Origin of the sequence: Sphingomonas populi (genome assembly GCF_004208535.1) — a bacterium.
GTDB lineage: Bacteria > Pseudomonadota > Alphaproteobacteria > Sphingomonadales > Sphingomonadaceae > Sphingomonas > Sphingomonas populi.
The window spans coordinates 1-54,982 of record NZ_SGIS01000016.1; the positions used below are offsets into that span (position 1 = coordinate 1).

The following is a 54,982-nucleotide window of genomic DNA, read 5'->3' on the forward strand; positions in this document are numbered from 1 at the left end:
ACGACGCCTCGCCCTCAATTTGCTCCAGCACGACACCCGAAAACTCTCCATCCGCAGAAAATTTAAACACGCCGGATGGCACGACGACTATCTCTCTTCTCTCCTCGCTCAAATGCGATAGCCCTGCTTCCAGGGAGGGGAGACGTAAGGAACAACCTTCACCCTCGCGCTTTGAGCGCTCGAACAAGGAGACTCATATGAACTTCACCACCCTTATCGGCGCAGCGATCGGCGCCGCCATCGATGGTTCGGACGGCGAGGACAGCACCGTCGATGGCGCGATCGAGGGTGCCATCGTGGCGACCGTCGTGCGCGCGGCGATCCCGCTCGCGCTGACCTTCGCGACCGGCTGGCTGGTGCTGCGCGGCATCGGCAAGCTCAAGGATGCCGCGTTCGGCACGTCGGAACCGCAAGCGTAAACCGTCTTGGCGGGTTGACGGGGCAGGGCCGGGCGCGCCAGTAGCGCGCGATGAGCGTATACAACCCCGCCGACCCGCACGGCTTCAAGCGCCGTGGCGTGCTGTTCGTCCTGTCCTCGCCGTCGGGCGCGGGCAAATCGACGATCGCGCGCAAGCTGCTCGCCGCCGAGACCGAGCTGCACATGTCGGTCTCGTACACCACGCGGCCGATGCGCCCTGGCGAGGTCGATGGCGTCGATTACCATTTCGTCGATCTCGAACGCTTCCGCGAGATGGTCGCGAATCACGAATTTCTCGAATGGGCGCACGTCTTCGACCACCGCTACGGCACGCCCAAGTCGCAGGTCTGGAGCGAACTGGGCAAGGGCCGCGACATCCTGTTCGACATCGACTGGCAGGGCGCGCAGCAGCTCCACCAGCTCGCCGGCGGCGATATCGTCCGCATCTTCATCCTGCCGCCCTCGATGGAGATCCTGCGCGAACGGCTGGAACGCCGCGCGACCGACTCGATGGCGGTGATCGACGCCCGCATGGCCCGCGCCGCCAACGAGGTGAGCCACTGGGACGGTTACGATTATGTGCTGGTCAACGATGACGTCGAGGAATGCTTCGCCTGCGTGAAGACGATCCTCGCGGCCGAACGGCTCAAGCGGTCGCGCCAGACCGGCATCATCGGGTTCATCCGCAAGCTGTTGCGCTGATTACGCCAGACGGAGAAGGTCGAGCAGCCGAACGCCCGCGTCGAAATCGCGGCGCCGCACCGCGCGCGCGCCTTCGGCGAGCGGGTCGCGGCCCCAGCGATCGGCCTGGAACTCTTCGTCGACGATCGCTGCCGTCCACACGTCTTCCGCGCTCGCCGCGCCTTCGATCAGCGCGAGAGCCGCGATCAGCGAGCCACTGATCGTCACGATCGGCGACAGCGCCGCCAGTTCGAACGCACCACGCGCCGCCACCGCTTCACCCAGCCGCGCCAGCGTCGCGGGCGGCTGCGCGCGATGCATGATGCCGGTGACGACCTCGAAATGCACATCGTAGCGGTGGCGCGCCCAATCGAGCAGCGGCTCCCACGCCGCCGTCTGCCGCCCGGCCAGTTCCTCGGGATCGTCGGCGCGGTAGCAGAGCAGGTCGCTTTCGCCGTACGCCGCGAGACCGGCGGCGAACAGCATCGGATCGCCGGCGATGCGATCGATCGCCGCGTTGCCGAGTCCGGTCAGCGGCATCGCGCCCGGATCGACCGTCTCGCCACACGCGCGCCATTCGTCGGCAACCGCCTCGGCCAGTGCTTGGGTAGGTAACAGCAGTGGTACGCGACCGGGCGTGCGCAGCGGCTTGCCGTCGAGCCGGATGCCGCGTTCGGCATCGACCGTCACGACTTTCCAGAAACGCTTCATTCGGGCGGCGTCCGCCAGCGGCGCGCAAGCGCGCGCGGCACCACCGCCATCATGAAGAGCGCTGACAACACCAGCGCCGTGCCGATGATCTTGGGAACCAGTGCATCAGTGCGCGCGATCAGGATCAGCCCGAGCACTGCGCCGGCCGTCGCCGCCAGCCGCGCGCCGACGATGATCGACCAGTGTTTCGCGTCGTCGTTCATGTTGCCATCAGCCCAACCAGTGCGGGCACTTCGGTCGCAACCGCATGCGCGCCCGCCGCATGCAGTTCATGTGGGGGATGATAGCCCCAGCCGACGCCGAGCGCGCGCGTGCCGGCAGCGCGCGCCATCAGCATGTCATAGCTGGTATCGCCGATCATCACCGTCGTTTCGGGCGACGCGCCGGCATCCGCCATCGCCTGTTCGATCATCGAAGGGTGCGGCTTGGAAGGGTGGCGATCAGCGGTCTGGAGCGTGATGAAGCGCGCGGTCAGCCCGTGCGCGGCGAGAACATGCGCGAGGCCGCGATCCGACTTGCCGGTCGCGACGCCGAACAGCCAGCCGTCCGCCTCAAGCTGGTCGAGTACATCGGCGATCCCGTCGAACAGCGGCTCGTCGGCAAGCGCGCCGGTGCTGCGCATTGCGAAGAACCGTGCCTTGTATTCGGCGGCGAGCGCTTGGTGTTGCGCGGCATCGGCGTCGGGAAGCAGCGCCTGCATCGCTTCGACGAGGCTGAGCCCGACGATCCGCCGGATCGCATCGCGCTCCGGCACGTCGAGCTGGTGCAGCGTGAAGGTATCCTCGACCGCGCGGCAGATATTCGCCTGGCTATCGACCAGCGTGCCGTCGCAGTCGAACAGAGCGAGCCGGTTCATACGCTGCGCATCCAATCCGCGATGCCGCGCCGACCGGACGCCTCCGCACCCTCCGCCGCCGCCAGTCGTGCCGCTTCGGGCTTGTTCTGCCCGAGTTTCCGCGTGCCGCGCCACGCCTGCACCTCAAGCGTGAAACCGACGATCCCCCGCGTCATGCGGTCGAACAGTGCGCCGTCCATCTTATTCCGCGTCCACGGCGCTTTCGGCGCGAGCCGTGCCTCCTGTTCGGCGGAAATCGCGTCAACCTGGGCCACCAAAGCATCCTGCTCCATGCGCCGCATCCGCCCCTCGAGTTCGATCGCGACATAGTTCCAGGTCGGCACCTGATCCGCGCCCAGCCCGTACCAGTCGGGGCTGATATACCCGTCCGGCCCTTGCACGACGAAGACAGCGGTCGCGCCGTCGAGATGACGCACGATGCCATTTCCGCGCGCCAGATGCAGGCCAAGCGTCGCCTCGCCGAGCCATACCACCGGCACATGCGCGACGCGTGGTCCATCCGGCGTCGCCACGAACAGCGTGCCGAAGCCGCGCTCAGTGACGAGCGCGCGCATCGCCTCGCGGTCTTCCCAGCGGAAAGCGGACGCGGGGTGCATCACATCGGCCGCGTGGGGAACTGCATCAGGTTGATCATGCTCATAACCATGTCGCCCTGCTGATCGGTCACGGTCGTCCGCATCGTCACCGTGCCAAGCTGCGGCTTGCTGGCGGAGCGCCGTACCGCGACGATCTCGCGCCGCGCGATCAGCGTGTCGCCCGGCCGCACCGGCTTCAGCCAGCGCAGTTCGTCCACCCCGATGCCGAGCAGCGGCGTGTCGCCGAACGGATTGTTGGCGATGAAATCGCGCATCACCAGCGCGGCGACATGCCAGCCACTGGCGATCAGCCCGCCGAACCGGCCGATGGCGGCCGCTTGCGGGTCGATATGCATCGGTTGCGCGTCGAATTCGCGCGCGAACCGCACCACATCCGCTTCTTCCACCGCGATCGGCGCGCCGGTCCAGGCATCGCCGGGGGTGAGATCGTCAAGGTATAGCGCGCTCATTTGTCCGGGGCACCGCGCCGCCGGCGTTCGCCCTTGCGGTCCTTGCGCATCGTCTTGGCGTGTTGCTTGGCCTGCTGTTTCTTCACCGCCTTGCTAGGGGGCGGGGGCGTGTCGAGCGGCATGTTGTCGCCGAGCATCTCCTCGAACCCGAAATGCTTGAGGCTTTCGGCGAAGTGGCGCGGCAGTTCGGCCTTGACGTCGATCACGCCGCCATCGGGATGGTCGATGCGAAGGTTGCGCGAATGGAGGTGCATCTTGCGGCTGATGCTGCCGGTGAGGAACGCAGCCTGTCCGCCGTATTTGCCGTCGCCGACGATCGGATGGCCGATCGCCGCCATATGCACCCGCAACTGATGCGTGCGCCCGGTGTAGGGGATCAGCTCGACCCACGCGCAAGTGGTGCCGGCGAGTTCGATCACGCGGTAGCGCGTGCGGGCGGGAGCGCCTTCGGCCTCATCGACGTGCATCTTCTCGCCACCCGAGCCGGGTTGCTTGGCGATCGGCAGCTCGATCATGCCGTCCTCGATCGAGGGCACGCCCACGACGAGCGCCCAGTAGATTTTCTTGGCGGTGCGCGATGAGAACGACTTCGAGAAGAACGCCGCCGCGCGGCTGGTCCGCGCGATCAGCAACGCGCCGCTGGTATCCTTGTCGAGCCGGTGGACGAGCTTGGGGCGCCCATCGTAATCGTCCTGATAGGCGTCGAGCAGCCCATCGACATGCTCGGTCGTCTTGGTGCCGCCCTGCGTGGCGAGACCGGGCGGCTTGTTGAGGACGATCGCCTGCGCATCGCGGTGGATGACGAGTTCGCGCGCGAAGGCGATCTCGTCCTCGCTGAGTGCGACGCGTTCGCGCTTCTGCGGTGCGTCGGCGCGGACCGGCTCGGCCGGCGGCACGCGGATCGTCTGGCCCGGCACGATGCGGTCGCCCGGCGTCGCGCGCGCGCCATCGACGCGAAGCTGGCCGGTGCGCGCCCATTTCGCGACGGTGGTGAAGCTCGTGTCGGGCAGATGGCGCTTGAACCAGCGATCGAGCCGGATGCCGTCGTCGTCGGCCTCGACGCGGAAGCTGCGGACATCGCCTTCGGTTCGCGGGGTCTCGCTCATGCCACGGCTCGTACGAAAGACAGGCCGCCGATCACAGTGGCGGCCAGCGTATCAAAGCGAAAGCTCACCCCGAACAGCGCCGTCATCAAGCGGCCAACATGCCGCCGCTCGACGGTGCCGATCGCGCCGCGCGTAAAGACCAGAAAAAAGTGTGTCATGCCGCCCGTTAGCGCGGTTCGGCGCGAAAGAGAACCTGTGCTTAGGCGTGAGCCGCGTCAGCTTCCGTTGTTTGCCACCAGATCGACGTCCGTCCCGCCATCGCGGCGCGTGGTGAGGAACAGCGCGAAAGCTGCGCCATCGCGCCCGCGCGTGCCGCCCAGCACATGCTGGCTGCCGTCGGCTTCATGCTCGGCGGCGAAGCCCGCGCCCGATGCGCGCGTGTAATACCAGTCGATCACGGTCTGAAGCGACGCCGCAGTCGCGAAGCTGACGGCGCGGAGCGCGCAGCCGTTTTCGGAGGCGCCGGCTGCCTCGCTGACGCGGGCATCCGGGTAAAGTGGCAGGTCGCTCGGGAGTCGCGTCGCCCAGCTCGCCGAATAATGCATCTCGCCCGCGCAATTCGCGGTGCGCTTGTCCTTCTGGCGCGACGCCAGCGCGCCGAGCGTCAGCGACTGGCGCGCCGCCTCGCATTGCGGGCACGATCCGTCGGCCTTGGGGGCTGGTGCGGATTTGAGCGTCTCGCTGGTGCCGGCACCAGCGCCGGTGGCGGCGGTGCTCGCGGCGGCGGTGACGGTATCGGCCGGGACCGCGCCCGAATACGGCTGGGCAGGCGGACGCACGGCATTGTCATTGGCTTGCTGCGCGAGCGCGGGATCGACCATGATCTGATCGTGCAGCGCCGCCATCATCGCCGGATCGCGGCCATTGCCGCTACCGGCATCGGCGAGCTGGTTGTCGAGCGAATCGAGATTGCTCTGCTCGGTGTTGCGCGCGCCGCAGCCTGCGGTCGCCAGCGCAAGCGCGAGTAAGGCGATCAGCCGGTTATCAGGCATTCCAGGCGCTCCCATTTCCATTCGGGCGGACAATGCGCGCGCATGACGTATTTTCGGTTAAGGCGGAACGCGGGAACGCGGTTAATTGCCGAAATCGCCGTTAACCAGGTGCGGCGCGCTTGCGTTACGGTGCAGGCAAAGTCATCCTGCCGCTTATGCTCAACCTGCTTTCCATATTCGTCGGCGTGCTCGTCTTTTTCGGGGCGATCATCGGGTTCATCCCGTTTTTCGGCTGGTTCAACTGGCTGCTGATCCCGCTGGCCCTGTTCGGCGTGGTGCTGGGAATGCTGTCCTCGCACCGATCCGGGCGCAATCTCAATATCGTGTTGATCGTGTTCTGCGCGCTTCGGCTGATGATCGGCGGCGGGCTGTTCTGAAACAAAAAGCCCGGTGATCGCTCACCGGGCCTTTCGCGTGTTCGTCAGGTCGCTCCGCTCAGCGGCAGGTCACCTGGCCGCGATCAATCGACGTGCCAAGCGCCGCACCGCCAGCGACGCCGAGCAATGTGCCTAGCGTGCTCGACCGGCCATTCGATAGCGCGTTGCCGAGCAATCCGCCGGCAAGCCCGCCGACGATCAAGCCGGTGGTGCCATCCGAGCGGCGGCAATAATAGCGGCCGTTGCCGCCGCGATAGATGCGGTCATAGCGGCCGAGCCGGCGCGGCTGGTAATAGCTGCCGTCGCGATAATAGCGGTCAGCGTAATAGGCGCGCTGGCCGGGTTCGGGGCGGTTATAATCGTAACCGCGATACTGGCGCCAGTCGCGACCGGGGCCACGCCCATTGCCGCGCCAGTCGGCACGATCATGATCGCGGCCATTCGGACCACGTCCGTCAGGGCCACGGCCAGCGGGACCGCGCCCGTCAGGACCGCGCCCATCAGGGCCACGACCATCGGGGCCGCGCCTGTCGCGATCGTCGTGGCCCGGACGGCCATTGTCCCAATGGCGATCCTGCGCGGTGGCGGGGATGGCGGGGACCAGCGTCATAGCCGCGACGGCGGCGAGTATCAGCCTGCGCATATCGATATCCTTTTCGTGCGATGGACCCAGAACCCCCGGCACCGAGCAGAGGTTGCGTGAACGGAAGACACCCTTCCGATCACGCAACGTCGATGGAGAGGGTCAGCCGTTGAGCGTGTGCGTCAGCGTGATCTCGGCATTGAGAAGCTTGGAAACCGGGCAATTGGCCTTGGCGTCAGCAGCGATGCTCTCGAACTGGCCGGGTTCGATGCCGTCGATCGTGGCGGTCAACGCGAGGTCCGAACGGGTGATCTTGAAGCCGCCGTCAGCCTGCACAACCGTCACCTTGGCGGTCGTCTCGAGCGTTCCCGCGCTATACCCGGCCTGCGCCAGCGCGAAGCTGAGCGCCATGGTGAAGCAACTCGCGTGCGCGGCGGCGATCAGTTCTTCCGGGTTGGTGCCGGGTTCCTCGCCGAAGCGCGTGGTGAAGCTGTACGGCGAATCGGAAAGAACGCCCGACTGGGTCGAGACATGGCCCTGGCCGTCTTTGCCAAAGCCTTCGTAACGTGCGGAACCGGAACGAGTCGTCATGATGCGTCTCCTTGTCGTGAGGCTTGCCCCGCCGGTGATGTCGCAGCCTGGTTACGGCATGACGGCACCAGAAGGATCAGTGCGGAGGCGAAACGTTCGCGCGGCGCACGGGTTTCATGGCTGGCAAAACAAACCGGATTACCCGCCCGCGAGCACCACCCGCGCCCGGTCGCAATCCGCTGCGATCGCGTCTGTGAGCGCGTCGAGCGTGTCGTACTTGGCCTCTGCGCGAAGAAACTCGATGAGCTCGACCGCGATCGTCTGTCCGTAGAGGTCGCCGGCAAAGTCAAAGAAATGCGGTTCGAGCAATTCCTTGGGCGGATCGAAGCTCGGTCGCACGCCGAGGTTCGCCGCGCCGCTGAGCACACGCCCATCGGGAAGGCGGCCGCGCACCGCATAGATGCCGTAGGTCGGCCGCAGATATGTGCCCATGTCGAGATTCGCGGTGGGAAAGCCGATCGTCCGGCCCAGCTTCGCGCCGTGCATCACCTCGCCCTCGATCGTGAACGGGCGGGTGAGCAGCCGCGCCGCGCCGCGTGGATATCCGCTGGTCAGCGCCGCGCGGATGCGGCTTGATGAGACCGGCTCGTCGTCGAGTGTCACTGGCGCGACCGACTCGACCGAGAAGCCGTGGCGCCGGCCGAGTTCGGTCAGCACGCCGATATTGCCGCTGCGGGCCTTGCCGAAGGTGAAGTCTTGGCCCGTCACCGCGCCGCCCAGGCCGATCGCCGCGATCAGCCGCTGCTCGACAAACGCTTGCGCGCTCAGCGCGGCGAGCGCTGCGTCGAAGCGGAAGACGATCATCGCGTCGGCGCCGGCTTCCGCGAACAGCCGCTCGCGCTGGTCGAGCGTGGTGAGCCGGAAGGGCGCGGCATCGGGCTTGAAGTAGCGCACCGGATGCGGATCGAACGTCGCGACCAAAGCGGGCCGCCCCTCGGCACGCGCGCGCGCGATCGCTCGGCCGACCACGGCCTGGTGCCCCAGATGGAACCCGTCGAAATTCCCAAGCGCAACGATACCGCCGCGCAAAGCCGCAGGCAGCACCGAGCTGCCGTCAAGCCGCTCCATGTCGGCGGGCTATAGGGGCGCGGGACAGCGCGCGCCAGTGGGGTTGCGCAGGCATTGCGTCAGCGGCGTGGTGTGAGCGTGAAGAAACTGTAAGCCGGGCGTTCGCCTTCGGCGGCATGATCCTCGCGCGCCAATTCCTGCCATCTGCCGGCATCGAGCGTGAATTGGGCGTCGCCCTCATATTCGCGCCAAATCGTCGTGACTTCGGCGCAGTCGGCGCGATCCTCGAACAGCCGAAAAACCTCAGCTCCACCGATCACCGAAACGTCGCCGCCGGCGAGCGCGAGCGCAGCCTCGACCGTGTGCGCGACCTCCGCTCCCGCCGCCGACCAGTCCGCGTCGCGCGTCAGCAGGATATGGCGGCGGCCCGGCAGGGGCGCCGGGAAGCTCTCGAACGTCTTGCGGCCCATGATCATCGGTTTGCCCAGCGTCAGCGCCTTGAACCGCTTCAGGTCGGCGGGGAGATGCCAGGGCAGTTTGCCGTCGCTGCCGATGACGCCATTCTCCGCGTGGGCGAAAACGAGCGTAATCACACCGCCACCGCCGCCTTGATATGCGGCTGCGCAATGTAATCGTGAAGTACGAAATCCTCATACTCATAGCCATCGATCGAATCGGCCCGCCGCCGGATCTCCAGCCGTGGCAACGGCCCCGGCGTGCGGGAAAGCTGCTCACGCGCCTGATCGAGATGGTTGGAATAGAGGTGGCAGTCGCCGCCGGTCCAGATGAACTCGCCCGGCTCCAGCCCGCATTGCTGCGCGATCAGGTGCGTCAGCAACGCGTAACTGGCGATGTTGAACGGCACGCCAAGGAAGATATCGGCCGAGCGCTGGTAGAGCTGGAGCGATAGCCGTCCGTTCGCGACATAGGTCTGGAAGAGGCAGTGGCACGGCGCCAGCGCCATCGCGTGCAGGTCACCCGGATTCCAGGCGGTGACGATCTGGCGACGCGAGGCCGGGTTGGTCTTGATCTGCTCGATCAGCTCGGCGATCTGGTCGATGTGGTGCCCGTCCGCAGTCGCCCAGTCGCGCCATTGCTTGCCGTAAACCGGGCCGAGATCACCGTTTTCGTCGGCCCATTCGTCCCAGATGCTCACCTTGCGGTCGCGCAGCCACTGGACGTTGGTGTCGCCGCGCAGGAACCACAACAGCTCAACGATGATCGAGCGCAGGTGTAGCTTCTTCGTGGTCAGCACAGGGAAGCCCTGCGCGAGATCGAAGCGCATCTGGTGCCCGAACACCGAGAGCGTGCCGGTGCCGGTGCGGTCCATCTGCTCCGCGCCGGTATCGAGGACTCGCCTCATCAGATCGAGATATTGCTGCATGCGCGCGGGTCTAGCGCGCGCCGCCTCGCGCGTCACCGCCGATATGAATGGCCCGAAATGGAGGGGTGTCCTTCCAGGCATCGCTGAACGCGTCATCATTGCGGGGTGGAGCTATCACCGATCCCCATCCCGCCGCCCGGCGCGCCCTTCCGCAAACTGGATGCCGAGCATGTCGCGATCGCGCTGTTCGCGCCGATCCGCGATCTCGCGATCGAGGTCGCCATGTTCGCGTATGTCGATCCCGAATGGCGGCTGCTCGGGGTCCGTACCCGGCCCTCGAACGAGCCGCACACGGTCGAGGTGCCGATCCGCATCATCGTCGCGGATGCATTGACCTTCGACGCGGCAGGTGTGGTGATGGCGCACAACCACCCCAGCGGCGACCCGACGCCCAGCGAGGGCGACCGCGCTCTTACGCGACGGCTGGCGCGGGCGCTGGACGGGGTGGGTGTGCGGCTGATCGACCATCTCGTACTCGCAGGGCGCGAGACAGCGAGTTTCCGGCGCATCGGGTTGCTATGATCGCGGGTAGGGTGTTCGCCGATATGTGGTCGACTGGGGGCCTTATCGGTTCACGCAGGCCTTGATCGTCGACGGTTCCGGTCGTCGACCCACCGCTTTGAACGTAGCAAGATAGCCGCCGGCCGATGGCATGTCCTGCCGAGCGACCTGCGTGTAGCCGACAGCGGCGAACTCGCATTTCAGCAACGCGGGCGGTGTGCCGTGGCGCTGGGTCGGGCGATCGGCATCGACCACCACGACAAGGCCGTCGGGCTTGAGCGACGGGCGCATCCGCCACAGGAATTCGTAGGGTTGGCCGATTTCATGATACATGTGGATCATCAGGACGCGGTCGAAGCTGTTCGCCGGCAGCTTCGGATCGGCGGGCGTACCGAGCCGCACGCTGACATTGTCGAGCCGGTCGCGCGCGACGCGTTCCGCCAGCGCATCGTGGATGCTGGCGACGATATCCTCGGCCAGCACGCGACCCTCCTTGCCGACGTGCGCGGCGAGGCGGATCGTGTAATAGCCCTCGCCCGCGCCGAGATCGGCGACGGTCATGCCGCGCTTGATGCCGGCTTTCGCCATGACCTGCTGTGCTTCGTCGCGGCTGTCACGATCCTGCTCGGTGGACCAGCGCGGCGAAACGATCCGCGCGACCGGGCGGTCGGCGGCGGGGAAGGGGCCTTCGGCCTGTTGCGTTGCCGTGGGGGCGCAAGCGGCGAGCGCCAGCAGCGCCAACGACGAACCCCTGAGGTGCCCCCATGCCATGATCAGTCGACGTCCTCCACCTCGACCGTCTCGCCGGTCACGCGCTGCGACAGCGCGGCGGCCATGAAGGCGTCGAGATCGCCGTCCAGCACGTCGGACGGGCTGGTCGAGGTAACGCCGGTGCGCAAATCCTTCACCAACTGATAGGGCTGCAACACGTAGGAGCGGATCTGGTGGCCCCAGCCGATATCGGTCTTGCTGGCGTTCTCCGCGCTGGCCGCCGCCTCGCGGATCTGCAATTCGCGTTCGTAGAGCTTGGCGCGGAGTTGGTTGTACGCCTCTGCCTTGTTCTTGTGCTGCGATCGCTGGTTCTGGCACTGCACGACGATGCCGGTCGGAATGTGCGTGATCCGCACCGCCGAATCGGTCGTGTTGATGTGCTGGCCGCCGGCGCCTGACGCGCGGTACGTATCGATGCGCAGATCGCTTTCGTTATATTGCACGTCGATATTGTCGTCGATCACCGGATAGACCCACACACTCGCGAACGAGGTGTGGCGACGCGCGGCACTGTCATAGGGGCTGATGCGGACGAGGCGGTGAACGCCGCTCTCGGTCTTGGCATAGCCATAGGCATTCTCGCCCTTGAGCAGCAACGTCGCCGATTTGATGCCGGCCTGCTCGCCCGAATGGTGATCGACCAGTTCGACCTTGAGGCCGTGACGCTCCGCCCAGCGCGAATACATGCGCTGGAGCATGCCTGCCCAATCCTGGCTCTCGGTGCCGCCCGCGCCGGCATTGACCTCGACATAGGTGTCGTTGCCATCAGCCTCGCCGGCGAGGAGCGCCTTGACCTTATCCTCGGCGGCGCGTTTCGAGAGAGTGGCGAGCGCGGCGACGCCCTCGTTCTCCATCTCGGTGTCGCCTTCGGCCTCGGCCATCTCGATCAGTTCGGCGGTGTCGCTCAGCTCGCTTTCGATCGCCCGCGTCGCGCCGATCGCCTCGTCGAGCCGCCGCCGCTCGCGCATCACATCCTGCGCCGCCTTGGCGTCGTTCCACAACGTCGGGTCTTCGACGCGCGCGTTGAGTTCGTCGAGCCGCCGAAGCGCACGGTCCCAGTCGAGAAAACGGCGGAGCAGCGCGAGCGAGTCCTTGATCGAATCGATATGTGCCTGCGCTTCGGCGCGCATGGTGGTAACTCCAGGTTCTGATCGTCGCCCCGGCGCCAAGGGATTATGGGGCCGGGGCCGCTATGTAATGTGGCAAGCGCTTCGTATCAAACGCAGCGGCCCCGGCCTTCGCCCGGGCGACGGGTTGCCCTAGTAAATCCCGCCCTCTCTTTGCAAGAAGTCGCTGTCCTTGCGCTGCTCGCCCGCCTGCGCCGCTTGCGCCGCCTGTGCCCGCGCGGCGGCGGCAGCAGCGGCGGCCGCTGCGGCTTCCTCGGGCGTCTGGCGATGGAAGACGCGGCGCGGCTCGCTCTCGGGCTTGAACGCTTCCCAGATCACCGGCGCCTTGGGATCGGCGGTCGGCCAGGCGCCATAGACCGGCTTGCCCGAGGCGCGATCGATGCGAACCATGCGAATACCGGCCGGCGCGCGGAACGGCACCTTGGGCAGACCCTCATATGCCTTGACCGCGAATTCCTTGAAGATCGGCGCCGCGATCGTACCGCCCTGCGCGTAGCCGCCCAGGCCATGCGGTGTGTCATAGCCGATATACAGGCCGCCGATCATCTGCGGCGTGCCGCCGATGAACCACACATCGGTAGGGCCGGAGTTGGTGCCGGTCTTGCCGAACATCGGCCGGTCGAGGTCGCGCAACACGGTCGCGGTGCCGCGCTGGATCACGCCCTCGGCGATGTGGACCATCTGATAGGCGCTCATCGCGTTGACCACCTGCTTGCCCCGGTTGACCGGGCGCGGCATCGGCTTGCCGTTCCAATCGGGCGCGTTGCAGCCTTCGCACGCATGCCAATTCTCGGGCCAGATCACCTTGCCGTGCCGATCCTGCACGAAGTCGATCAGCGTGCCCTGATGCGCCTGCCCGTGGTTCTCGAGGATGGTGTAGGCGTTGACCATCCGTGCCACCGTCGTCTCGCCCGCGCCGAGCGCGAAGGACAGATAGGGCGGATATTTGCCGACGCCGATCCGGTCCATCAGCCCGACCACCTTGGGCATGCCGGTCTGCGCGGCGGCGCGCACCGTCATCAGGTTGCGTGATTGCTCGATGCCCCACCGCATCGTGTGAGGGCCTGAGCCAGCACTGCCGCCAAAGTTCCGAAAGCATTTCTGCCCGAGCCGCGCGCCCTGGAAGACGCAGAACGGGCCGTCGACGATGATCGAGGCTGGCGTCATGCCGTTCTCGAGTGCGGCGGAATACACGATCGGCTTGATCGTCGATCCCGGCTGGCGCAGCGCCTGGGTGGCGCGGTTGAACGCCTGCAGACGGAAGTCGAACCCGCCCTGCATCGCCATCACCCGCCCGGTCGAGGGTTCTTCGACGACGAACGCGCCAGAGATTTTCGGGACGGCGCGCAACGCGAACTGGTCACCCTCGGGTGCGACGGCGATGATGTCGCCCGGCTTGATCGCGGCGAAGGCGGTCCCGCCTTGCTCGCGCACCGGCATCTGCGCGGCCGATCGCGGCATCGTGCCGGTCTCTCCGTTCGCGAAGCCGAGCGTCGCCGAACTGCTGTCGACTGCGGTGACGATCGCGGCGCGCCAGTCCTGATAATCGAGGCCGATATGGGTGTTGAGCAGCGTCGACAGCCAGGCGTCGCCGGTGATGTCGGCATGACCGAGCGGCCCGCTCCAACCGCGCCCGCGATCGTAACGCAGCAGGCCGTTGCGAAGCGCGGTCTGCGCATATTCCTGAATGCGCTGGTCGAGCGAGGTGCGGACCCACAGCCCGCCAGCATAGACGCTGTACGGCCCGGCATTGCCGTCCTCGCCGAATTTGTCGATCAATTGCCGGCGCACTTCCTCGACGAAATAGCCGGTGCCGGCGATTTCGGTCTTGGGCGTCTGGCGCGGCACCGTGCCGAGCGGCTCGGCATCGGCCTGCGCATAGTGGCTCTGATCGATGAAGCCGTTCCTGAGCATCTCGGCGAGCACATAATGGCGTCGCGCCAGCGCGCGTTCGGCATGACGATCGGGATCGTAGTTTGACGGGCCTTTGGGCAGGATCGCGAGATAGGCGAATTGCGCGAGATCGAGCTCGCTCAGTTCCTTGCCGAAATAGGCGTAGCTCGCTGCCTCGACGCCGAAGGCGTTACGGCCGAGCGCGATCTGGTTGAGGTACAGTTCGAGGATCTGCGGCTTGGTCAGCGAATCCTCGATTCGATAGGCGAGGATCGCCTCTTTCAGCTTGCGGCTGTAGCTGTGCTCGTTGCCGATCAGCAGGTTCTTGGCGACCTGCTGCGTGATCGTCGAGGCACCGCGCGCGCGCTTGTTGCGGGCGAGATTGTCCCACAGGGCGGAGGCGATGCCGGCGTAATCGACACCGTGATGCTCGAAGAAGGTCTTGTCCTCGGCGGCGAGGAAGGCGCGCACCAGCAGCGGCGGATATTCGTTGTAGCTCAATTCCACGCGGCGTTCTCGCGCGTAGGAATGGATCGGCAGGCCGTCGATCGCGCGCACGTTGGTCGGCAGCGGCGGCTCGTAGACGCGAAGCTTGTCGACCGAGGGCAAGTCGCGCGCGAACAAAGCGAAGAACGCGGCATAGGCGATTCCCGCCAGCACACCGAGCACGAGCAGCAGTTTCACCCACCAGCGGCCCCAAAGGCGGCCCGCAAGCCCTCGCAGTCCGTCCGCCTCGCGACGCAGGCGGAAGTTCACGCTGGAATCATCGTCGGCCATATCCGGGGCAGGCTCTAGCAAGTTTCACGCGCGTTGCCAGCCTCGCCGGTGAAATCTGCGTGTTACTGCGTGGAAGCGAGCCGACGCGCGAAATGCACATCCACCGCGCGCCGCACGCTTTCCGCGATCGCCTGGCGACCTTCGGGGGAGTCGATGAAATCGGCATCGCGCGGATTCGAGATATAGCCGGTCTCGAACAGGATCGAGGGCATGTCGGGCGCCTTCAGCACCATGAGCGAGGCCATGCGATGGAAGTTGGGCTTCATCGGCACCAGCGGCTGCGCCTCGCGGCCGAGCAGGCGGGCGAAATTGGCCGAGGAGTTCATCGTCTCGCGCTGGGTCAGATCGATCAGGATCGAGGAGATGTCGGGCGAGGTCGAGGCGAGATTCACGCCAGCGATGACGTCCGCCTTGTTCTCGCGCGCCGCCAGCCGCGCCGATTCCTTGTCGGAGGCGACTTCGGATAAGGTGTACACCGAAGCGCCGCTCGCATCGCCCGAGCCGACGCTGTCGCAGTGGATCGAAATGAACAGGTTGGCGTGGAGCTTGCGCGCGATGCCGAACCGCTCCTGCAGGATGATGAAGCGGTCGTCCTCGCGAGTCAGCGCGACGCGCACCCGGCCGGATTGGAGCAGCTCGTCGCGGATCGCCTTGGCGATGCGTAGCGTCACGTCCTTCTCGCGCCGGCCATCGGTGGGGGCGATCGCGCCGGGGTCCTGGCCGCCGTGACCGGCATCGATCACCACCAGCGGACGGCTGGCGTCATCGCCATAGACGCGCGGCAGGTGGAGCTTGCGGCTCGACGGCGGGATCGGCACGGCAACCTGATATTTGCGGACGGCCCGCGTCGCAGTGCCGAAGGTGAAGGACGGCAGGAAGCGAACGCTCCGCGCATTGGCGGCGCGCGCGAAGGTTGCGTCATCGACGGTACGTAGCGCGATCGTCAGATCGCGTCCGTCGTCGCCGAAGCTGCCCTCGCGAACCACGGCAGGGCGCGCGAGATCGAACACGATGCGCAGCCCGTCCGTGCCGCGCGGGCTTTGGCGTACTGCCGTGACGATGCCGTCGACACCGACCGAGCGGCCCGGCGTCGCGCCGGTGACATCGACCGCGATCCGTTGCGGGCGAGCGAGCAGGAAGGCCGACGCATCCGCGACGCTGCGATCGAAGTGCAGGACAATCCGGTCGCGACGCACGTCGACCCGCCGTATCGTCGCGGCCAAACTCGGGGTGCCGGCGAACCAGCAGGCCAGCAGGGCGAGGAAAAACGACACGCGAGCATAATGCCGCGCCGGCACGCGGCCGGTCCAGCGAAAAGACATCGTGGGAGAATCCCGTTAATTACGCAGTTACTGCGATCGTTCTGTCACGGACGCATCACCCCGTGGTGAAACGGCAAGGTTAACGCGACGTTCACCATTGCATTGCTGCCGTGCAGCGAAAAAAATGTGCCGGTTGCTGCGCACCGTTTGGAATGCTACGCATGCGCAAGCACCGGAAAGCGCTTGTTTTGGCGCTGCCCCGGTCGATCCGGTCGCTGCATGGTTTTGCGGTGACTTTTCAGGTTGACGTTCGCATGATGCATTTCTCCACAAGCTCGCGCCGACCGGCTTTTGCCGGCGGCTTCGCGAGCGCGCGGGGTGCCGTGGGCCAAGCGCTCGGGCGTGCGATGCGAGCAGAGGCGATTTTCGAAACCCATTGCGGCCACCGGCCGGGCGCGTTTTCCGCCCGGCACGCGCCGCGTCATGATCGCGCGCGGAACGGCCTGTACGGCCGTGGCCCGCGCGCCCGGAGAACATTAAATGACCACGCGTATGCTGATCGACGCACGCCACCGGGAAGAAACCCGGGTGGCTGTCGTCAAAGGGAACCGAATCGAAGAGTTTGATTTCGAATCTGCCGAGCGCAAACAGCTCAAGGGTAATATCTATCTCGCCAAAGTAACCCGTGTCGAACCGTCGCTTCAGGCGGCGTTCGTCGATTACGGCGGCAATCGCCACGGCTTCCTCGCCTTCAGCGAAATCCACCCCGATTATTATCAGATCCCGCGTGAGGATCGCGAGGCGTTGTTGCGCGAAGAGGCCGAGCATGCCGCGCAGGAAGCCGCCTTGCGCGCTCAGCAGGATGCCGAAGACGACGATTACGACGACGACGGTGAAGGCGACGATCACGAGATCGACGAGGATTCGGTCGAGCGGTTCGAAGATGACGGCGGTGTCGACGCCGAAGCAACCGCAGAAGAAAGCGGTCGTCGCCGCAGCCGCGGCAAGAGCCAGTCCGACGACGCGGTCGAGGATCTGCGCGAACGCCGCATGAACCTGCGCCGCCGCTATAAAATCCAGGACGTTATCCGCCGCCGTCAGGTGCTGCTGGTGCAGGTCGTCAAGGAAGAACGCGGCAACAAGGGCGCGGCGCTCACCACCTATCTGAGCCTCGCCGGACGTTATTGCGTGCTGATGCCGAACACGTCGCACGGCGGCGGCATCTCGCGGAAAATCTCGAACGCGGGCGATCGCAAGCGGCTCAAGACGATCATGGCCGAGCTGACGTTGCCGCCCTCGATGGGCTGTATCGTCCGCACCGCCGGTCTCCAGCGCACCAAGGTCGAGATCAAGCGCGACTTCGATTACCTCGCCCGGCTGTGGGACGGGATTCGCGAAACGACGTTGCAGTCGTCGGCTCCGGCGCTGGTGTACGCCGACAGCGATCTGATGAAGCGCGCGATTCGCGACATCTACAACCGCGAGATCGAGGAAGTGATCGTCGAGGGCGACGAGGGCTATCGCCAGGCGAGGGAGTTCATGAAGCTCCTGATGCCGAGCCATGCCCGCAAGGTGCAGCATTATTCCGATCCGGTGCCGCTGTTCCAGCGCGCTGGCGTCGAGGATCAGCTTTCGGCGATGTACCACCCGGTCGTTCAGCTCAAGTCGGGCGGGTATCTCGTCATCAACCCGACCGAGGCTTTGGTGTCGATCGACATCAACTCGGGGCGCTCGACGCGCGAACACAATATCGAGCAGACCGCGACCGCGACCAATCTCGAAGCCGCGACCGAGATTGCGCGCCAGTTGCGCTTGCGCGACATGGCCGGCCTCGTCGTCATCGACTTCATCGACATGGACCATTCGTCCAACGTCCGTAAGGTCGAGAAGGCGATGAAGGAGGCGCTCAAGAACGATCGTGCGCGCATCCAGGTCGGTCGTATCTCGTCGTTCGGGCTGATGGAAATGAGCCGTCAGCGGCTGCGCACCGGCGTTCTCGAAGCTTCGACGCGGCCGTGCCCGCATTGCGAAGGCACCGGCTTCGTTCGTACCGCCTCGTCGGCCGGTCTGTCGGCGCTGCGTCTGCTCGAGGACGAGGCCGCGCGTGGTCGCGGTTCGCAGTTGACGCTGCGCGCGAGCCAGGAAGCGGCCTATTACATGCTCAACCGCAAGCGCGCGGAACTTGCCGAGATCGAGGATCGCTACGGCGTCATGATCGAGGTCTTGCCCGATGGCGAGCAGGAAGGCGCGCGCATGACGGTCGAGGCATCCGGCCCGCCGCCCGAGCACCCGCCGCGTTTCGACGCGCCGATCATCGAGGTCGACGAGGAGGACTATCCCGAGGAGATCGAGGAGGAGGTTGAGGCCGAGGACGAGATCGAAACCGATGAGGGCGAAGATGCTGAAGATCGTCCCCGCCCCGGCGAGACGCGCGCCGAAGGCGAAGCGCGCGGTCGTCGTCGTCGCCGGCGCGGCCGTCGCGGTCGCAATCGTCCCGAGGGCGAGCAGGCCGAAGGCGATCGGGATGAGGCCACCGACGTGGCGGCATCCGAATCCGAGCCCGACGCGGTCGAAGCCGAGGCGGCTCCGGTCGAAGTCGCAGCCGCGGACGCGGGCGAAGGCGAGGGCGGCGAGGGCCGTCGTCGTCGTGGCCGTCGCGGTCGCCGTGGTGGCCGTCGTGGTGAGGGCGAGGCCGCCGCATCGGCGACCACGTCCGAGGACGAGGTCCCAGCCGGCACGCTGCTGGAAGGCGTAGAGGAAGGCTCGATCGAGGCCGAAGCGCTCGCCGACTATGCGGCGGACGTAGCGCCGGCCGCTGCGGTCGAGGCACCTGCCGAGTCTGAAGCCGCCGAGGAGGCGCCCAAGAAGAAGGGCCGTCGCCGCAAGGTCGTTGCCGAGACCCTGGTCGAGGTAGCGCCCGAGCCGGTGGTGGAAGCGCCAGTTGCCGAAGCCGAGAAGCCGAAGCGCAAGCGCCGCACCAAGGCCGAGATGGCTGCCGACGCCGCCGTCGTTGAAGCTCCGGCGGTGGAAGAAGACGCAAAGCCCAAGAAGCGCCGCGCACCGCGCCGCAAGGCCGAGGACGCGGTCGTCGAAGCGGCTCCCGCCGCAGCGGAGCCGGAGCTCGAAGCCGCTGCGACCCCGCAGGGTGATACGCCCGGCGAGATCGATCCCGATCCGGGCGAGGCTGGGTCGCCCCGGCGCGGCTGGTGGCAGCGCACTTTCGGCGCCTGACCGATGCCGGCGGGGCTTGTCTGACGACAGGCCCCGCCGGAACCGCTTCACCGTGGGTTCACGCCATGCCGAGCAGGGAGCGCCGAGCCGACATATGCTTCGAGTGAAACGCCTCTTCGCCGGCTTTGCCGCTGCGCTGCTCTTGTGGGCACAGCCTGCTGCCGCCCAATCGATCCTGCGCGATGCCGAAACCGAAGCGCTGTTCAACGATATGGCGCGGCCGCTGATCGTTGCCGCCGGTCTGTCGCCCAACACCGTCAAGGTGATCCTCATCAACGATGACTCGATCAACGCCTTCGTGATCGGCGGGCAGACCGTCTATGTCCATTCCGGCCTGATCGCCGCCGCCGACAACGCCAATCAGGTGCAGGGCGTGATCGCGCACGAGCTCGGCCATATCGCCGACGGGCATGTGGTGCTCGCGGATGCCGGTTATCGTCCGGCGCTCGGTATTTCGATCCTCAGTCTCGTGCTCGGTGTCGCCGCGATGGCGGCGGGCGCGGGCGACGCGGGCGCCGGTATCCTCGCCGCCGGGCAGACCGCTGCCGGTTACAAGGCCGCCGCGTTCAGCCGCGTGCAGGAATCGACCGCAGACGCGACCGGCGCCAAGTTTCTCCGCCAGGCCGGGATCAGCGGCAAGGGCATGCTGACCTTTTTCAAGAAGCTGCAGAGCCAGGAATATGCGGTCGGCCTGCAGAACATCGATCCGTTCGCGCAAAGCCATCCGCTTAGCGGCGACCGTATCGCGACGCTCTCCGCCGATGTCAGTGCCTCGCCCGCGTATAACACGCCGCTCGATCCCGATCTGGAAGAGCGTTTCAAGCGGGTGAAGGCCAAGCTGCTCGGCTTCGTCTCCGATCCCAAGACGACGCTCAACGTCTATCCCGCCAGCGACCAGTCCGAATACGGCCATTACGCACGCGCCTATGCGTGGCACAAAGCCGGGTATCCGAATAAGGCCGATGCCGAGACCAAGGCGCTGCTCGCACTCAAGCCGCATGACCCGTATTTCCTCGAAGTGCGCGGGCAAATCCTGCTCGAAGCCGGCAAACCGCGCGATGCGCTGGAGCCTTTGCGCGAGGCGACCGAACTGACCCGCACCGCGCCGCTGATTGCCACCACGCTCGGACATGCGTTGATCGCGACCGAGGACAAGGCCAATTATCCCGAGGCGGTGAAGGTGCTGCGCTCGGCGGTGGCGCGCGACGACGACAACCCGTTCGCCTGGTATCAGCTCGGCACCGCTTACGAACTGTCGGGCGACGCGCCACGCGCGCTGCTCGCCAGTGCTGAACAGGCGAGCCTGACCGGCGACATGCCGCGTGCCGCGTACAGCGCCAGGGCCGCGCTCGCCGGGCTGCCGCCCAATACGATCGACTGGATTCGCGCGCAGGATATCGCGATGACCGCGATGAACGACATCGAAGACAATCCCGGAAAGTACAAGAAACGCCGATGAGCCGATTGACGATACCGCTGACTGCGCTGCTCGGCGCCGTGCTTGGCGCGGGTGCGATGCTATGGGGCAGTGGCCATTTTGCGCCGACAGGCGATCAGGCACGGATCGAGCAGGTCGTTCACGATTATCTGCTCGCCCATCCCGAAGTGTTGCCCGATGCGATGGATGCGCTGCGCGACAAGCAGCATGCGAAGACGATCGCCGACAATCGCGCGGCGATCCTCGATCCGTTCGGCAGCGCCTGGGCAGGGAGCGCGCATCCAGACCTGACCATCGTCGAATATTACGACTATAATTGCGGCTATTGCCGCGCCAGCCTGCCCGCCATCGCGCAACTGCTGGCGAGCGACCCGAAGTTGCGGATCGTGTTTCGCGAGTTCCCGGTCCTCGCGGATTCGAGTGCGAGCGCGGCGCGGATGAGCCTCGCCGCGGCCGATCAGGGCAAGTTCAAGCCGTTCCACGATTCGCTCTATGCGGGCGGCCCCGTCACCGATCAGTCGATCGCCGCCGCAGCGAAGATTGCTGGTGTCGATCCTGCCAAAGCCGCAGCGTTTGCGCCCAAGGCCGATGCCGAGATCGCCGCCAACATGGGCATTGCGCGCCAATTGGGGCTGACCGGCACGCCAAGCTGGGTGATCGGCAACCACGTCGTATCCTCCGCGCTGCCGCTGGAGGATTTACAGAAGCTGGTCGCGCAGGCGCGGACGAAGGGGTGAGGGATATCGGTTCGCCGCCGCGTTCTTAGCAGAACGCCGGCACTGCATCGTACTCCATCTCGCGGTTTTCCGCGCGCATACGTTGCTCGATCATCTGCTGCCAGAACGCGGCTTCCTGCTGTGCGCGTTCGGCGCATTCGCGCGAGCGACGCGCGAGGTCGATCATGTCTTCCAAATTCATCGTTGCTCCCTTTTGCCAAGCTGTTGAAGCTTCGTGTCGCCGTCGAACGCTGCGATGCACAACAGGATGCAGGGAAAAAAACATTAACCTTTTAACGTGTGGCTTTGCCGCGATGAATTGCAGTGAGCGGGTGCCGTTGTAGTGCCGCACCGGCATCCCTATCTGCGCGGCCACAAGGGGAAGCACATGCAACCAATCCTGTCCGTCCGGGGCGTCTCGAAGACTTACGCCTCGGGTCACCGCGCGCTCGAACCCGTCGATCTGGATATCGCCAAGGGAGAAATCTTCGCGCTGCTCGGCCCCAACGGCGCGGGCAAGACCACGCTCATCAGCATCATCTGCGGCATCGTCACGCCATCGACGGGTACGATCACGGTGATGGGGCATGACACGATCCACGATTTCCGCGCCGCGCGCAGCGTGATCGGTCTGGTGCCGCAGGAGCTGTCGGTCGATATGTTCGAGACGGTGCTCGCCACCGTGCGGTACAGCCGCCGCCTGTTCGGCAAGGCGGGGCATGACAGCTATATCGAGCAGGTGCTGCGCGACCTGTCGTTGTGGGACAAACGGCACGCCAAAATCCGCGAACTGTCCGGCGGGATGAAGCGTCGCGTGCTGATCGCCAAGGCGCTCAGCCACGAACCCGACGTCCTGTTCCTCGACGAGCCGACTGCGGGTGTCGACGTGGCGCTACGCCGCGACATGTGGAAGCTCGTCCACCGGCTGCGCGAGCGGGGCACGACCATCATCCTGACCACGCATTATATCGAGGAGGCGGAGGAAATGGCCGACCGTGTCGGCGTGATCGACAAGGGCCGGATCATTTTGATCGAGCGGAAAGCCGAGCTGATGAAGAAGCTCGGCAAACGCCAGATGCTGATCTCGTTGCAGGAGCCGATGACGGCCATCCCCGCCGACCTGGCCGAATGGCACCTGACGCTGGAGAATGAGGGGCATATCGTGCGCTACATCTTCGATGCGCAGGCCGAGCATACCGGCATCCCCTCGCTGCTACGCAAGCTTGCCGAGCTTGGCGTCGGCTTCAAGGATCTGGAGACGAGCAAGTCTTCACTCGAGGACATTTTCGTCGATCTGGTCGAGCACAAGGAGCAGGCGGCATGAACGGAAACACCAATCGCACCTCCGTTCGCCCCGAGCGAAGTCGAGGGGCAAGCGCTGCGCAAGGTGTCTCGACTGCGCTCGACACGAACGGTTGGGGAGCAAGAACGTGAGCGCAGGCATCAACACCCACGGCGTCTGGGCGATCTACCGTTTCGAGATGGCGCGCTCGCTGCGCACGATCTGGCAGAGCGTTGCCACGCCGGTCATCACTACGTCGTTGTATTTCGTCGTGTTCGGCGGCGCGATCGGGTCGCGGATCAGCACCGTCGGCGGGGTCGGCTATGGCAGCTTCATCGTGCCGGGCCTCATCATGCTGTCGCTGCTGACGCAGAGCATCTCGAACGCATCGATCGGCATCTACTTTCCCAAGTTCACCGGCACTGTGTTCGAACTTCTGTCGGCGCCGGTCACCGCGATGGAGATGGTGGCGGGGTTCGTCGGTGCGGCGGCGACCAAGTCGATCGTGCTCGGGTTGTTGATCCTCGCCACGTCGGCATTGTTCGTCCCGCTCCATGTGGAGCATCCCCTGGCGATGATCGCCTTCCTTGTGCTGACCAGCGTGACGTTTAGCCTGTTCGGCTTCATCATCGGCATCTGGGCGAACGGTTTCGAACAGCTTTCGGTGGTGCCGGCGCTGCTCGTCACGCCACTGACCTTCCTCGGCGGCGCATTCTATTCGATCGACATGCTGCCGCAGCCGTGGCGGACGATCAGCCTGTTCAACCCGGTGGTGTATCTCATCAGCGGTTTCCGCTGGAGCTTCTTCGACAAGGGTGATGTGTCGATCGGGCTGAGCCTTGGCGTGACCGCCGGGTTCATGGTGGCGTGCCTCTTGGCGATCACGGCGATCTTTCGGAGCGGGTGGCGCTTAAAGAATTGAACCGTCGCCCCGGCGAAGGCCGGGGCCGTTCGGTTTGATGCGGCCGGCTGCCCAACACGCAGCGGCCCCGGCCTTCGCCGGGGCGACGATGTTTATCTCATCACCGGCAGCGTCACCTTCGATCCCGCGCAAACCCGCTGTGTCGCCTTGACGAAATCCGCCGGCTTGGCGCGCGCGATGTTGGGGACGAAGGTCTGCGGGTTGCGGTCGATTACCGGGAACCAGCTCGACTGCACCTGCACCATGATGCGGTGGCCCTTTTGGAAGACATGGTCATGGTCGCGCAGCGGCACATCCCACGCGATCACGCGGTTGGGCACCAGCGCGCGCGGCGCGGTGTCGCTGGCGAGGAACTTGCCGCGTCGCACCTCCATTGCGATCGGCCATTCGTAGCCGTTGAGCTGGCGCGTATAGGCTCCTAGCGGGGCCGCCGTATCGAATTGCTCGTACGTCTGCGGCAGCACGTCGATCAGCTTCACCACGAAATCGCTGTCTGTGCCGCTGGTGCTCGCCATGAGGGTCGCGGCAAGTTTCCCGGTGACGGTGAGGTCGGCGTCGAGCGGTGCGCTGACATAGCTCAGCACGTCCGGGCGGTGATCGACGAAGCGCTGGTCTTCGCTCTCCCACCAGCGCCATTCGGGGCGTGGATAGGTCGGTGAGATCGGGCGCGGGCGGAACGGCACCGGGTTTGCGGGGTCGGACACGTAATCGCGGCACGCCTCGCCCTTCGCCGGTGCGGTGAACGAGAGCGATCCGTCCGCGTGGAGATACAGATCGGTCGGCGTGCTGCCGGCTGGAGGCCAGTGGCGATAGGTCTTCCACAGGTTCGAGCCCGATTGCAGCATTTTCGCCTCGAAGGTCGGGCGCTCGCCGGTGCCGTGTAGCCAGTAGCGGAAAAACGGGGTCTGGATCTGGTCGCGGAATTCGACGCCGGTGTCGCGGCCAAGCGGGATGTGGCCGAGCATGTCCATCTTGCCTTGCCAGGTGCCATGCGCCCATGGCCCGGCCACCATCTGCGAGAGATGATCGGGATCATTGGCCTGCTGCTTCTGGTAGATCTGCCAGCTTCCCCACGGGTCTTCCTGATCCCAGAAGCCCGCCACGTTGAGCGTCGGCACCGTCGTCTTGCCGAGCGCGTTCGTCCAGTTCTGGCTGGTGTAGAAGCTGTCGTGGTTGGGATGGTCGAGCAGCGCGTTCAGCATCGGCACGCTGCCCTTGAAGTAGCGCGTGTCGAGGTTCTCGACCGCGCCCAGCGCCAGAAACCATTCGTAGGTGTCGACATTGCCATAGTCGAACGGCTTGTTCTGAGTCTTGTCGACCTGAAGGCTGGAGACCCAGTCGGCGGTATAGCTCAGCCGCAGCGCGCCGTTCCGGTGAAGATCGTCGTTCTGCCAGTAATCGATCCACGCAGCCTGCGGGCTGACCGCCTTCAGCGCGGGGTGGGGGTGGACCAGCGATACGGCAGCGGCGAAACCGGGGTAGGAGACGCCCCACATGCCGACGCGGCCGTTATTGCTGGGCACGGTCTTCACCAGCCAGTCGATCGCGTCATAGGCGTCGGTCGCCTCATCGACCGCCTTGGGGTCACCGGGATGGACCGCGGTCGACAGCGTGAACACGCCATCCGAACCGAAACGACCGCGCATCGACTGAAAGACGAAGATGTAGCCGTCCTTGACGAGCGACTGCCAGGCGAGTGGCACCGTCTTGGGCGGGGCGTCAAGCACGCCATAGGGGGTGCGTTGGAACAGGATCGGCAGCGGCCCGGTGCTGCCGCGCGGGCGGAGGATGACCGTTTCCATCCTCGCGCCGTCGCGCATCGGCACCATCACCTTTTCGTAAGTGAAGGGCGACTGCTGCGCCGTGTCGGCGACATTCGGGGTTTGCGGGCGCGCGGCGACGAGCGCGGGCAGGGCGGTGGCGGCGAGCAGCAGCAGGAGACTTGGGGCGCGCATCTGGATTTCCTCCCGTTTGGTGGAAACCTAGCCGTGATCGTGGCGCCCCGCCACTGGGATCAGAGCGGGATGCGCGCCATCAGGAAGTCGGGCATCGGGCCGTTCCAGCCATCGTCGGGGCCGTCATCCGGTTCGCGGCGATCGCGGCGCGGGGCGTTGTCGTTGCGGGGCGGACGCGTGTCGCGCGGTGTTCGTTCCTCGCGAGCGGGGCGTTGCTCGCGCGGCGCGCGTGCTTCGCGAGCCGGTTCGGCCGCACGGGGTTCGGCTGCCGCGACGGGTTCCGCTTTCGGAGCAGCAGCAACGGCTTTCGGTTCGGCCTTCTTGCCGCGCGAGCGCTTGCGGGGGCCTTCGCCCTCGGCATGCGCTTCGTCGATCGCGCCTTCGAAGCGCTCGATCTTCATGCCGGTGAGCTTCTCGATATTCTCGATATTCTCGGCATCGTCGGCGGTGGCGAAGGTGAAAGCGACGCCGGTCGCGCCGGCGCGGCCGGTGCGGCCGATGCGGTGGACGTAATCGTCTGGGTGCCACGGCGCGTCATAGTTGAAGACGTGGCTGACGCCCTTGATGTCGAGTCCGCGTGCGGCGACGTCGGAGGCGACGAGGACATTGACCTCGCCCTTCTTGAAGCGTTCGAGTTCGGCGATGCGCTGCGCCTGTTCCATGTCGCCGTGGATTTCCGAGGATCGGAAGCCGGCGCGCTGCAAAACCTTGTTAAGGTCGCGCACAGTGGTCTTGCGGTTCGAGAAGATGATGGCGGTCGTCACATCTACCGCGTTCAGCAGTTCCTCGAGCTTTTCGCGCTTCTTGGAGGCTGTTACCGGCACCAGCCACTGTTTGATGTTGGTGTTCGCCGTGGCCGGGCGCGCCACCTCGATCATCTTGGGATTGCTCAGGAATTTATCGGCGAGCTTCTTGATGACCGGGGGCATCGTCGCCGAGAACAGCAGGGTCTGGCGTTGCGGTGGCAGCTTGGTACAGATTTCCTCGATATCGGGGATGAAGCCCATGTCGAGCATCCGGTCGGCCTCGTCGATCACCAGCAGCGAACAGCCGGTGAGCAGGATCTTGCCGCGCCCGAACAGGTCCATCAGCCGGCCCGGCGTGGCGATCAGCACGTCGACGCCCTTTTCGAGCGCGGCCATCTGGTCGCCCATCGACACGCCGCCGATCAGGAGCGCCATCGAGAGTTTGTGATTTTTGCCGTATTTCTCGAAATTCTCGGCAACCTGCGCGGCGAGTTCGCGCGTCGGTTCGAGGATCAGCGAGCGCGGCATGCGCGCGCGGCTGCGGCCGTGCGCGAGGATGTCGATCATCGGGAGCACGAACGACGCGGTCTTGCCGGTGCCGGTCTGCGCGATGCCGATGATGTCGCGCATCATCAGCACGCTCGGGATCGCACTCGCCTGGATCGGAGTCGGCTCGGTATAGCCGGACTCGGTCACGGCTGCGAGAAGTTCGTCGGAAAGGCCGAGATCGGCAAAGGTCATGAAGGTTCCGGATATTAACGCGCCGCGGGGCGATAGCGCCTACAGGCCCGTCTAGCGCTTGCGGATTGGCGCGCAAATGTCAAGGAAAGAGGTGTTTGGCAGTGACGTATTTTGAGCTGTCGGCTTAGGGGAGGCAACCGGATCGACATCCAGAGAATTGTTTTTCAGAAAATTGTGATGCCCTTGTTTGGTATTTTCAATGAATCCTTAAATCGAAATCGCTTGATTTCCAGCGAATCAGTCCGGTCGCGAATGTAATAGCGTGCCGATTTCGATGCTTATTCGCTAAAAAAGTTCTGCGAGTTTTAGTCCTGCTACGACTATGGACCAAAGGATCATCGCGGAAAAAATTAAAATGGTTTTTCTGGGGGCGCTAAATATTTTCATTAAGTTTTCACCATCGTTGCATTTAATAGAAATACTTATAATTATTTGAAGTGTAATTTAATTTTTTGTAGAATATTCTCATATATCGATATTTTATTTTATTATATTTTAGATAATTCATATGTTTAAAGCATGACGTTTGAGTTTTGTTTGCATTAACGTAACAAAACCAATTTTCCAACATTGGAAAAGCAATGCCTACAAATCAATGTCAGAGCCCTTCACAGCGGACGCAATTTTGTTCAAGCGCCATCATCGTACCGGGGGATCGCGCATGTGGAGGAATTTTTTGGGCCTGAGCGCTACGTGGGTCGGGGCATGGCTCCGCTGGCCAAGGTTAAAACTCGCGGCGAGCGTGTTGGTTTGTTATGCACTTGTACTGATCGTGCCGCATTTTCTCCCCACTACAGGTCCGGTTTCACGCACCTTTAACTCGATGCTCGATCATCTGATGCACGGGCGGTTCGATGTCGATCCGGCGATTGTCGGGAAAGAAGGGTTCGCTCGCGACGGCCGTGTCTATGCCTATTGGGGGCCAGTACCGGCTATCTTGCGGCTGCCGATAATCATACTGCCGCAATGGCGACTGATCAATTTCACTATTCCGTATTGCGCGGTCGCGCTTTTTTGGATGGGAGCGGTCAAGATCTGGACGGTGCGCTTCGTTTTGCGCAATCGACCGACGGTGCCACGTCCGCTCGCACGAGCAATGTACTTAGTCATCGCGCTGTCGGGAGCACAAATGTGCTTCCTCAGGTTCAGCATCTATCAGGAAGTGTGCCTTTGGGCGGGCCTGTTCAGCGCTGTGTTCGTAGCAGCGGCCATTGTGGCACAACATCAGGGTTTAGGTGAGCGCGAGCGGCTGGTCATGGCGTCGGCGGCGGGGGCGGCGTTGCTCACGCGCGTGTCTATCGGCATCGGCCTCATCGCAGCATTCGGCTTGCTGCTTTTCGTTGAAGCCGTCAGCAACCGCGCACATTTGCGTGAACAAATTCGCAAGTCGATGCGACCCCTTATTGTGCTTGCGGTTGCCGGCATCGCGACCGCGTGGGTCAACTATGCCCGCTGGGGCGATCCACTGACTTTCGCCGATTATAAATACTATCTTTTCAACCTCAAATATCCTGATCGCTTGGCGCGCACCGCAGCATATGGGCTTTTCAATTTCGTGCGAATCCCATTTGGAATCATTTACTATTTCTTGCCGGTCTGGGTGCTGCACGGCAGCGACGGACAGCTTTTATTCGAAGCGACGCGTTTCCGTCTAATCGACGCAGCCGAGTTACCGCCGAGCAGCTTTTTGCTGACCGATCCCCTTCTCCTCGCGCTCGGTGGTGTTGCGCTGGTCCGCTGGTTGGGGCAGCGGAGGCTAGGCGCCGCGCAAGGTGGCGCGATCGCTGCGGGCCTTGCCATCCCCCCGCTGCTCATGCTGACCGCGATCAGCATGTGCTTTCGGTATCGCATGGATTTCTACCCGCTCATCGAGTTTCTCGCGTTTTCGGGGTTGGCAATGATCCGACAGAGAGATGCGATGGCACGACCTTGGCTCGTATCGGCGCTAGCGGCAGTTTCCGTCCTCAGCTCCGTTGCGGTTAGTGTTGCCTATGTGGCCGGAAAACTCGGACCTGGGCAACTGTTGATTGGGCGCGGAGTGGGTCAATATTATCTGAGCCGCCTCGGCCTGCTTTAGCCCGCCGATTCGCGAGTCACCGATTGAACGATTACGCCGGTTGTCACCTTTCGACGACCCGCCGGAAGGTCTCGATCGGGCACACGCCGCCCGATCGCGAGCGAATCGCGTCCCGCCCGGCGCATAGCAGGCCGTCGTCGGGCAGCCGCAGATACAGGTCGGGATAGAAGTCGAGCGCCGGGCAATGGTCGTCGAAGCGGGCGCGGATTCGCTCGCCGGTTTCCAGCAGCAGATCGATGCTGTCGGGTCCGGTGATGACCGCGCGGTCGAGCGTGGTCAGCGGCACGCATTTCGGCCCGCGCTTTTCCTGCAGCCGCACCGGCCGCTCCGCGCGTTCGCGCGCACGCGGATCGATCATGCGTGGAATGCGAATGACGATTCGCGAATGAAAAGTGAGCTGCGCCATCTCGATCCGCTCGATCGGCGCGTCACGCGGCTGGTCCGCCGCCGCGACGGGGGCGAGCGCGAGCAACGCGAGCAGGGAAGTGACCGGATTCGGCATGGACCTCTTCAGGTTAGCGTAAACGCTTGAACGGATGATGAACTCGCACCGCCGCTCATGTCTCCGCGATTGCCGAGCGGAACGCGCACATGATAGGCACCTTTGCCATGAATACAGCACAGTCCGCGCTCGTCGAGGCGGTTCGCGTCGCGCTCGGCGACAAGGCGGTCGTCACCGACCGGCACGATATCGCGCCGTGGGAAAGCGACTGGCGCGGGCGCTACCACGGCCATGCCCCCGCAATCCTCGCGCCCGACACTGCCGAGGGTGTCGCGACGATACTGGCGCTGGCGTATGCGCAAGGCGTGCCGCTGGTGCCGCAGGGCGGCAACACCTCGATGGTCGGTGGCGCCACCCCGCCTGCGGATGGATCTGCGCTGATCCTGTCGCTGCGGCGGATGAATCGCATCCGCGCGATCTCGGCGGCGGACAACCTCGCCGTCGCCGAAGCCGGCGTGATCCTCGCCGATCTGCACGCGGCGGTGGGGGAGCAGGGCCGGCGCTTCCCGCTCACCCTCGGGGCGCGCGGCAGCGCGACGATCGGCGGGCTGACCTCCACCAACGCGGGCGGCACGCAGGTGCTGCGCTTCGGCACGATGCGCGGACTGGTCGCCGGCATCGAGGCGGTGCTGCCTGACGGCAGCGTGCATGCCGGGCTGGCGGCGCTGAAAAAAGACAATCGCGGCTATGATCTCAACCAGTTGCTGATCGGCGCCGAGGGGACGCTCGGCATCATCACGGCGGTCACGCTGCGGCTGGTGCCCGCCGCGACAGATCGCGCGGTGGCGTGGGTTGCGGTCGCCGACCCCGCCGACGCGCTCGCGCTGCTGCGCCGGCTGGAGGCGGCGACTCAGGCTATCGAAGGGTTCGAGATCATCCCCGGTGATTCGCTGCAGCTCGTGCTCGATCACATTCCCGGCACGCGCGCGCCGCTCGCCGGCACGCATCGCTGGCACGTGCTGATCGAAGCGACCGCGAGCGACGCGCAGGAGGAAGCGCCCGCCGCCTTGCTCGAACGGCTGCTCGCCCCGGCCATCGCCGAAGGTCAGGTCGCCGACGCGGTGATCGCCGCGAGCGAGGCGCAGGCGGAAGCGTTCTGGCGAATCCGCGATTCGCTGTCCGAGGCCGAACGCGCCAGCGGCCCGGCCGCGCAGCACGACATATCGGTGCCGGTGGCGGACATGCCGCGCTTCATGATCGAAGCGGCGGCGGCGTGCGAGGCGCGCTTTCCCGGCGTCCGCGCCTCCGCGTTCGGGCATCTCGGCGATGGCAACGTCCATTTCCACGTCCGCGCGCCCGCCGGTGCCGATCCCGCGCTTTGGTATGCCGGGGACGGACCCGCGATCACCCGCTTCGTCAACGATCTCGTCGTCGCGGCGGGCGGATCGATCTCCGCCGAACATGGTATCGGCCAGATGAAGCTCCACGAACTCGAACGGTTGTCGGCGCCGGCGCGGCTCGCGGCGCTCCGCGCGATCAAGGGTGCGCTTGATCCACGGTGGATTATGAACCCCGGCAAGCTCGTCGCGCTTGCGCCGATCCCGCGCGCGCCATAGAGGCCACCGCCAATCGGCGCGCTCGCTTTAGGCCCGCTTTCACGTCCTTTTGGAGATGATCTATGGCCAGCGCGCCGCAACAAGCTTCGCTTCCCTTGTTCTACAACGCACTCGAGCCGCTTTCGAGCGGGGCGCATGCCGCGTTCAAGCTGCGCCAGATCGACAGCGCGCCGTTCCTCGTTAACCAGCACGCGATCCCGGTCACGGTCGATGAGTTCATACACGTTCAGCGTAGCATGCCGATCGTCTTCACCGCCGGCGACGAGCCGGTTCCGATCGCGCTGATGGGCCTGAACGAGGGCGTCAACGTCTTCATCGACGACGAGGGTAAGCTGAGCGATCCGTCGACCTACGTGCCGGCCTATGTCCGCCGTTATCCGTTCATGCTCGCCCGGCTGACCCCGGATGCGCAGGAATTGTCGCTGTGCTTCGATTCGACCGCCGACGTGATCGGCGCGTTCGACGAGGGTGAGCCGCTGTTCGAGGACGGCAAGCCGACCGCGATCGTCCAGAACATCCTCCAGTTCAACGAGATGTTCGAAGAAGCCGGCGCCCGCACCGGCAATTTCATGCGCGAACTGCGTGAACTCGGCCTGCTGATGGAAGGCGAGATTTCGATCCAGCCCGAGGGCGCGCCGCAGCCGTTCGTCTATCGTGGCTTCCAGATGGTGAACGAGGAAAAGCTCAACGAGCTGCGCGGCGACCAGCTCCGCAAAATCCAGAAGAACGGCATGCTGCCGCTGCTCTACGCGCACCTCTTCTCGCTGCAGCTCATGCCGCAGGTGTTCGACCGCCAGAACCGCATGGGCAAGGTGCCGCTGCCGCAGTTCGCGAGCTGAGTGGGGCGGGGCGCACTCCGCCCCGCTTTACGACCGGGTTTTCACGAATGGGCTTCCGCATGTGCGGGAGCCCATTTTTGTTTGGCGGCGGATCGCGCGTCACGCGGCGCTGCATCATAGTCGCGCAAGCGTGAGCGGGGCGTGAATATGTCACAAAACCGTAAGATTTCCGCCGCTTCCGGTCATTCGTCGCAATGTGATTTTTTAGCCTTGAAGCCCCCATACCCCCTGCCTATATTGCGGTTGCGTGGCTTCGTGTCCCCCCTTTCGCGAGGCCATGCGATACGCTTTCAGCGTATCTCCTCCCTGAACCTTGGCCACCGCGTGCTCCGCACGCGGTGGTTTTTTTATGTCTTGGTGCGAACTGTTCGGTAGGGTCGTATGCGGGCAGGGCGTTATTCCGCCGCGATGGCATTCGGTCTCGGCAGCGCTTCCTCGGCGACCACCGCGATGATCCGCCGCAGCAACGCGGCGGTTGCGATCAGCCCGCCGCCGGGGCGGTCGAGCGCGGTATCGAGGTACAGCGCGCGATCGAACTCCAGTTGCACGGCGAAGATGTGGTGCGCCGGGCTGGCATGCGTGTCGATGATATGCCCGCCCGCATAGGGCACGTTGAGCGCGACCGGCACGTTGGCGGCATGAGCCTCGGCCTCGATCCGCGCGACCATCCGCGAGGGCGCGGCGCGGCCGAAGCGGTCGCCGATCACCAGCCGCGCTTGCCCCGCGCCAAGCGACGGCATCGAATGCACGTCGAGCAGCACCGCCACGCCGAAGCGCGCCCGCGCGGCCTCCAATAGCCCGCCCAGCGCGGCGTGATACGGCCGGTAATCCCCGACGATCCGCGCGGTCACTTCCTCGCCATCGAGCTTGCGCCGCCAGATTTCGCCAGTGCTGGCGGTGCGGCGCGGGATCAGCCCGAGTCCGCCGCGCAGTTTCGCGGTCGCGACAGGCATGGACTTGGCGGACACGCCCGTGTCGATCGCGGGATCGCGCTCCTGCTCGCTGCGGTTGAGGTCGATCCAGGCGCGCGCGCGGCGCTGCACGATCATCGTCTCGTTGCCGCGTGCCGCCAGCGCGAGCGCATCGGCGTGGCGATCCTCCAAGCCTACAAGCGCCTCCGGGGGGACGCGAAGCGCCGCACGCATCGCCAGCGGATAGTCACGCCCGGCATGCGGCACCGACAGCACGATCGGGCTGGCCGGAGCGCCCGTGCCGTACAGATCGAAGGACGGAAGTGCCTGAGCCATCCAGCCGAGCCTACGCGCCGCCGCAGGCCACCGCAATCGCGGGATCGCGGCTGGAAAATGTTAAGGGCTTTGCGCATAGACGCCGATCGAAGGGCTTGGGCGAAACGCGATGATACGGATCTTGTTGGCGGAGGATGATCGCGTGATGCGCGAGTACCTCACGCGCGCGCTGGAGCGCTCGGGCTATGCGGTGAGCGCGGTCGATCGCGGCACGGCGGCGGTCCCGCTGCTGGAGACCGAACATTTCGACCTGCTGCTGACCGATATCGTCATGCCCGAGATGGACGGCATCGAACTCGCGCAGCGCGCCGGCGCGATCGCGCCCGATCTGCGCGTGATGTTCATCACCGGTTTCGCGGCTGTCACGCTCAAGGCCGGCAACGCGGTGCCGCAGGCGCGCGTGCTCTCCAAACCCTTCCACCTGCGCGACCTCGTGCTGGAGGTGGACCGCATGTTCGAGATGGAGCGCGTGAGCGGCGCCTGATTTTTCTGACAAACCGTGCTTGCGTGAGGGGCGAACCCTCGCTATTGGGCGCGGCTCGCAAGGCTTACGGGCCAAGCGCGTGGGCGTGTAGCTCAGTGGTAGAGCACTGTGTTGACATCGCAGGGGTCGCAAGTTCAATCCTTGCCACGCCCACCATGAAAGGGCCGCTGATCCGCCGGATCAGCGGCCCTTTTTGCTGTGGCCCGCTTGCCGCCGCCGCGCGCGCCGTTAAATATCCGTGCGGGCAGGGGAGACGCGGACGTGGCGACGATAGCAGCAGACGCGGGGACGCCCGAGCCGACGCGGCGCGACATTCAGCGTGTCATCGCCGCATCATCGTTCGGCACCATGTTCGAATGGTATGATTTCTTCATCTACGGCACGCTCGCCAAATATATCGGCCAGGCCTATTTCCCGACCGACAACGTCACGGTGCAGACGCTGCTGACCTGGGCGGGTTTCGCGGTCGGTTTCGGGTTTCGGCCACTGGGCGCCATCCTGTTCGGGTTTCTGGGCGATCGGCTCGGGCGCAAATACACGTTCCTCGTCACGATCGCGCTGATGGGGCTGGCGACCGCCGGGGTCGGGCTGGTGCCGTCGAGCGCGTCGATCGGGCTGCTCGCGCCGGCGATCGTGATCGGCTTGCGGATCTTGCAGGGGCTGGCGCTGGGCGGCGAATATGGCGGCGCGGCGATCTACGTCGCGGAGCATTCGCCGCCGGGCAAGAGCGGCTTCTACACCAGTTTCATCCAGGCGAGCGTGGTCGGCGGCTTTCTGCTCAGCCTGATCGTGGTGCTGTCGGCCAAGGCGCTGATGCCGGCGGCGGTGTGGGCGGACTGGGGCTGGCGCTTTCCGTTCGTGTTCTCGCTGGTGTTGCTATCGATTTCGCTGTGGATGCGGCTCAAGCTCTCTGAGAGCCCGGTGTTCCGCGCGATGAAGGAAAGCGGTGAGACGGCTCGCAATCCGTTCGTCGAGAGCTTCACCTTTCCCGGCAACCTCAAGCGGATTTTCGTGGCGCTGTTCGGCATCTCGGCCGGGCTGACCGTGATCTGGTACACTGCGATGTTCAGCGTTCTGGTGTTCCTCGGCACGATGCGAGTCGATGATACCGCCGCGCAGATCATCATCGGCGTGGGTGCTGCGAGCGGGCTGGGGTTCTTCGTGCTGTTCGGCTGGCTGTCCGACCGGATCGGGCGCAAGACGCCGATCGTGGTTGGCTATGCCGCGACGCTGGTGCTGCTGTTCCCGATCTACTGGATGATGGGCAGCGCGGCCAACCCGGCGCTGGCCGAGGCGTCGCGCCGCGCGCCGGTGGTCGTGTCGGGGCCGCACTGCGCCTATGATCCGTTCGCCGCGAAACAGGCCGACGCGTGCGGCAAGCTGCTCGACTATTTCTCGAAGAAGGGCGTGCCGTACCGCAAGGCGCATACCCCGGTGACGTTGGTGCTGATCGGTGGCGAGGCGGTGCGCGATACCAGCCGGGCAGGGCTGGACGCGGCGCTGACCCAGGCCGGCTACCAGCTTGACAAGGTGGTGCCGTCGATCGGCAACATCGCGGTGATGCTGGTAGCGATCCTGATGCTGGGCGCGCTGTCGGGCATGACCTTCGGGCCGGTCGCCGCGCTGCTGTCGGAGATGTTCCCGCCGCGCATCCGCTATAGCTCGATGTCGATCCCCTATCATATCGGCACCGGCTATTTCGGTGGGTTCCTGCCGTTCATCAGCCAGTACATCATCGCACGCACCGGCAACCCCTATTCGGGGCTGTGGTATACGATGGCGGTGGTGGCGATGGCGTTGCTGGTGACGATCTGGGGACTGGGCGAGACGCGCGCCGGCACTGCGGAGGTCGAGTAGACGCGCGCGGATTGCCGTGCGGGGTGCGCCGCCCTAGATCGGCTGCGATGGATGATCCGCAAACCCCGGTCCCCGCCGCAACATTGGTGATCTTTCGCGACCGGGACGGTGCCGCGCCGGAGTTGCTGATGGTCGAGCGTGCCAAGGCGATGGCGTTCGCGGGCGGCGCGACGGTGTTTCCCGGCGGGCGAGTCGATCCCGGCGATCACGCGCTGGCGGCGGGGTTCGACGGTGACGCTGAAGACATCGCCGCGCGCATCGCCGCGATCCGTGAGACGATCGAGGAAGCGGGCGTCCCGGTCGGCATAACGCCGATGCCCGATGCGGCGGCGCTCGCGGGGTTGCGGGCGGCGTTGCGCGATGGCGTGGCGCTCGGTGCGGCGTTGCACGCGGGCGGCTTGACCGTCGATCCGGCGGCGCTGGTGCCATTCGCGCGTTGGGTGCCGACACACCGGGCGCGACGCGTGTTCGATACGCGCTTCTATCTCGCCGCGCTCCCGGCAGGTGCGCCGGAGCCGGTGGTCGATGCGACCGAGAACACCCGCGTCTTCTGGGCGAGCGCGCAAGGCGTGATCGACGAGGCTACGGCGGGGCGGCAGCATGTGATCTTCCCGACCCGCCGCAATCTCGAACGGCTCGCGCAATATCGGGATTTCGCGCACGCTCGCGCCGATGCCTGGGCATATCCGATCCGCACCGTTTCATCCTGGATCGAGGATCGCGCCGGGGTCCCGCACCTCTGCATCCCCGCCGATCTCGGCTATCCTGTGACGTCCGAGCCGTTGGCGAGCGCGAAGCGCGGGTGATGGCGGCGTTTCGGAGCGCCGCGCTGGCGATGCTGATCGCGGCGCTGCTGCTCGTGCTGATCCTCGCCGCGATCGCCGGCTTGCGCAGCAACCCGGAGGATCTGCCGTGGACGCCGCTGCACCTGAGCCAGCCGGTCGGGCTGTTCACTGGCCGCAAGCTTGCCGGGCTGCACGACAAAGGGCCGAAATGCGAGAAACTGCTCGCCGAGGCTGGGGTGCGGTTCGAGACCGCGCCGCCGATCAAGGACGGCATCTGCGGCTATAGCGATGGGCTGCGCCTCGCGGCGGGCGGTGCGCGGCGCATCGCGCTCGCGCCGGCCGATCCGGTGATGGCGTGCCCGGTCGCGGCCGGGCTGGCGATGTGGGAGTGGAACATCGTCCAGCCCGCCGCGCAGCGCTATCTGGGCGCGCCGGTGGTCGCGATCGAGCAACTCGGCACCTACAATTGCCGCCCGATGCGTGGCAGCAGTACGACGCTGAGCGAACATGGCAGCGCCGACGCGATCGACGTGTCGGCGTTCCGGCTGGCGGACGGCACGCGCATCACGCTGAGCGACGACTGGAAGGGCGACGGCCCGCGCGCGACTTTCCTCCACACGGTCCGTAACGGTGCCTGCAGGCTGTTCTCGACCGTGCTGTCGCCCGAATATAACGCAGCGCACCGTAACCATCTGCATCTTGATCAGGCGGCACGCGGCGCGATGGGCTGGCGCGCGTGCCGGTGAGGTCTGTCCCCCTCCCGCTTGCGGGAGGGGTTAGGGGAGGGGCTGTCAACCATCCGCACGTTGTTGGACAGGCCCTCCCCCGACCCCTCCCGCACCCGGGAGGGGAGGAGGTTCAGTTCCGCACTGCGTTGGCTTCGACCTTTTCGACCCATTTCGGATAGAAGGCCGGCTGCCGGTTCGACCAGCCCGAGGCGGTCGCGGCGGCTTCGCTGATCGACTGGAGCAGCTTGCGCCGCAGATCGGGGTGCAATTGCGGCAGCGCGGCCGCCGAGCAGAAGGCGGCGGGCAGCCACGGCCGCACCTCGGCGCCGATCAGCCGCTCGTACAGGAAGCGATAGGCCGAGAAGGTGGTAAGCCGCCCCTGGCCGAGATCGAACGCCGTCACCGTCATCAGCGGGGCGAGGAACGGCTCGATCGCATCGAGGCCGCTGTCGTCGGGGATCATCAGCCGGATGTCGGGGAGGCGGCTGTAGAGCCGGGCCTGCGCCCGGATGCTCGCCGCCTCGACGACGTCGCGTGACCAGCGGGTCATCGCATCGTCGCGGTCCAGCCCGATATCGAGCGAGCGGCGCACATAGCGCTGCGTCGCCGAGGAGAACCCCGCGAATTCCTTCATCTCCGCCAGCGTGACCGCACCATTAGCCGGCTTTCTGCGCGCACCCATAAATCCACCCCGCTCGACCGTTGAACCGGGAGAGGATGCGCCGAGATGGTTGAGGCCATGCTGAACGCGCCGTCTCCCGATATTCACATCGCATCATATAATCTGTTGCGATGCAACAAAGGTTGCGACGAACGGAGAGCGATCCGTAATCTTACGGTAACGGCGGTGACATTTTTCGCGTGCGCGGTGCCGCGTCGAAGCGGAAAGTCCTGTGTCGGGCCGAGGTCTCCCGCGAACGCGGAGTAACGATCTATTGTCGTACCGTGCGTGAGTCTTCCGCCCCTGCCGCGATCGGCAGGGGCGGGAGGGCATCAGGCGGACTTTTCCCGTTGCAGCTTGCGTTCCGCTTCCTCGTCATAACCGGAGGATGCCGGCGGTGCGTCGCTGCTCTTGGGCTGGGTGGTCGAGGGCGGGTCGCTTGCATCCATCGACTCGTCGAGGCCGCGATCGAGCTTGGCTTCGGCATTGGCCGGGTCACGCTCAAGGCGTGCGGCGATGGATTCGTCCTGCCCCGCATCCTGACGCGGATCGTGGACATGCGCGCCGGTGTCGGCGTCCTGATCGACTGGCGTATCGTCCTCGGTCATTACCGTTCTCCTATCGGTTACGCGGGGAGAACGATCGAAACGCGGGCCGCGTTCCAGCGGCTTATTCGTCGAGCTGCACGACCATGATCTGCTGCTGGTTGAGCGTCGCGGCGCCGAAGGTGGTCATGAAGGCGATGTCGGTGGCGTCGCGGCCGACGGCGATCCGCACCAGATCGCGCGCGCTGCCCATGCCGGTCGCATCGACCAGCCGCCACGCGCCGTCGAGCCACAGTTCGGCGACCGCGTGGAAATCGGGCGGCTCCACGCCCGGCGCATAGGCCGAGACACAGCGCGCCGGAATGCCGCCGGCGCGGGCGAGCGCGACGAGCAGATGGGCATAGTCACGGCACACGCCCTGACGGTTGGCGAAGGTCATCAGCGCGGTGGTCGCGCCGGTGCTGCTGCCTGAGGTGTAGGTGAGATGATCGCCGACCCATTCGGTGAGTGCCGCCGCAAGCGCCCCGCCGCGCAGGCCGGCGAAGGTCTGTTCGAGAAAGCCCTGGAACTGGTCCGACTCGCAATAGCGGCTCGGCATCAGATACGGCACCGCTTCGGGCGGGAGCAGCCGGGGTGCGGTCTCGCCGAGCGACGCCAGCGCGACATCCTCGCGATCGAGGGTTACGACGGCCTGGTAGGTGGCGTGAAAGCGGTTTTCCGCGAGCGCCCAGCAGCGGACACCGACATCGTCCGCGCCCGGCATCGCGCGGAGCGGCTCGTTGCTGGAAACCAGCAGATTGTCATATTCGAGCTGCTGGTCCGCCATCGCCGCCGCCTGCACCAGCAGCAGCATGTCGGTTGCGCCATCGATATCATAGTCCAGTTCGATGTCGATCTTGAGGCGCATCGTGATCCCTTTTGAGCAAGCGAAAGGCCCGGCGGATCGCTCCGCCGGGCCTTCCCGATATCAGACGCCGATATCAGGCGAATGTGGCGCCGCTTAGTTGCGGCTGCCGAACAGCCGCAGGATGAACAGGAACATGTTGATGAAGTCGAGGTACAAGCGCAGCGCCGACATGATGATCGCATGCTGCTCGGCACCCGTACCCGCGACCTGCGCATACATGCTCTTGGTGCGCTGCGTATCGTAGGCGGTGAGGCCCGCGAAGATCAGCACGCCGACGAAGCTGATCACCAGATCGAGCGGACCCGAGCGGAAGAACAGGTTGAGCAGGCTGGCGACGATCAGTCCGACCAAGCCCATGATGAGGAAGGTGCCCATCGCGGACAGGTCGCGCTTGGTGGTGTAGCCGTAGAGGCTGAGGCCACCGAACGCAGCCGACGCCGCGAAGAACGCCTGCGCGATCGCGATCGGCGAATAGACCAGGAAGATCGTCGAGAGCGACAGGCCCATCGCGACCGCGAAGCCCCAGAACATCGCCTGCATCGCGCCAGCCGACATGCGGCCGCCGCCGAAGCTCATGCCGAACACGAAGCCGAGCGGCGCGAAGCTGATGACCCACTTGAGCAGGCCGGGGCCGCCGAACACCTGCGCGGCCATGCCGCTGGCGACGAAGCCGAGCGCGACGATGCCGCTGAGCAGCACGCCCGAGAGCATGTAGTTGTAAACCGACAACATATAGCGGCGCAGACCCGCGTCGAACGCGCCTGCGCGCGCCGCCGAGTCCGCCCCGAAGGGGGCTGCGCCGGGACGGGGATCAGACCAGTTGGCCATTGTAGTACATCTCCTTGGACCGGCCATGTGCCGGTTCTCCGCGAATATCGGCGTTTGCGAGGGGCTTTTCAAGCAATTCCGCCTGATCCAGATGTTGTTGTCTTCTGTTAATGATGTGTTGCCATGCACCGACTTTTTGTTGCTCTCCGCCCGCCGCGTGCGATCCGCCTGCAACTCGCCGACGCGATGCACGGTATCGCCGACGCGCGGTGGCAGGATGACGACCAGTTGCACCTGACGATCCGCTATATTGGCGAGGTGGATCGGCGGATGGCCGAGGATATCGCGGTCGAACTCGGCCATGTCCATGCCGGTGCGGTTACGACTTCGGTGGCAGGGGTCGGCGCGTTCGACCGGCGCGGACGGATCGACGCTTTATGGGCTGGGCTGACCCCGCATGACGCGCTGGCCGCGCTCCACCGTAAGGTCGATCATGCGCTGGTGCGGCTGGGTTTGCCGCCCGAGGGCCGCGCCTATCTGCCGCACATCACGCTGGCGCGGCTGCCGCGAAGCGCCGATCCGGTGGAGATCGAACGCTGGCGCGCGGCACAGGCGGGTTTGGCGAGCGCGCCGTTCGTGATGGAGCACCTCATCCTGTTCGAAAGCACGCTCGGTAGCGCGGGCGCGCGCTACGATACCGTCGCGCGCTGGCCGCTGGGCTGAGCTTTAGTTTTATCCGCGTCGGCCGAACTCCACACCGTTCGTCCCGAGCGAAGTCGAGGGACATGCCTCAAGCGCTGCGCAGCGTGTCTCGACTTCGCTCGACACGAACGGGTGAGGGGGAGGGTAGGCCGGGTTCAAATCCCGTCGATCATGTCCGCCAGCACTTCCAGACACGATCCCGCCAGCCGTTTGCACCGCTCGGGCGACCAGCCGAACTCTGCGTCGGCGTTGGCGTCATGGTCCTTGAAGGGCATTTCCAGCGTCATCGCCACCGCGCCGAAGCGATTGGCGAGCTGGTTGGTCGACATGGTGAGGTTGGCCTTGCCGGGCGCCGATTTGCCATAGCCCTGCTCCATCTGGAAATCGGGCGTGTGCGCGGTGAGGCGGCGCTGGAAATCGTAGAAGTTTTCGCCCTGCGTGTCGGTCCAGTTGGGGATGCCCTCGAACCCGGCGATGAAATTGGCGGGAATCGATTCGTCGCCGTGGACGTCCATCGCGAAGGCGACGCCGGTCACGTCCATCGCGTCGCGCACGCACAGCACTTCGGGGCTCTTTTCCGGCGTCGGTGCGTGCCATTCGCGGTTGAGGTTCACCCCGGCCGCGTTGGTGCGCAAATGGCCGCGGAAGCTGCCGTCGGGGTTCATGTTAGGGACGATGTGGAACGTCGCCTTCTCGCGCAGCGCCGCCGTTACGGGGTCCGCAGTGTCGGTGAGGCGTTCGAGCGCACCCTCGGCCCAATATTCCGCCATCGTCTCGCCGGGATGCTGGCGGGCGTAGAGCCACACCGGCTTCGGCCCCTCGCCGAGCGTGAGGCAATCGATCGCGCGCCCGTCGAGCGACTGGCCGAGTTCGCGGTGGGTGACGCCGGATTCGCGCGCCATCCGCGCGATCAGGGCATCGTGCCGGTCCATCGTATATGGCGCGAAATAGGCGAACCACAGGAGATCGCTGGTCCCGTCCGAGCCGAACTCCAGCGTGCCATCGGCATAGCGGGTCGGCGCGAGCCGCCACGTCTCGCGGTCGGTGCTCGTCCGCACCTTGTAGCCCGGCCAGCCCGGCGGATAGGCCGATCCGCCGGCGTTGACGATCCGGTAGGTGAGCGCGCGGCCTTTCGCGCCCGCCACGCGGAAATGGAACCACTGGTAGAAATCGCTATGCTTGTCGGTGACGATTTCCAGCGTGAAGACATCGCCGTCGATACCGACGACACGAATATTGCCGCTGTCGAAAGCGGCGTTGATGCTGATGTTCATCGCACCGTGATAGTGCGCCCCGATTCACCGGGGAAGCCCCGGAACAGCGCATTCGCCAGTTTGTGCGCGGTGACGTCGGCTTGCGCTGCCGCCGCCGTTTCGGGTGCTGCGGTGCGCGCGCGGCCTTCCCAGACCACGGTCGCATCGCTGCGGCGTTTGATCTGCACCGACAGCTCGGTGAGGATCACATAATGCTGCTTGGGCTTGCCGATCGGGAACGATATGCCGCCGCCGAGGCCAATACCACCGCCGCCGCCACGCCGTCCGCCGCCGGTGAAGCCGCCACCGCCGAGACCAATTGACACGCCAGAGCGCTGGGCCGGGCCGTCTTCCTCCGTGGTGCGCGTGAAGCCGACCACGGCGAGGAACTGGCCGGCGTCTGCGGGGGGCGGTGCGGTATAGCCGTAATTGAGCAATTCGGTCTGCACGGCGGCGGCATAGGTCTTGAATTCGAGGCTGGCTGGCGATCCGCCTGCCATCGGCTCCACCGCGAGCGTGCCCGTCACCACCGGCGCGCCGAGGTGGAAGCGCGTCACCTGCACCGGGCCGCCGCTCGTCGTCGCGCATCCCGCCAGCGCCAGCGCGGGGAGGGCCACCGCCATTGTGATGAAGGCTTTCATGGTCTTGTTGTCCTTACCTTACGAGCGCGCTCGTTACCCTTGTGGAACGCTCGCGTGGGCTGATCGTATCCCGCTTGAGCGCCACGGATTTGTCAGCAATGTGTCGGCGGCACGAGATTTTTACCGGCCGCGCCGCCTTGACTTGGAAGGGGTGCGACTATAGGCGAGCGCCTCTTTTCACGAACCCCTGAACCAAGAAGCGAATCGATCATGAAGATCCGCAATTCCCTGAAGTCGCTCAAGGACCGGCATCGCGATAACCGCGTGATCCGCCGTCGCGGCCGCACGTATATCATCAACAAGACCAACCGCCGCTTCAAGGCCCGCCAGGGCTGATTTGTTGGAAGACGGCACCGGCCCGCTCCCCCACCCGGCCGCCCATCCAGAATATTCTGTGGGTGGCCGGGTGGGGGAGCGGGCCGGTGCCGCCTGAATCTAACAAAAGCGTCGTCATCTTCGACGTCGGCAATGTCCTGTTCGATTGGAACCCAAGGTTCCTGTACGAGCGCCTGATCGACGACGATCGGGCGCTCGATGCGTTCCTGCGCGATGTCGCGACCAAGGAATGGCATTTCCAGCATGACGCTGGCCGCCCCTTCGCCGAGACATCGGTGGAGCTTGCCGCCGCGTATCCGCAGCATAAAGATCTGATCGCTGCCTGGGGGCCGCGCTTCATCGAGCAGCTCGGCGACATGCTGCCGGGGATGCGCGACTTGGTCGAGCAGCTCGATGCGCGCGGCGTGCCGCTCTACGCGATCACCAATTTCTCGGGCGAGTTCTGGCCACCGTTTCGCGACCGCGAGGCGGACATTTTCGATCGCTTCCGCGACATCGTCGTCTCGGGCGATGAGTTGCTGACCAAGCCCGATCCCGCCATCTACCACCTCGCGCTCGATCGGTTCGGCGTGGCGGCGAACGAAGCCGTGTTCATCGACGACCGCGCCGACAACGTCGCGGCGGCCAATGCGGTGGGCATCCACGGCCTGCTGTTCGAGGACGCGGCGACGCTGCGCACCGATCTGACGCGGTTCGGGTTGCTGTAGGCGCAACCCGCGTTTCGTGCGTTGGTGCCGGCATGGCGCACAAGAAGCTCACCCTCCCAACCAAGACCTGCGCCGCTTGCGCGCGGCCGTTCGCATGGCGCAAGAAATGGCAACGCGACTGGGACACTGTGAAGTTCTGCTCAGATCGCTGCCGCGCGAAAGGCGCGAGTGGATAGCGCGTCTATCCGGGCGACGCGGCGGAGCCGGCGAGCAACCCCCCGTCGATATGGATTTCCGTGCCCGTCACATAGGTCGCTTCGTCGGATGCGAGCATGGCCGCGACCGCTGCGACCTCCTCGGGCGTCCCGAACCGCTTCAGCGGTGTGTCGGCAACCAGCGCCTGCATTCGCGCCTCGCGATCGGGGCCGCTTCCCAGCATCGGCTCCCACATCGGCGTCAGGATCGCGGCGGGGTGGATCGCGTTGCAGCGGATCGTCCAGCCCTGCTGCGCGCAGTAGAGCGCAACCGTCTTGCTATGATTGCGGATCGCCGCCTTGGAGGATGCATAGGCGGCCGCCATCGGAATGCCGACCAGCCCTGAACGCGACGAGATATTGATGATCGATCCCGCGCCCTTCGCCTTCATCGCGCCGATCGCATAGCGACAGCCGAGAAACGTCCCGTCGAGATTGACCTGATGGACCGCCCGCCAGTCGGCGAGGCTGGCATGTTCGGGATCGTGCGCGGTCGCGCCCGCCTCGAACCCGGTCACGCCGGCATTGTTGACGACGACATCGGCAATTGGAACGATGCGGGCGAGGCGAAGCCAGTCGGCTTCCTCGCGCACGTCGAGGGGTTCGAACGCGCAGCCGATTTCGGCGGCGGTGGCCGCGCCGGCGGCTTCATCCATATCGGTGACGATGACGATGGCGCCTTCGTCCTGAAAGCGCGCGGCGATCGCGCGACCGATGCCACGCGCAGCGCCGGTCACGACGCAGGTTTTGTTTTTCAATCGTTGCATGATGGTCTCGAAACAGAGTCCAGCCGGCGGATCGCTCCGCTGCGATGGTCCGCGTTAGCGGTGGCGCTGGATCATTTCGAAAACTCCCTGAGAACGCGGCCTGTTTATGCGTGTCGATCTACGCAGGCAAGCGGCGTGAGGGCGTCACCGTCCGCCGTATTGCGCTGGTTGCGGCATCCGTGTACACTTGCGTACACGAGGAGCATTTTCATGGAAATGTCGGTACGGGAAGCTCGGGCGAATTTCGCATCGGCGCTCGACGCTGCGGCGAAGGGCGAGCAGGTCATCATCACCAAGAACGGCGAGCCGGTCGCCGAACTCGGGCCGCCGCGCAAGAAGAAGGGCGGGTTCGATTTCGAACGCAACGAGCGCGTCCGCAAGGAGCTCGGGCTCGACAAATACGACGGCCCGCCGCTCGACGATGCGTGGCTCGAAGAGTTCAACGATCCGGCCTGGACACGCGAGCTGTTCGGACCGGACTATTTCGATGATGAGCCTGAAGCGAAGTGAGGTTGCTGCTCGACACGCATTTCCTGATCTGGCTGGCGATCGACCCCGACGAGATCAGGCCGCGCGAACGAGCGTTGATCGGGGCGGCTGAGGTGATCGTCTCTGCCGCCTCGCTCTGGGAAATGCGCCTGAAATGGCAGAAGCGCGACCGGCATGGCCGACGGAAAGGGCAGCTTGACCCTGCGCTCGCGCTCGCCTTCATCGCGGCCAACGATATGCAATTGGCCGGTTTGTCGGCCGAAGATTGTGCGACGATGCTCGCCCCGGCGATGCCGGTGCCCGACCCGTTCGACGAGATGCTGCTGATCCATGCGCAACGGCTTGGCGTACGACTGCTGACGCGCGACCGGCAGTTGATTGGGCACCCGCTGGCGATCACCCCCGCTTAGCCAGCGTTCTCGGCTTCCACCGCCATCGCCACCGCGTCGATCTCGCGCAGCATCGCGACGAAGCCTTCCACCCGCGCAGCATCGAAGCCGCCGAATATGCGCTGCTCCAACTCCAGCGCTTTGGGCGCGACCTGCTCGTACAGCGCTCGGCCTGATGCGGTTAGCCGCAGCAGGTGCGAGCGGCGGTCGCCGGCGTTGGGAACGCGTTCGATCAGGCCGCGTTCGACCAGCGCGATTGCGGCGCGGCTGACCGTCACCTTGTCCATGCGGGTGTTCGCGCCGATCGCCTGTTGGGTGATGCCATCGCTTTCCGCGATCACTGCGACCAGCCGCCATTCGGGGATCGTCAGCCCGAACAGCGCCTGATACGCTCGCGCGATCCGGTCGCTCACCAGGTTCGAGGTGAAGGACAGCCGGAACGGCAGGAAATCGTCGAGCTTCAATGCGGCGTCAGGCATCGCGCGAGCCTAGGCGGGCGCGGGGTCGGGTTCAACTGCTCGGCAGGCTCGCCTTGGGGAAGCCCGCCCATGCCGCATCGTAATCGGGCTGGGCATGTTCGAGCGCGAAACGCGTCGGGCGATACGGCCAGCAGCTTTCGACCATGAACGCCATCGTATCGACGATCTTGCGCGGCTGCAGATCGGCCTCACTGGCGGCGCGCCAACTCGCCACGTCCGGGCCATGACCGGCCATCAGATTGTGCAGCGATAGTCCGCCCGGGGCGAAGCCATCGGCCTTGGCGTCATAGGCGCCCGTGATGAGGCCCATCGCCTCCGACATCACGTTGCGGTGGAACCACGGCGGGCGGAACGTGTCCTCCGCCACCATCCAGCGTGGCGGGAAGATCACGATGTCGGCATTGGCGCGGCCCGGCACGTCCGACGGCGAGGTTAGCAAAGTGAAGATCGAGGGGTCGGGATGATCGAAGCTGACGCTGCCGATCGTGTTGAACCGCGCGAGATCGTAGCGCCACGGCGCAACGTTGCCGTGCCACGCGACCACGTCGAGCGGGCTGTGGCCGAGCGTGGTTATCCACAGACTTCCCAACGCCTTTTGCACAAGCTGGAAGGGGGAATCGATATCCTCGAACCACGCGACCGGGGTCTCGAAATCGCGCGGATTGGCGAGGCCGTTGGCGCCGATCGGGCCGAGATCCGGCAAGCGGAACAGCGCGCCGTGGTTCTCGGCGATATAGCCGCTCGCCGCACCGTCCGGCAGGAGCGCGCGGAAGCGCACGCCGCGCGGGACGAGCGCGATCTCGCTGGGCGCGACATCGATCCGGCCGAGTTCGGTGAGGAGCGTGAGGCGGCCGGCTTGCGGGAGGAACAGCAGTTCGCCATCGGCATTCACGAATGCGCGTGCGGACATGTCGCGGTTGGCGGCGTAGAGATGGACCGCCACGCCCTCCAGATCGGCAGGGTTGCGGTTGGCGAGCATCGTGGTGATGCCGTCGATCAGGTCGGTCGGTTCGGTGGGCGCATCGATCGGTGACCAGCGCAGCCGGTTGGGCGGCAGCGGCTGGCCGTCCGTACCCGGAGCGAAGCGCGGTGCGCCTTCGTAGCGCGTGTATGGTGGATGCTCGGCGGAGGGGCGCAGGCGATAGAGCCAGCTCCGCCGGTTCTCGTGGCGCGGCGCGGTGAAGGCGGTGCCGGAGAGCTGTTCGGCGTAGAGGCCGAAGGCGGGTCGCTGCGGAGAGTTGCGGCCGATCGGCAGCGCGCCGGGCACGGCTTCGGTGGCGAAGTGGTTGCCGAAGCCGGTCTGATACTCGGTCACGTTGCGGCTCCTTGAGGCATCCCCGTTCGTCCCGAGCGAAGTCGAGGGACAAGCCCACGCGCTGCGCCATGTGTCTCGACTTCGCTCGACACGAACGGTTTTGGAAGCGGAGGGAGAGGGATCTACCCCTCCACCGTAACCACGCCGCGGCGAATCTGGTCCAGTTCGATCGATTCGTACAGCGCCTGGAAGTTGCCGTTGCCGAACCCTTCATTGCCCTTGCGCTGGATGATCTCGAAGAAGATCGGCCCGAACATGTTCTCGGTGAAGATCTGGAGCAGCAGCCCCTCTGTCTCGATATCGCCGTCGATCAGGATGCGGTTCTTCTTGAGCCGTTCGAGATCTTCGCCGTGGCCGGGGACGCGCTTGTCGACCAGTTCGTAATAGGTCTCGATCGTGTCCTGAAGCCGCACGCCGCGCGCGCGCAGCGCCTCGACGGTGGCAAAGATGTCGTCGGTGGTCAGCGCGAGATGCTGGATGCCTTCGCCATTATATTCGCGGATGAACTCCTCGATCTGGCTCTTGTCGTCCTGGCTCTCGTTGAGCGGGATGCGGATGGCATGGTCGGGCGCGATCATCGCCTGGCTGAACAGACCCGTCGCCTGGCCCTTGATGTCGAAGAACTTCTGCTCCTCGAAGCCGAACAAGGTGCGGTAGAATTCGCTCCACACCCGCATCTGGCCGCGCCGGACGTTGTGGGTGAGGTGATCGAGCAGATCGAGCCCGACCGAATTGCGCGCCTCGGCCTCGCGCCAGCCGGGGAATTCGGCCCAGTCGGCGTACAGGTCGATGCCGTCCTCGATGAAATAGAGGTACGAACCGCCGATGCCCTGGATGACGGTATCGTCCTCGTCGGTGGGCTTGGCGCCGTTGGCGAGCGCCCATTCCATCGCCTTGGCCGGATTGGCGACGCGGAACGCCATCGCGCTCGCGGAGGGGCCATGCTCGCCACGGAAGGCGGCAACGCGGCCGGCCTCGTCGCGGTTGATCATCAGGTTGATGCGGCCCTGCTTGTAGCGGGTGACGTTCTTGCTCGGGTGGCGATGCGTCGGCGTGAAGCCGAGCTGTTCGAACAACCGGCCCATGCCTTCGGGATCGGGCGAGGTGAACTCGACGAATTCAAATCCATTGAGGCCCAGGGGGTTCTGGCGCGGGTTGGATGCGGCATCTTGTATCATGTGATACTAGATACGCGTCCCGGCGGATGGTGTCAAACGTAACTACATAGCTATCATCGTCGCCCCGGCGGAGGCCGGGGCCGTTGCGTGTGTGGCAATCGCTTCGCCAAGCAGCACAGCGGCCCCGGCCTGCGCCGGGGCGACGATCACGCCGGGCGGCGTTGCCGCGTAACGTTGCGCGCACCGCCGACGATCCGCGACAGGATCAGTTCGTCCAGCCCGGCATAGCCAAGCCCGAGATGATCGGGCCGCACCGTCGCGGTTGCGATCAGGCCGAGCGTGCCGGTGCGCAAGCCGATCCGCCCGACCCGTGCCCAGCGGCGCGCGGTTTCCCAGCGTAGCAGTCGGCGGCTGGCGGCATCGGGGCGGTGCGTCGCGATGAAGTGGGTTTGCAAGCGCACCAGCGCATCGCCGAGCCGCTGGAGCGTCTCGCGGTCGGGAACGGGGATCTGGCCCATCACATAATGGACGATCAGCGAGGCGATCTCTTCGGCGTCGTCGCCAAGATGGTCGCGGTGAGCATCGGCGAGGATCGCCACCGAACAGGCGCGCAGTTCCTCGACCCGGCGCTGCGAGAGGCCGCCGCCATGACGGCGATAGGTGACCAACTCCGCGTCGAGCCGCGCGACCGTGCCGAACCGGGCGATGCGGTGGTAGAGATCGTAATCCTCGGCGCAGATCAGGTCCGGGCGCATGAAGATGTCGAGTTTGTGTGCGGCGTCGGCGCGCATCATCACCGACGACCAGACGAGCGGGTTCTCGATCCTGAGCAGCCATTCGATCACGCTCGGCGTGGTCGCGGCGGCGAGCGTCGCGGGCAGGATCGCGCCGTTTTCGAGGATGTTGGCGGCGGTGCCGAGCAGCACGGTATCCGGGTTCGCGTCGAGATAGGCGACCTGCTTGGCGAACCGTTGCGGGTGGCAGAGATCGTCATGATCGAGCGCGGCGATATAGCGCCCGCGTGCATGCGCGAATGCGGTGTTGCGGGCCAGTACGACGCCCTGATTGGCGGGCGATTCGATCACCCGGATGCGCGGATCGCCGATCGCGTTCAGCACCGCGACGCTGTCGTCGGTCGAGCGATCATCGACCACGATCAGTTCGAAATCGCCGAACGTCTGCGCCTGCAAGCTCGCGATCGTCTCGCGCACCAGCGCCGCGCCGTTGTAGATCGCCATCAGTACGCTGATCGTCGGGGCGGGGGCGGGTTTCATCGGAAGCGACGTAGCGGACTTGGGCTAAGAACCCGTTACGGGGTCGGCTGCCCGTCGTTTTGCGCGGCGAGTCCGAGCCGCGCCTCGATCCGGTCGAGCCGCTCGGCGATCGCCATGTCGATCTTCTCGTGCAGCCGCAGAATCTCCAGCTCGGTGCGCAGATTGACCTCGTAATCGAGGCTCGCCGCGAGCCGGTCCTTCTGCGACTGGCGATTCTGGCTCATCATGATGACCGGCGCCTGGATCGCGGCGACAGTCGACAGCATCAGGTTGAGGAAGATGAACGGATAGGGATCGAACGCCAGACCCCAGTGGGTCAGCACGTCGCTGTTGAGCAGCATCCAGCCGAACAGGATGATCGCGAAGACGATGATGAACGACCACGAGCCGCCGACCGCCGCGACCTTGTCGGCAAGGCGCTGGCCATAGGTCGAGCGTTCGTCGGCGACGTCGGCGGCGTCGCGTGCGATTGGCAGCTTCGATTCGATCTTGTCGAGGACGTTGCGCTCTTCGGGGTCGAGCGCCTGGCGGTGCCGGCCGGGGAACATGCGGGCGAGCGGATTGTGTTGCGATGCCATGTCGCCGCTCACTCTAAAATCATGGGCAGCGTCGGCGGCACGTACGTTTCGAGATCCAGCGCCCATTCGGTGCCGCCATCGGCACGATCGGCGGTTTTGACGAAGCCGAGCTTGGCGAAATGCTCGCGCACCATCGCGTTCTTCGCGCTCGGGATATACTCGCCGATCAGCCGCGTTGCGCCGGCGGCGCGTGCGGCGGCGGCAACATGCGCCAGCACGGCTTCCTCGACACGGCGACCCAGCACCCGGCAGCTCATCAGCCAGGTCTCGCAGCGCCATTCCTCCGCGCCGCGCGCGAAGATCAGCACCGAGATCATGCCGTTGTCGCCGAACCGGTCGGCAAGCCGCACCTGCATCGTGAATCGCTCGGGATCGGCGGCGATCGCGGCGATGTCGGCTTCGGTATAGCGGCGCGTGGTCAGGTTGAACTGGTTGGATTTGTTGGCGAGCTGCGCGATGCGGGCGCGGCCGGCGTCGTCGAACGGCGCGATTGTGCAGACCATGTCGAGCGAGGCGTGATAGTCGGCGAGGTTGCTGACGTTGGTCAGCGCCGCCGCGCGTTCGGCGTTGGCGCTGTACATCGCCGCGCGGCCGCGATCCTCGTCGCCGAACGAGACCGTTTCGAAATAGCCGGCTTGCCCAAGGATACGAACGAAGTCGGCCGGATTGCTGCCGACTTCCGGCACCGCCACCTCGGGCAGTTCCTGGCGGACCTGCGCGCGTTCGGCGGGGTTATCGTCGAGGAAGACGAGCGCGTCGGTGCCGATGTTGAGCGTCGCGGCGATCTGCCGCAGATTGGAGGCTTTGTCGGTCCAGTTGGCGAGGAACACGGCGATATGCTCCTCGCGCAGAAGCATCTCGCTATGACCAGTAAAGGGCAGGCGCGCGGCGGAATCCTCATTCTTCGAACAGACCGCCAGCACCACGCCGCGCGCGCGCAGATCGAGCGCGAACGCCTGTACCGCGAGATGCGCCTCGCCGGTGCCCGAGCCTTGGCCGAGCTGGATGCCGTCGATCCCGTCGTCGCCGATGATGCCGCCCCACAGGGTATTGTCGAGATCGAGCACGAGGCATTTGCGCGACAGCCCGCGAAACGCCGCAAGCAGGCCGCCAAGCTTGTCGGCGTAGAGCGGCAGCGCCTCGACCGCGAACGGGAGTTTGGCGTCGTGCCACAGCCGCGCGTCATGCCACTGCGCCAGCCCGACCGTGGCGGCGAGGAAGGCGACGTCGAGCACCAGATCGCCGCTGCCGGCGACACTGCGCAGCAGCCGCGTGTTGAACTCGGCGATCAGCCAGCGCACCGTGCCGGCGAGTTGACCGTCGTAGCTGCCGAACAGGCTTTCGACCGGGGTGCTGAGCGTCTGCACGATCACCGGCGCGCCGGCATTCGCGCGAGCGCCCGCGCGGAGCGCCGCGACATAGTCGAGTGCGCGCGTGACGGTCGCTTCGGCTTCGGCGGGGTCGAGGCGGGGGCGGGCGAGGCCTAGCGCCTGCGCGTCGAGTGCGAGCAGGATCGCGTCGGGCCGCGCCTGCGCCAGGGATGAGGCGGGATCGAGCAACGCCTGGGCGGCCTGCCCGTAATCGGCAAGCTCGACGCTCAGTAAGACCTCGTGACGCAAAGCGGCGGCGGGGAGCGCATAGGCGATTGCCTTGGCGGTATGCGATGCGACGATGCCGAGCTTGAGCGGCCGCAGCCCCGCGCCCGCGAGATCGCCGATACGCGCGGAAACGACTCGGCTGGCCTGTTCGAGTTGAGTCGCATCGAGCGCGGTTTGAACCAGCGCCCGTAAGGCGCCTGCATCGAGGCTGTCCGCCGCGCGGATCGCCTTGAGCCGGGCGCGAAAATCGGCCGGCGCGGGCAGCAGCCAGGGCAGGGCGAACGGGTCGCTCACGGCCGCGTCCTCAGCCGCGCATCAGGCAATATGCGCGGCGATGCTGTCGACGAGATCGCCGACTTTCGAAAAGCCCTCGATCTCGGCGCTGGAGAAGCGGAAGCCGAAGCGCTTCTCGACCGCGACGATGAAGCGGATATGGCTGAGGCTGTCCCATTCCTCGATCACCTCGGCCGAGAGGCCATCGGAATATTCGAGCTCATCGAGGTCGAAGACGTCGCACATGATCTCGGTGACGATGCCGGTGATCTCTTGGCGGTCCATGCTGTCTTCCCTTGCGAACGTCGCGTCGATCTGGCGCAAATCGCCCGACAACGCAATCGCACAAAAGGATCAGCCGACGCTGAGGAACCAGCGCTGCATGCTCTCCAGCCCGATCGCGGTGAGCTTGCCGCCATAGGCCGCGCCGGTATCGATGCCGATCCGGTTGGGCTGGACGTCCACGTCGCTCATGGGGGTATGGCCGTGGATGATGAACTTGCCGAACGCGCCACGGTGATCGAGGAACGGCTGGCGAATCCAGCGCAGGTCGGTGGTTTGCTGCGCGTCGAGCGGTACGCCCGGGCGTACCCCGGCATGGACGCACAGATAATCGCCGATCTCGATCCGGTCGTCGAGGCGCGCGAGGAAATCGATATGGTCGGCGGGTATGCGCGCGCGCATCACCTCGATCAGTTCGGCGTCGCTGTCGGCATCGTAGATTTCTTCGACGATGCCGTAGCTGGCGAGCGTGGTATCGCCGCCGATCCGCAGGAACATGCCGAGCGCCTCGACATCGCCGTCGAGCGCGAGAAGGAACACCTCCTCATGATTGCCGGTGATGCAGGACACGCGGTCATCCGAGGCGATGAGATCGCGCACCCGCTCGACCACCTCGCGAGAGCTGGGGCCACGGTCGATCAGGTCGCCGAGGAAGATCAGCCGCAGCGCGGCGGGGGCACGGCGAGCGTGATCGGCGAAGACATCGGCGAGCAACGCGTCGAGCAGGTCGGCGCGGCCATGCACATCGCCGATCGCATAGGCCCGCACGCCCGGCGGGATCATCGGCGGCGGTGGCGGCGGCACGCGTTTTTTGAAGGGGAAGCTGAACATCGTTACCCGATCCTACGCGCTTCAGCCGCAGCGCGCCATCGCGGGGTCAGAAGGCGTTCCGGTGGAGCAGCACGCGGAAGGTCATCGCGATGATGAGCAGGTCGCGCCAGATCGACCAGGTATCGAGATATTCGAGATCGGCCTGAAGCCGGTTGCGCAAATCCGATTCGTAGACGGTCGCGCCACGATAACCGCGCACCTGCGCGAGCCCGGTCAGCCCCGGCTTGGCGGCATGGCGATGCCAATAGCGGGTATCGACTTCCCAAAACAATTTGTCGGCAGCGCGCGAGCCAAGCGCGTGCGGGCGCGGCCCGACGATGCTCATGTCGCCCTTGAGCACGTTGATGAGCTGCGGCAGCTCGTCCATGCTGGTGCGGCGGATGAACTTGCCTACCCGCGTGACGCGGTCATCGTCGCGCGAGGCGGAACGCGCGCCCGCGAGGTCGGATTCAAGCACGCGCATGCTGCGGAACTTGAGCATCTTGAACATCTGGTTGCCGCGGCCGATGCGGGTCTGCTTGAAGAACACCGGGCCGGCGCTGTCGAGCTTCACCAGCACCGCGATCACCGCGAGGATCGGCAGCAGCGCGAGCAGCGCACCGAGTGCGAGGGTAAAATCGAACGCGCGCTTCATGAACCGATCGAACAGGCCGAGCGGGCCGTTGGCAATGACGATGGTCGGTTCGCTGCCGTGATTGCCCATGCCGAGCGGCGCCAGATCGCGCAGTTCGGGTGCGACGATCTCGCTCTGGATGTTCGCGCCTTTCAGCGCATGCGCCCAGGCGGTGCGGCGTTCCGGGCTGCACGCGACGACGACGCGGTCGGCGCTTTCGAGCGACTTGGCGAGCCGGTCGTACATCACCGGATCGTGCTGCTCGGGATCGAAGAACGATTCGGGAGAGATCACCACCGAGAACTTGCCCGGCGGCACGCGCTGGTCGCCTTCGCAGATCAGGATCACGCTGAACGGATTGCCGCCGATAATCGCGGCCATGTGCTTCACGAACAGGTAGCGCGCCGCGATCAACGATCCGAGCGAGAAGATCGACCCGAGCGTCACCAGCATACGCGGAAACCCGTCGGAGACGCGCACGAAGAAGGCGACGAAGATCACCGCGCTGATCGCGATGACGAGCGCCTGGGCGCCTTTGGCGACCGCGCGGAACGGGTCCTGCAAATTGGGAGAGGAATAAGCGTGTGCGTTGAGCGCGATGACGACATACATCGGCAGCAGCACCGCGAGCAGCACGATCCAGTTCTTGTCGCTGCCGAAGCGCGCGTGCAGCAGCACTGCGGCCAGAAACGATGCTATGATGCACAGCAGATCGACCAGCATGAGGCCGATAAAGGCGCGGCTACGCAGCGCGGAGGCGCGTGGACGCCACGAGGGTGTGCTGACCGAGGTCATCGAATCACGAGACCCCGGCTCTTGCGCCCAGCCGGACCGTCCGAGTTCCAGGTTCATGATGGTTTCCCGCGCAGTGATTCAATCGTTGCGTGCCCATTAAAGTAAAGGAATTCACTCGTGTTATAAAGCGCATTTTTGCAGTGCAGCATAAAATCGCGCCGCAGCGTGCCCAATCTTGCGCTCTCGTGGCGGAAGGAATGCCATAGTCCCTTGAAAGTAAAGCGATGAAATCGCGGACCGCGCGCACGATGCGGTATGGATATCCGCGTTCGTGAGCG

General features: G+C 65.5%; 60 protein-coding genes and 1 tRNA gene. 23 read left to right on the plus strand and 38 right to left on the minus strand.

Annotation, left to right across the window (positions count from 1 at the left end):
• The first annotated feature begins 197 nt into the window (after positions 1–197).
• Positions 198–419, plus strand: a complete 222-nt coding sequence (locus tag EWE75_RS11620) for a hypothetical protein (protein WP_130157597.1) — start codon at positions 198–200, stop codon at positions 417–419.
• A gap of 50 nt (positions 420–469) precedes the next feature.
• Positions 470–1,120 carry a guanylate kinase gene (gene gmk / locus EWE75_RS11625; RefSeq protein ID WP_130157599.1) on the plus strand — a complete coding sequence of 217 codons (651 nt, stop codon included), beginning with the start codon at positions 470–472 and terminating at the stop codon, positions 1,118–1,120.
• On the opposite strand, the gene EWE75_RS11630 is transcribed toward gmk, so the two are convergent.
• The 8 genes from EWE75_RS11630 to EWE75_RS26070 are packed head-to-tail and all read right to left on the minus strand — an operon-like array spanning position 1,121 to position 5,809.
• Positions 1,121–1,810, minus strand: a complete 690-nt coding sequence (locus EWE75_RS11630) for an ATP12 family chaperone protein (protein WP_130157601.1) — start codon at positions 1,808–1,810, stop codon at positions 1,121–1,123. It lies immediately after the preceding gene.
• Complete coding sequence (locus EWE75_RS11635) at positions 1,807–2,013, minus strand: hypothetical protein (protein WP_130157603.1); 207 nt, start codon at positions 2,011–2,013, stop codon at positions 1,807–1,809. The genes EWE75_RS11630 and EWE75_RS11635 overlap by 4 nt, the downstream gene beginning before the upstream one ends.
• The gene (locus EWE75_RS11640) at positions 2,010–2,666 is read right to left on the minus strand and encodes an HAD-IA family hydrolase (protein ID WP_130157605.1); all 657 of its coding nucleotides are present in this window, start codon (positions 2,664–2,666) and stop codon (positions 2,010–2,012) included. The genes EWE75_RS11635 and EWE75_RS11640 overlap by 4 nt, the downstream gene beginning before the upstream one ends.
• Entirely contained in the window at positions 2,663–3,262 is a 600-nt protein-coding gene (locus EWE75_RS11645) for an FMN-binding negative transcriptional regulator (RefSeq protein WP_130157801.1), read from the minus strand. Before EWE75_RS11645 ends, EWE75_RS11640 begins: the two co-directional genes overlap by 4 nt.
• Positions 3,262–3,711 (minus strand): MaoC family dehydratase, encoded by a 450-nt coding sequence (locus tag EWE75_RS11650; RefSeq protein WP_130157607.1) that lies wholly within the window; start codon positions 3,709–3,711, stop codon positions 3,262–3,264. The genes EWE75_RS11645 and EWE75_RS11650 overlap by 1 nt, the downstream gene beginning before the upstream one ends.
• Entirely contained in the window at positions 3,708–4,817 is a 1,110-nt protein-coding gene (locus EWE75_RS11655; RefSeq protein WP_130157609.1) for an RluA family pseudouridine synthase, read from the minus strand. The genes EWE75_RS11650 and EWE75_RS11655 overlap by 4 nt, the downstream gene beginning before the upstream one ends.
• Positions 4,814–4,975: a hypothetical protein gene (locus EWE75_RS25030; protein ID WP_165388356.1), complete on the minus strand. Its 162-nt coding sequence runs from the start codon at positions 4,973–4,975 to the stop codon at positions 4,814–4,816. Before EWE75_RS25030 ends, EWE75_RS11655 begins: the two co-directional genes overlap by 4 nt.
• 57 nt (positions 4,976–5,032) lie before the next feature.
• A complete protein-coding gene (locus EWE75_RS26070) occupies positions 5,033–5,809 on the minus strand; it encodes a hypothetical protein (protein ID WP_130157611.1) in 777 nt (258 codons plus the stop codon).
• Between the two features lie 119 nt (positions 5,810–5,928).
• Here EWE75_RS26070 and EWE75_RS11665 point away from each other — a divergent pair, with 119 nt between their 5' ends.
• Complete coding sequence (locus tag EWE75_RS11665; protein ID WP_231708321.1) at positions 5,929–6,186, plus strand: hypothetical protein; 258 nt, start codon at positions 5,929–5,931, stop codon at positions 6,184–6,186.
• Between the two features lie 58 nt (positions 6,187–6,244).
• On the opposite strand, the gene EWE75_RS11670 is transcribed toward EWE75_RS11665, so the two are convergent.
• From EWE75_RS11670 to EWE75_RS11690, 5 genes are all read right to left on the minus strand, one after another.
• The gene (locus tag EWE75_RS11670; RefSeq protein ID WP_130157613.1) at positions 6,245–6,829 is read right to left on the minus strand and encodes a glycine zipper 2TM domain-containing protein; all 585 of its coding nucleotides are present in this window, start codon (positions 6,827–6,829) and stop codon (positions 6,245–6,247) included.
• 102 nt (positions 6,830–6,931) lie between these two features.
• A complete protein-coding gene (locus EWE75_RS11675) occupies positions 6,932–7,360 on the minus strand; it encodes an OsmC family protein (RefSeq protein WP_130157615.1) in 429 nt (142 codons plus the stop codon).
• Positions 7,361–7,498: 138 nt separating this feature from the next.
• Positions 7,499–8,428, minus strand: a complete 930-nt coding sequence (locus EWE75_RS11680) for a bifunctional riboflavin kinase/FAD synthetase (protein ID WP_130157617.1) — start codon at positions 8,426–8,428, stop codon at positions 7,499–7,501.
• A gap of 59 nt (positions 8,429–8,487) precedes the next feature.
• A complete protein-coding gene (locus EWE75_RS11685; protein ID WP_130157619.1) occupies positions 8,488–8,961 on the minus strand; it encodes a dihydrofolate reductase in 474 nt (157 codons plus the stop codon).
• The gene (locus tag EWE75_RS11690) at positions 8,958–9,752 is read right to left on the minus strand and encodes a thymidylate synthase (RefSeq protein ID WP_130157806.1); all 795 of its coding nucleotides are present in this window, start codon (positions 9,750–9,752) and stop codon (positions 8,958–8,960) included. Before EWE75_RS11690 ends, EWE75_RS11685 begins: the two co-directional genes overlap by 4 nt.
• A gap of 105 nt (positions 9,753–9,857) precedes the next feature.
• On the opposite strand from EWE75_RS11690, the gene EWE75_RS11695 reads away from it, so the two are divergent.
• A complete protein-coding gene (locus tag EWE75_RS11695; protein WP_231708322.1) occupies positions 9,858–10,274 on the plus strand; it encodes a JAB domain-containing protein in 417 nt (138 codons plus the stop codon).
• A 42-nt stretch (positions 10,275–10,316) separates the two neighbouring features.
• On the opposite strand, the gene EWE75_RS11700 is transcribed toward EWE75_RS11695, so the two are convergent.
• The 4 genes from EWE75_RS11700 to EWE75_RS11715 form a co-directional block, all read right to left on the minus strand.
• Entirely contained in the window at positions 10,317–11,024 is a 708-nt protein-coding gene (locus EWE75_RS11700) for a methyltransferase domain-containing protein (RefSeq protein ID WP_130157621.1), read from the minus strand.
• A gap of 2 nt (positions 11,025–11,026) precedes the next feature.
• On the minus strand, positions 11,027–12,154 hold the full coding sequence (gene prfB, locus EWE75_RS11705; protein ID WP_130157623.1) for a peptide chain release factor 2: 1,128 nt from the start codon (positions 12,152–12,154) through the stop codon (positions 11,027–11,029).
• 129 nt (positions 12,155–12,283) lie between these two features.
• The gene (locus EWE75_RS11710; protein WP_130157625.1) at positions 12,284–14,821 is read right to left on the minus strand and encodes a penicillin-binding protein 1A; all 2,538 of its coding nucleotides are present in this window, start codon (positions 14,819–14,821) and stop codon (positions 12,284–12,286) included.
• A 62-nt stretch (positions 14,822–14,883) separates the two neighbouring features.
• Positions 14,884–16,143, minus strand: a complete 1,260-nt coding sequence (locus EWE75_RS11715) for an N-acetylmuramoyl-L-alanine amidase (protein ID WP_130157627.1) — start codon at positions 16,141–16,143, stop codon at positions 14,884–14,886.
• A gap of 480 nt (positions 16,144–16,623) precedes the next feature.
• Here EWE75_RS11715 and EWE75_RS11720 point away from each other — a divergent pair, with 480 nt between their 5' ends.
• The 3 genes from EWE75_RS11720 to EWE75_RS11730 all read left to right on the plus strand — a co-directional run bounded on the left by EWE75_RS11720 (position 16,624) and on the right by EWE75_RS11730 (position 21,489).
• Positions 16,624–19,314: an Rne/Rng family ribonuclease gene (locus EWE75_RS11720; protein ID WP_231708324.1), complete on the plus strand. Its 2,691-nt coding sequence runs from the start codon at positions 16,624–16,626 to the stop codon at positions 19,312–19,314.
• Between the two features lie 103 nt (positions 19,315–19,417).
• On the plus strand, positions 19,418–20,773 hold the full coding sequence (locus EWE75_RS11725) for a M48 family metalloprotease (RefSeq protein WP_130157629.1): 1,356 nt from the start codon (positions 19,418–19,420) through the stop codon (positions 20,771–20,773).
• A complete protein-coding gene (locus EWE75_RS11730; RefSeq protein WP_130157631.1) occupies positions 20,770–21,489 on the plus strand; it encodes a DsbA family protein in 720 nt (239 codons plus the stop codon). The genes EWE75_RS11725 and EWE75_RS11730 overlap by 4 nt, the downstream gene beginning before the upstream one ends.
• Positions 21,490–21,514: 25 nt before the next feature.
• Here EWE75_RS11730 and EWE75_RS25035 read toward each other — a convergent pair whose 3' ends face one another.
• A complete protein-coding gene (locus EWE75_RS25035; RefSeq protein WP_165388357.1) occupies positions 21,515–21,670 on the minus strand; it encodes a hypothetical protein in 156 nt (51 codons plus the stop codon).
• A 186-nt stretch (positions 21,671–21,856) separates the two neighbouring features.
• Here EWE75_RS25035 and EWE75_RS11740 point away from each other — a divergent pair, with 186 nt between their 5' ends.
• Positions 21,857–22,792 (plus strand): ABC transporter ATP-binding protein, encoded by a 936-nt coding sequence (locus tag EWE75_RS11740; protein ID WP_130157635.1) that lies wholly within the window; start codon positions 21,857–21,859, stop codon positions 22,790–22,792.
• Between the two features lie 118 nt (positions 22,793–22,910).
• The gene (locus EWE75_RS11745) at positions 22,911–23,672 is read left to right on the plus strand and encodes an ABC transporter permease (protein ID WP_130157812.1); all 762 of its coding nucleotides are present in this window, start codon (positions 22,911–22,913) and stop codon (positions 23,670–23,672) included.
• Between the two features lie 92 nt (positions 23,673–23,764).
• On the opposite strand, the gene EWE75_RS11750 is transcribed toward EWE75_RS11745, so the two are convergent.
• Both EWE75_RS11750 and EWE75_RS11755 read right to left on the minus strand, forming a co-directional pair.
• Positions 23,765–25,627: a CocE/NonD family hydrolase gene (locus tag EWE75_RS11750; RefSeq protein WP_130157637.1), complete on the minus strand. Its 1,863-nt coding sequence runs from the start codon at positions 25,625–25,627 to the stop codon at positions 23,765–23,767.
• Between the two features lie 59 nt (positions 25,628–25,686).
• Positions 25,687–27,114 carry a DEAD/DEAH box helicase gene (locus EWE75_RS11755; RefSeq protein ID WP_130157639.1) on the minus strand — a complete coding sequence of 476 codons (1,428 nt, stop codon included), beginning with the start codon at positions 27,112–27,114 and terminating at the stop codon, positions 25,687–25,689.
• Positions 27,115–27,790: 676 nt separating this feature from the next.
• On the opposite strand from EWE75_RS11755, the gene EWE75_RS11760 reads away from it, so the two are divergent.
• Positions 27,791–29,191, plus strand: coding sequence for a hypothetical protein (locus EWE75_RS11760; protein WP_130157641.1), 1,401 nt, complete (start codon positions 27,791–27,793; stop codon positions 29,189–29,191).
• 43 nt (positions 29,192–29,234) lie between these two features.
• Here the strand turns inward: EWE75_RS11760 and EWE75_RS11765 are convergent, their stop codons facing one another.
• On the minus strand, positions 29,235–29,693 hold the full coding sequence (locus tag EWE75_RS11765) for a hypothetical protein (protein WP_130157643.1): 459 nt from the start codon (positions 29,691–29,693) through the stop codon (positions 29,235–29,237).
• Positions 29,694–29,800: 107 nt separating this feature from the next.
• On the opposite strand from EWE75_RS11765, the gene EWE75_RS11770 reads away from it, so the two are divergent.
• Positions 29,801–31,249: an FAD-binding oxidoreductase gene (locus EWE75_RS11770; RefSeq protein ID WP_130157646.1), complete on the plus strand. Its 1,449-nt coding sequence runs from the start codon at positions 29,801–29,803 to the stop codon at positions 31,247–31,249.
• 62 nt (positions 31,250–31,311) lie between these two features.
• Positions 31,312–32,088, plus strand: a complete 777-nt coding sequence (locus tag EWE75_RS11775; RefSeq protein ID WP_130157648.1) for a SapC family protein — start codon at positions 31,312–31,314, stop codon at positions 32,086–32,088.
• Positions 32,089–32,483: 395 nt separating this feature from the next.
• Here EWE75_RS11775 and EWE75_RS11780 read toward each other — a convergent pair whose 3' ends face one another.
• Positions 32,484–33,335, minus strand: a complete 852-nt coding sequence (locus EWE75_RS11780; RefSeq protein ID WP_130157650.1) for an N-formylglutamate amidohydrolase — start codon at positions 33,333–33,335, stop codon at positions 32,484–32,486.
• 109 nt (positions 33,336–33,444) lie between these two features.
• On the opposite strand from EWE75_RS11780, the gene cpdR reads away from it, so the two are divergent.
• From cpdR to EWE75_RS11805, 5 genes are all read left to right on the plus strand, one after another.
• A complete protein-coding gene (gene cpdR, locus EWE75_RS11785; protein WP_130157652.1) occupies positions 33,445–33,819 on the plus strand; it encodes a cell cycle two-component system response regulator CpdR in 375 nt (124 codons plus the stop codon).
• Between the two features lie 81 nt (positions 33,820–33,900).
• Positions 33,901–33,975 (plus strand) — tRNA-Val (locus EWE75_RS11790).
• A gap of 105 nt (positions 33,976–34,080) precedes the next feature.
• Positions 34,081–35,676: an MFS transporter gene (locus EWE75_RS11795; protein WP_282432689.1), complete on the plus strand. Its 1,596-nt coding sequence runs from the start codon at positions 34,081–34,083 to the stop codon at positions 35,674–35,676.
• Between the two features lie 47 nt (positions 35,677–35,723).
• The gene (locus EWE75_RS11800; RefSeq protein ID WP_130157654.1) at positions 35,724–36,482 is read left to right on the plus strand and encodes an NUDIX hydrolase; all 759 of its coding nucleotides are present in this window, start codon (positions 35,724–35,726) and stop codon (positions 36,480–36,482) included.
• Positions 36,482–37,207 carry an extensin-like domain-containing protein gene (locus EWE75_RS11805; RefSeq protein ID WP_130157656.1) on the plus strand — a complete coding sequence of 242 codons (726 nt, stop codon included), beginning with the start codon at positions 36,482–36,484 and terminating at the stop codon, positions 37,205–37,207. Before EWE75_RS11800 ends, EWE75_RS11805 begins: the two co-directional genes overlap by 1 nt.
• Positions 37,208–37,319: 112 nt before the next feature.
• On the opposite strand, the gene EWE75_RS11810 is transcribed toward EWE75_RS11805, so the two are convergent.
• From EWE75_RS11810 to EWE75_RS11825, 4 genes are all read right to left on the minus strand, one after another.
• Entirely contained in the window at positions 37,320–37,871 is a 552-nt protein-coding gene (locus EWE75_RS11810; RefSeq protein WP_130157659.1) for a hypothetical protein, read from the minus strand.
• 311 nt (positions 37,872–38,182) lie between these two features.
• Entirely contained in the window at positions 38,183–38,458 is a 276-nt protein-coding gene (locus EWE75_RS11815) for a hypothetical protein (protein ID WP_130157661.1), read from the minus strand.
• Between the two features lie 61 nt (positions 38,459–38,519).
• Positions 38,520–39,302, minus strand: a complete 783-nt coding sequence (locus tag EWE75_RS11820) for a transglutaminase-like domain-containing protein (RefSeq protein ID WP_130157663.1) — start codon at positions 39,300–39,302, stop codon at positions 38,520–38,522.
• A 93-nt stretch (positions 39,303–39,395) separates the two neighbouring features.
• Entirely contained in the window at positions 39,396–40,130 is a 735-nt protein-coding gene (locus tag EWE75_RS11825; RefSeq protein ID WP_130157665.1) for a Bax inhibitor-1/YccA family protein, read from the minus strand.
• Between the two features lie 123 nt (positions 40,131–40,253).
• On the opposite strand from EWE75_RS11825, the gene thpR reads away from it, so the two are divergent.
• On the plus strand, positions 40,254–40,793 hold the full coding sequence (gene thpR / locus EWE75_RS11830) for an RNA 2',3'-cyclic phosphodiesterase (RefSeq protein WP_130157667.1): 540 nt from the start codon (positions 40,254–40,256) through the stop codon (positions 40,791–40,793).
• A gap of 134 nt (positions 40,794–40,927) precedes the next feature.
• Here thpR and EWE75_RS11835 read toward each other — a convergent pair whose 3' ends face one another.
• Positions 40,928–42,046, minus strand: coding sequence for a M14 family metallopeptidase (locus EWE75_RS11835; protein WP_130157669.1), 1,119 nt, complete (start codon positions 42,044–42,046; stop codon positions 40,928–40,930).
• Positions 42,043–42,666 (minus strand): DUF4136 domain-containing protein, encoded by a 624-nt coding sequence (locus EWE75_RS11840; RefSeq protein ID WP_231708325.1) that lies wholly within the window; start codon positions 42,664–42,666, stop codon positions 42,043–42,045. Before EWE75_RS11840 ends, EWE75_RS11835 begins: the two co-directional genes overlap by 4 nt.
• 210 nt (positions 42,667–42,876) lie before the next feature.
• Here EWE75_RS11840 and ykgO point away from each other — a divergent pair, with 210 nt between their 5' ends.
• From ykgO to EWE75_RS11855, 3 genes are all read left to right on the plus strand, one after another.
• Positions 42,877–43,002 (plus strand): type B 50S ribosomal protein L36, encoded by a 126-nt coding sequence (gene ykgO / locus EWE75_RS11845; protein WP_069205031.1) that lies wholly within the window; start codon positions 42,877–42,879, stop codon positions 43,000–43,002.
• Positions 43,003–43,088: 86 nt separating this feature from the next.
• Positions 43,089–43,709: an HAD family hydrolase gene (locus EWE75_RS11850; protein WP_130157671.1), complete on the plus strand. Its 621-nt coding sequence runs from the start codon at positions 43,089–43,091 to the stop codon at positions 43,707–43,709.
• 32 nt (positions 43,710–43,741) lie between these two features.
• On the plus strand, positions 43,742–43,885 hold the full coding sequence (locus tag EWE75_RS11855; protein ID WP_130157673.1) for a DUF2256 domain-containing protein: 144 nt from the start codon (positions 43,742–43,744) through the stop codon (positions 43,883–43,885).
• A 5-nt stretch (positions 43,886–43,890) separates the two neighbouring features.
• Here EWE75_RS11855 and EWE75_RS11860 read toward each other — a convergent pair whose 3' ends face one another.
• Positions 43,891–44,670, minus strand: a complete 780-nt coding sequence (locus EWE75_RS11860; protein ID WP_130157675.1) for an SDR family oxidoreductase — start codon at positions 44,668–44,670, stop codon at positions 43,891–43,893.
• Between the two features lie 210 nt (positions 44,671–44,880).
• Between EWE75_RS11860 and EWE75_RS11865 the strand changes: the two genes are divergently transcribed.
• Both EWE75_RS11865 and EWE75_RS11870 read left to right on the plus strand, forming a co-directional pair.
• The gene (locus EWE75_RS11865; protein ID WP_130157677.1) at positions 44,881–45,180 is read left to right on the plus strand and encodes a type II toxin-antitoxin system Phd/YefM family antitoxin; all 300 of its coding nucleotides are present in this window, start codon (positions 44,881–44,883) and stop codon (positions 45,178–45,180) included.
• Positions 45,177–45,569: a type II toxin-antitoxin system VapC family toxin gene (locus tag EWE75_RS11870; protein ID WP_130157679.1), complete on the plus strand. Its 393-nt coding sequence runs from the start codon at positions 45,177–45,179 to the stop codon at positions 45,567–45,569. Before EWE75_RS11865 ends, EWE75_RS11870 begins: the two co-directional genes overlap by 4 nt.
• Here EWE75_RS11870 and EWE75_RS11875 read toward each other — a convergent pair.
• From EWE75_RS11875 to EWE75_RS11915, 9 genes are all read right to left on the minus strand, one after another.
• Positions 45,566–46,027: a MarR family winged helix-turn-helix transcriptional regulator gene (locus tag EWE75_RS11875; RefSeq protein WP_130157681.1), complete on the minus strand. Its 462-nt coding sequence runs from the start codon at positions 46,025–46,027 to the stop codon at positions 45,566–45,568. The genes EWE75_RS11870 and EWE75_RS11875 overlap by 4 nt on opposite strands.
• A 31-nt stretch (positions 46,028–46,058) precedes the next feature.
• Complete coding sequence (hmgA, locus tag EWE75_RS11880; protein ID WP_130157683.1) at positions 46,059–47,342, minus strand: homogentisate 1,2-dioxygenase; 1,284 nt, start codon at positions 47,340–47,342, stop codon at positions 46,059–46,061.
• Positions 47,343–47,464: 122 nt separating this feature from the next.
• A complete protein-coding gene (gene hppD / locus EWE75_RS11885; RefSeq protein ID WP_130157685.1) occupies positions 47,465–48,520 on the minus strand; it encodes a 4-hydroxyphenylpyruvate dioxygenase in 1,056 nt (351 codons plus the stop codon).
• A 146-nt stretch (positions 48,521–48,666) separates the two neighbouring features.
• Entirely contained in the window at positions 48,667–49,734 is a 1,068-nt protein-coding gene (locus tag EWE75_RS11890) for a glycosyltransferase family 2 protein (RefSeq protein WP_130157687.1), read from the minus strand.
• A 35-nt stretch (positions 49,735–49,769) separates the two neighbouring features.
• Positions 49,770–50,312 carry a DUF1003 domain-containing protein gene (locus EWE75_RS11895; protein ID WP_130157689.1) on the minus strand — a complete coding sequence of 181 codons (543 nt, stop codon included), beginning with the start codon at positions 50,310–50,312 and terminating at the stop codon, positions 49,770–49,772.
• An 8-nt stretch (positions 50,313–50,320) separates the two neighbouring features.
• On the minus strand, positions 50,321–52,204 hold the full coding sequence (locus EWE75_RS11900; protein ID WP_130157691.1) for an HAD-IIIC family phosphatase: 1,884 nt from the start codon (positions 52,202–52,204) through the stop codon (positions 50,321–50,323).
• Positions 52,205–52,225: 21 nt separating this feature from the next.
• A complete protein-coding gene (locus EWE75_RS11905; RefSeq protein WP_231708326.1) occupies positions 52,226–52,468 on the minus strand; it encodes an acyl carrier protein in 243 nt (80 codons plus the stop codon).
• Between the two features lie 69 nt (positions 52,469–52,537).
• Positions 52,538–53,296: a metallophosphoesterase gene (locus EWE75_RS11910; protein ID WP_231708327.1), complete on the minus strand. Its 759-nt coding sequence runs from the start codon at positions 53,294–53,296 to the stop codon at positions 52,538–52,540.
• Between the two features lie 46 nt (positions 53,297–53,342).
• A complete protein-coding gene (locus tag EWE75_RS11915; RefSeq protein WP_130157693.1) occupies positions 53,343–54,761 on the minus strand; it encodes an exopolysaccharide biosynthesis polyprenyl glycosylphosphotransferase in 1,419 nt (472 codons plus the stop codon).
• Positions 54,762–54,982: the final 221 nt, after the last annotated feature.

Coding starts and splice junctions, on each gene's coding strand:
- EWE75_RS11620 (WP_130157597.1), top strand. CDS start 198: ATGAACTTCACCACCCTTATCGGCGCAGCGATCGGCGCCGCCATCGAT.
- gmk (WP_130157599.1), top strand. CDS start 470: ATGAGCGTATACAACCCCGCCGACCCGCACGGCTTCAAGCGCCGTGGC.
- EWE75_RS11630 (WP_130157601.1), bottom strand. CDS start 1,810: ATGAAGCGTTTCTGGAAAGTCGTGACGGTCGATGCCGAACGCGGCATC.
- EWE75_RS11635 (WP_130157603.1), bottom strand. CDS start 2,013: ATGAACGACGACGCGAAACACTGGTCGATCATCGTCGGCGCGCGGCTG.
- EWE75_RS11640 (WP_130157605.1), bottom strand. CDS start 2,666: ATGAACCGGCTCGCTCTGTTCGACTGCGACGGCACGCTGGTCGATAGC.
- EWE75_RS11645 (WP_130157801.1), bottom strand. CDS start 3,262: ATGCACCCCGCGTCCGCTTTCCGCTGGGAAGACCGCGAGGCGATGCGC.
- EWE75_RS11650 (WP_130157607.1), bottom strand. CDS start 3,711: ATGAGCGCGCTATACCTTGACGATCTCACCCCCGGCGATGCCTGGACC.
- EWE75_RS11655 (WP_130157609.1), bottom strand. CDS start 4,817: ATGAGCGAGACCCCGCGAACCGAAGGCGATGTCCGCAGCTTCCGCGTC.
- EWE75_RS25030 (WP_165388356.1), bottom strand. CDS start 4,975: ATGACACACTTTTTTCTGGTCTTTACGCGCGGCGCGATCGGCACCGTC.
- EWE75_RS26070 (WP_130157611.1), bottom strand. CDS start 5,809: ATGCCTGATAACCGGCTGATCGCCTTACTCGCGCTTGCGCTGGCGACC.
- EWE75_RS11670 (WP_130157613.1), bottom strand. CDS start 6,829: ATGCGCAGGCTGATACTCGCCGCCGTCGCGGCTATGACGCTGGTCCCC.
- EWE75_RS11675 (WP_130157615.1), bottom strand. CDS start 7,360: ATGACGACTCGTTCCGGTTCCGCACGTTACGAAGGCTTTGGCAAAGAC.
- EWE75_RS11680 (WP_130157617.1), bottom strand. CDS start 8,428: ATGGAGCGGCTTGACGGCAGCTCGGTGCTGCCTGCGGCTTTGCGCGGC.
- EWE75_RS11690 (WP_130157806.1), bottom strand. CDS start 9,752: ATGCAGCAATATCTCGATCTGATGAGGCGAGTCCTCGATACCGGCGCG.
- EWE75_RS11700 (WP_130157621.1), bottom strand. CDS start 11,024: ATGGCATGGGGGCACCTCAGGGGTTCGTCGTTGGCGCTGCTGGCGCTC.
- prfB (WP_130157623.1), bottom strand. CDS start 12,154: ATGCGCGCCGAAGCGCAGGCACATATCGATTCGATCAAGGACTCGCTC.
- EWE75_RS11710 (WP_130157625.1), bottom strand. CDS start 14,821: ATGGCCGACGATGATTCCAGCGTGAACTTCCGCCTGCGTCGCGAGGCG.
- EWE75_RS11715 (WP_130157627.1), bottom strand. CDS start 16,143: ATGTCTTTTCGCTGGACCGGCCGCGTGCCGGCGCGGCATTATGCTCGC.
- EWE75_RS11720 (WP_231708324.1), top strand. CDS start 16,624: ATGACCACGCGTATGCTGATCGACGCACGCCACCGGGAAGAAACCCGG.
- EWE75_RS11730 (WP_130157631.1), top strand. CDS start 20,770: ATGAGCCGATTGACGATACCGCTGACTGCGCTGCTCGGCGCCGTGCTT.
- EWE75_RS25035 (WP_165388357.1), bottom strand. CDS start 21,670: ATGAATTTGGAAGACATGATCGACCTCGCGCGTCGCTCGCGCGAATGC.
- EWE75_RS11740 (WP_130157635.1), top strand. CDS start 21,857: ATGCAACCAATCCTGTCCGTCCGGGGCGTCTCGAAGACTTACGCCTCG.
- EWE75_RS11750 (WP_130157637.1), bottom strand. CDS start 25,627: ATGCGCGCCCCAAGTCTCCTGCTGCTGCTCGCCGCCACCGCCCTGCCC.
- EWE75_RS11755 (WP_130157639.1), bottom strand. CDS start 27,114: ATGACCTTTGCCGATCTCGGCCTTTCCGACGAACTTCTCGCAGCCGTG.
- EWE75_RS11765 (WP_130157643.1), bottom strand. CDS start 29,693: ATGCCGAATCCGGTCACTTCCCTGCTCGCGTTGCTCGCGCTCGCCCCC.
- EWE75_RS11770 (WP_130157646.1), top strand. CDS start 29,801: ATGAATACAGCACAGTCCGCGCTCGTCGAGGCGGTTCGCGTCGCGCTC.
- EWE75_RS11775 (WP_130157648.1), top strand. CDS start 31,312: ATGGCCAGCGCGCCGCAACAAGCTTCGCTTCCCTTGTTCTACAACGCA.
- EWE75_RS11780 (WP_130157650.1), bottom strand. CDS start 33,335: ATGGCTCAGGCACTTCCGTCCTTCGATCTGTACGGCACGGGCGCTCCG.
- cpdR (WP_130157652.1), top strand. CDS start 33,445: ATGATACGGATCTTGTTGGCGGAGGATGATCGCGTGATGCGCGAGTAC.
- EWE75_RS11800 (WP_130157654.1), top strand. CDS start 35,724: ATGGATGATCCGCAAACCCCGGTCCCCGCCGCAACATTGGTGATCTTT.
- EWE75_RS11805 (WP_130157656.1), top strand. CDS start 36,482: ATGGCGGCGTTTCGGAGCGCCGCGCTGGCGATGCTGATCGCGGCGCTG.
- EWE75_RS11810 (WP_130157659.1), bottom strand. CDS start 37,871: ATGGGTGCGCGCAGAAAGCCGGCTAATGGTGCGGTCACGCTGGCGGAG.
- EWE75_RS11815 (WP_130157661.1), bottom strand. CDS start 38,458: ATGACCGAGGACGATACGCCAGTCGATCAGGACGCCGACACCGGCGCG.
- EWE75_RS11820 (WP_130157663.1), bottom strand. CDS start 39,302: ATGCGCCTCAAGATCGACATCGAACTGGACTATGATATCGATGGCGCA.
- EWE75_RS11825 (WP_130157665.1), bottom strand. CDS start 40,130: ATGGCCAACTGGTCTGATCCCCGTCCCGGCGCAGCCCCCTTCGGGGCG.
- thpR (WP_130157667.1), top strand. CDS start 40,254: ATGCACCGACTTTTTGTTGCTCTCCGCCCGCCGCGTGCGATCCGCCTG.
- EWE75_RS11835 (WP_130157669.1), bottom strand. CDS start 42,046: ATGAACATCAGCATCAACGCCGCTTTCGACAGCGGCAATATTCGTGTC.
- EWE75_RS11840 (WP_231708325.1), bottom strand. CDS start 42,666: ATGAAAGCCTTCATCACAATGGCGGTGGCCCTCCCCGCGCTGGCGCTG.
- ykgO (WP_069205031.1), top strand. CDS start 42,877: ATGAAGATCCGCAATTCCCTGAAGTCGCTCAAGGACCGGCATCGCGAT.
- EWE75_RS11855 (WP_130157673.1), top strand. CDS start 43,742: ATGGCGCACAAGAAGCTCACCCTCCCAACCAAGACCTGCGCCGCTTGC.
- EWE75_RS11860 (WP_130157675.1), bottom strand. CDS start 44,670: ATGCAACGATTGAAAAACAAAACCTGCGTCGTGACCGGCGCTGCGCGT.
- EWE75_RS11865 (WP_130157677.1), top strand. CDS start 44,881: ATGGAAATGTCGGTACGGGAAGCTCGGGCGAATTTCGCATCGGCGCTC.
- EWE75_RS11875 (WP_130157681.1), bottom strand. CDS start 46,027: ATGCCTGACGCCGCATTGAAGCTCGACGATTTCCTGCCGTTCCGGCTG.
- hppD (WP_130157685.1), bottom strand. CDS start 48,520: ATGATACAAGATGCCGCATCCAACCCGCGCCAGAACCCCCTGGGCCTC.
- EWE75_RS11890 (WP_130157687.1), bottom strand. CDS start 49,734: ATGAAACCCGCCCCCGCCCCGACGATCAGCGTACTGATGGCGATCTAC.
- EWE75_RS11895 (WP_130157689.1), bottom strand. CDS start 50,312: ATGGCATCGCAACACAATCCGCTCGCCCGCATGTTCCCCGGCCGGCAC.
- EWE75_RS11905 (WP_231708326.1), bottom strand. CDS start 52,468: ATGGACCGCCAAGAGATCACCGGCATCGTCACCGAGATCATGTGCGAC.
- EWE75_RS11910 (WP_231708327.1), bottom strand. CDS start 53,296: ATGTTCAGCTTCCCCTTCAAAAAACGCGTGCCGCCGCCACCGCCGCCG.
- EWE75_RS11915 (WP_130157693.1), bottom strand. CDS start 54,761: ATGAACCTGGAACTCGGACGGTCCGGCTGGGCGCAAGAGCCGGGGTCT.